The following is a 57,671-nucleotide window of genomic DNA, read 5'->3' on the forward strand; positions in this document are numbered from 1 at the left end:
CCAGAGATGTTTTTGCCGTTCCCGGGAGGGTTACAGACAAATACAGTCAGGGATGTAACGACTTAATTAAAACACAAAAAGCAAACGTATTAACTAGTGCGGCAGATTTAGTTTATGTATTGAACTGGGATATAGAAACTAATCCAAAACCTATTCAGAAACAGCTATTTGTTGATCTAAGTGACGATGAACAAATGGTTTATGATTTTTTAGTTAAGAACGGAAAAGAATTGCTGGATATAATCGCGCAGGAATGCGGTATTCCTGTATTTAGAATTTCGGGTATTCTTCTAAATATGGAACTTAAAGGTGTTATAAGGCCTTTGCCCGGGAAAATATTCGAATCAATTTAACGAGTAATTTCTGTGTTATTTATTTCGTTTCCTGAAATGTTTATAAATTTTGTAGAGCACAAAAATCAGAAGTAAAGCAAAAATGATATTTAAAATTTCAAATAAATAGGGTACATCGTAATCTTCAATATATTTATTCATGATGGCTGATTTTAATTAAAACATTAATTTATATGAAGTTACAAAAAAATCAGTGTGCTTGAGAAATTAAAACTTAAATAAAAAAGCTGACCATTTTAGCCAGCTTTGTATGTCTTAAAATAATAAGTTTAAGAGTTGTTTTTTTGATTGTAGTTCCAAAAAGCTTCTTCCGGACCACCATCTAACAGGCAAAAAGCGGCATATGATATATCAATTAACCAAAGATCTATTTTTGAGATTTGTTGTTTGGTAATCAAGTTATTACTTTGCAGCATTCCCTCAGGATGAATTGCCCACATTCTGCCCAGATGACAAATTCCCATAACAGAACTTATGATTCTTTTGTCTACAAAATCTTTTTCCATTTCAGGGGCAAGTACTTTTAAAGCTTTTATTATTAAATGATAATTGTCTTCACAAAGTTTCCCGTGAAACGGACGTAAATGCCCCAGAAAGCCATTTGTCCAACGCTCGCTTTCAATATTTTCGTGCGCGCCGCTTTGGTACATTAATTCTTCTATGGCATCTTCCTTAGTCATTGATCGGCAATAAATAGAGTCCTGGATTAATTATTCAAATCCTAATTTCTCACGCACTCTCTTTAAAACTCCGTCAGCAATTACAGATGCTTTTGCTGCGCCTTTTTTCAATAGAGCATCTACTTCGTCAAGATTGTTTATGTAGTAATTGTATTTCTCTCTTTCTGTTTTATATTTTTCTGTAATTAATTCAAATATAGCCTGTTTCGCGTGTCCATAACCATAATTACCACCAAGGTAATTTGCTCTCATTTCGGCAATCTGGTTTTCATCTGCCATTAAAGAATAAATAGCAAAGGCGTTGCAGGTATCAGGATTTTTAGGAGCTTCGAGCGGCGTACTGTCCGTTTCGATACTCATGATCTGCTTGCGGAGCGCTTTATCGTCCAGAAAAATATTTATATAATTATTGGCTGATTTACTCATTTTACCTCCATTTGTTCCCGGAATCAGTTTGCTGTCTTCCTGGATTTTAGCTTCTGGAAGTACAAAGGTTTCTCCCATTTGGTGGTTAAATCTCGAAGCCACATCGCGTGTAATTTCCAAATGCTGTAACTGGTCTTTTCCTACGGGTACAAATTCAGCATCATACAATAAAATGTCGGCAGCCATTAGCATCGGATATGTAAAAAGCCCGGCATTAACATCGTCTAAACGATCAGCTTTATCTTTGAAAGAATGTGCCAGTGTCAAACGCTGAAACGGAAAAAAACAGCTTAAATACCAGGTTAACTCAGTAGTTTGTACCACATCAGACTGTCTGTAAAATGTAACACGGTCAATATCTAATCCGAAAGCCAGCCACGCAGCTGCCACACTAAAGGTGTTTTCTCTTAAAGTTTTACCATCTTTAATTTGTGTAATCGAATGTAAATCAGCAATAAACAAAAAAGATTCGTTTGCCGGATTGTTAGATAATTCGATTGCCGGAATAATTGCTCCTAATAAGTTTCCTAAATGAGGCGTTCCTGTACTTTGAACACCGGTAAGTATTTTTGCCATTATTTGTGTTTCTTAAACCGCGAAGTTCGCAAGTTTATTTGTTTAAATTACAAAGTTCGTGATTTTTTTTGAAAAGTTAGAAGACTGATTTTTAGTGCAGATTTTGTTTTATGGAGATTTTGCAGATTGAATTTACCGTTGAGAAACCGGCGTTTTTTCATTACATCCTCTGGTAAAAAACAGTAAGTTCATCCAGATTAAAATTTCTTTAATGAAAATTCTGATTCCTTTTACTACATTTGAAATTATGAAAATACTTAAAATTGCTTTCTGGATTGTTTGGCGCATTTGGTTTTACGTTTTAATGGCGGTTCCAATACTTATTATGCTGCCGTTTTTGATTGTTTCCATCCTTTCTGAACGTGGATATCCCTATTTCTTTAAAATGGCCCGCATTTGGGCTAAAATTATACTTTTCGGGATGGGCTTCTACTATACGATCAAACGCGAACAGAAGCTTATCAAAAATAAAAGCTATATGATTGTGGCCAATCATACCTCGATGACGGATATTATGCTCACACTTGTGCTCATTAAAAATCCGTTTGTTTTTGTGGGGAAAAAGGAACTGGTAAAGATTCCGCTTTTCGGGTTTTTCTATAAAAGAACCTGTATTTTAGTCGACAGAAGTTCTTCGAAAAGCAAAAATGAGGTTTTTAAAAGGGCTCAGAGCCGTTTAAATCAGGGATTGAGTATTTGTATTTTTCCGGAGGGCGGTGTACCGGATGATGAATCTATCCTGCTGGATGAGTTTAAAGACGGTGCATTTAGACTGGCTATTGATCATCAAATTCCGATTGTGCCTATAGTTTATGCTGACAATAAAGAACGTTTTTCGTATACATTTTTAAGCGGAAGCCCGGGAAGAATGAGAGGTAAAATACTGCCTTTTATAGAAACAAGCGGCATGACATCTGATAACAGGAAAGAATTAAAAGATAAAGTAAGACAAGTGATTTATAATGAATTGATTGAATACGAAAAGAAAGATTCAAAAGCTTTAGTTTAGAAAAAACAAACCCGGCAAAAACTACAGTCTGCCGGGTTTTCTTTTGAACTAAAAACCCCTTTTTATATTCAAAAAGCTCTTTATCTGTGAATTATTTTTTCAGATATAAATCTTAGAATTTTTTTTAGTCTTAATTTGGTTCTTCTTCGGTTTTTATACAACAGCATTTCTATTCTTTCTTTCATGGTTTATAGTATTATATGGTTGATAAATAGGGAGTTTAGTTTTAAACTTCCTGATAGTTCGTGATATAATAGATAACAATATTTCAAAAAAGGTTGTCGAACGAATAAAAATTTAGGAATAAAAACCCGCCAGTGTATGAATACTGCCGACGGATTTTTACTGATAACCAACCAAATTTATTCTAAAAACGTCGAAAGGGTAATATGGCTTTTACCCAATTAAGTCGTATGTATTTTATAAGATGGATCTTTTATAAAAAGGTTGCGTTGTTTTTTGAATTTTTTTGAAAATAAAAAACCCGACAGCTGAAAAGTGTCGGGTTTTAATATATAAAATATTGATTTTTAGATGATTTTGAAGATTAAGCGTTTGCCAATTCTTTCATATGTGCTTTAATTTTTTCTTCAAGTTCTTCAGCTAATTCCGGATTATCTTTAATTAAAGCTTTAACGGCGTCACGTCCCTGGCCTAATTTTGTATCTCCGTAGCTAAACCATGATCCTGCTTTTTTTACAATATCAAATTCAACTGCAAGGTCAAGAATTTCACCTGTTTTCGAAACTCCTTCTCCATACATTATGTCAAATTCAGCAGTTTTAAAGGGTGGTGCCACTTTATTTTTAACGATCTTAACTTTGGTTCTGTTTCCTATAACGTTCTCACCGTCTTTAATTTGAGCTGAACGACGGATATCTAAACGAACAGAAGCATAGAATTTTAATGCGTTACCTCCGGTTGTTGTTTCAGGATTCCCGAACATTACTCCAATTTTTTCACGCAGCTGGTTGATAAAGAATACGGTACAATTTGTTTTGCTGATAGTTCCGGTAAGTTTTCTTAAAGCCTGAGACATTAAACGTGCGTGAAGACCCATTTTTGAATCTCCCATTTCGCCTTCAATTTCACTTTTTGGAGTCAGGGCCGCAACCGAGTCAATTACCACGATGTCTATAGCTCCGGAACGAATTAAGTTTTCTGCAATTTCCAAAGCCTGCTCTCCGTTATCTGGCTGTGAGATAATTAAGTTTTCAATATCTACATTTAATTTCTCAGCGTAATTTCTGTCGAAAGCATGCTCAGCATCAATAAAGGCAGCAATTCCGCCTGCTTTTTGAGCCTCTGCAATCGCGTGTAACGTTAAAGTGGTTTTACCAGAAGATTCAGGTCCGTATATTTCAATAATTCTTCCTTTTGGGTAACCATTTACTCCAAGAGCTAAATCAACCCCAAGAGAGCCAGAAGAAATCGTTTCTACCTCCACAATGGCTCTGTCGCCCATTTTCATTACGGTTCCTTTTCCGTAGGTTTTGTCAAGTTTATCAAGCGTTAGTTGTAACGCTTTTAATTTGGCTTCTTTGTCTGAACTCATCTTTTTTTAATATCTAAATTATTATTTTCTTTCCGTTTAAAATTAAAGAAACTGCTTTTTTAATCTTTAATTGGTCAGGCTTATATTTTGTAAAATTACTTCTTTTTTTGAAGTTTGATTGTTCCAAATTGTCACAAATTAACTATAAAAATAACGCCTTTAATTCTGTTGCATCAGAAGGTTTCATTTTTCCTGCAAGTAGTAAACTCAGCTGTTTACGGCGCAAAGCAGCATCAAAACGCTGAATTTCGAGTTCGGTTTCCGGTACAATAGGCGGTACTTCAACCGGTCTTCCGGTGTCGTCTACTGCCACAAATGTGTAAATAGCTTCGTTTGCTTTTGTTCTGTTTCCGGATTCGCGGTCTTCTACCCAAACGTCTATAAAAACTTCCATGGAACTTTTAAAAGATCTCGAAACTTTGGCTTCGACCGTAACAACGCTTCCAAGAGAAATTGCTCTGTTAAAAGCAACGTGATTTACAGAAGCCGTAACTACAATCCGGCGTGAATGTCTGCGTGCGGCAATACTAGCTGCACGGTCCATTCGGGCTAATAATTCGCCTCCGAAAAGATTGTTTAAAGGATTAGTTTCGCTCGGTAAAACTAAATCGGTTAAAATGGTTAGAGATTCTGATGGGTGTTTTGGATTCATTTTTTAATACTAATTTTTATTTTTTTGCACAGATTGTAATGATTAAGTTAATCTGCTTAATCAGTCCTGCTCTGTGGCTATTTTTAATAATTGAGACTGTTAATTCAGCCAGTACACTGCTACTACAGCAGGAATAAAATAGATGACAATGGTTCTTGCTCCATCATAATCTTTGGCTAATCGTTGTCCGAAAAGCATCATTAACAAACTGATACAGGAAAATACGGCTCCGTAAAAACCATATTCACGACCGCTGTTTGTAAGCAGCTGAATAATTCCCACGGCACTTAAAATTCCGGCGATTAATTCAACGATCAGGAGGTGAAACAAGGCAAGGGGTACCATATTTTTTAATCTTGTTTTGGCAAAATGTTCTTTGAGCCAGGCAACATTATCTTTCCAGTAAAAAATCTTCTCATATCCTGATTGTAAAAAAGTCAAGGCCAAAAAAGCTAACATTAAAATTGAGGCGGCATTATTCATTTTTGAATTATTTTTTATGAATTAAACGAGTCAGTTTTATAGATAAATCGGTTAAGATTATTTTCGCATTTCCGTTTCTTTCAATGTGATACATAGCATCTGAAAGTTCCTTGAAAATTTCGTGGATATTATTTCCGTTTACAAACGGCGCAAAATTTTCGAGTTTAAATTTGTCTACTTTAGGCTCAATATAAACCAAATCAGCAGCCTGATAATTTAGTAAAAGCGCCTGTCTGAACATTTCGATACAAAACTGAATGAATTTTTTCTGGCTTTCACGTCCAAGTGCAGCGATTTCTTCACTCCATGCAATCAGATCCTGGATGGCAGAGGCGTTTCCTTTTGCCCTGAATGCGGCACGAACCCAGTTGACAAACCATTGCTCAAATGGAAATTCTGAATCATCTTCCTTTATTAGCTGCAGTGCCCTGTTAAAATTTCCCTGAGCCTGATGCGCAATTTTCTTTGCCAGACCGGCATCGATATTTTCCTGAGAAATTAAAGCTTCGGCTATTACTTTTTCAGGAAGTCCGTTAAAGTGAATGACCTGACAGCGAGAACGTATGGTTTGAATGATATCTTCTTCATTTTCAGAAATCAGGATAAAAATGGTTTTATCTGAAGGTTCTTCAAGCAGCTTTAAAAGTTTGTTTGAAGCGGCAATATTCATTTTATCAGCCATCCAGATAATCATGATTTTATAACCTCCTTCGTATGATTTGAGCGAAAGAGATTTTAAAACTTCCTGAGCATCTTCGACTCTTATTTCTCCCTGTTTGTTTTGAACGCCAAGGATTTTATACCAGTCAAACAGACCACCGTAAGGCATTTCCTGAATAAAGGTCCGCCAGTCCTGAATGAAATCTAAACTTTTTGGTTTTGTTTTGACATCTTCGGTGGTAACGGTTGGGTATATAAAATGCAGATCCGGATGCGAGATGTTTTGGAATTTTAAATTACAGGAATCGTTTCCATTTTCGTTTTCGTTACCTGTATTATTACACAAAATATACTGCGCATATGCGATAGCTGTTAATAAAGTGCCGCATCCTTCTGGTCCTACAAAAAGCTGGGCATGCGGAATTCGTCCCGAAGAAGCACTTTTTATTAAGTGGCTTTTAATGTAATCCTGACCTAAAATTTGAGAAAATTGCATGAAGCAAAGATAGAAGAAAATGATGTAGTCAAAAATTTTTTAGGATCAAGATTAAGATGCGGAATTCAATTGTTGATTTTAGCATTTTTTGGTGTAAAAAATCCTCTAAGTATTTAACGGATTTTTGTTAATAAATTCCATGACCCGAACGAACATCAAGACTTTTTTGTTAATAGTTTTTTCGTGAAAACGGCTTACGTAAGTATTTTTTGACTATTTTTTATTTAAATATGGTTGTTTTTTATAGCGAATATCTTACCGTATGGCTTTTAACAATTTTAACATAATCGCCGTTAAAACGCACATTTTCTCGACATAACGCTGATTTTTAAGGTTTTTTTAAGCTTTATTTTTGAAAAAAAAAATCATTAAAGTTGCAATTTAAGTTAATTTATATATTTTTGTTTTCATACAACAACCAATTATATAATAAGAATTTATGAAAGGGAAAATTATTTTATTTAGTGCATTTTTTATCATGACAACTGCAGCTGTTTCGGCTCAGGCAAAAAACGCTCCAAGAAGTATTATCAGTACAACGGCTCTTATTCGTAAATACCATGATCAAAAAGAATTGAGTGGTATGCAAAAAGGAGAACTTTTGGAATTGTACATCGAACGAATTAAAGTATTAGTAAAGACTCTCCCTTACATTGCTTTGGTTACTAAACCAGGTGTTACTATGGCAGACTTAGGTATTCCGGACGATGGTGATCACAAGAAAATTTTAGATAACCAGGCAGTTGGTACATCTACTTTCCTTGATACAACTGTAGAGTTTCAAAGAAAAATGATGCCTTACTCTGATAAAGGAAACCTTATTGCGGCAATCTTATTTTACGAAAACACATTAAAATCTTTACACGAGTTCAACGAATTGAACGAAATGTAATTTTTTATATAAAATTTAAAACCTTTTTAAGATGATTTACGTAAATCGATTGGTTTACGTTTTGTCTTAAAGAGAAAAAAATAACTCGTTCTCGATTTGTTCTGATTTTTTTAGAAAATTTCGAGGGCAGTTTTTTTCATATTACGCATACGCATACCCAAATTTTTATTAACCTAATACACATTGATCATGAAAAAAATTACTCATTTGATCTGCGTCCTTTTGACAGTTGCGAGTATGAATGCTCAACAAGAGAAAGGAATTATGGGCTACACAAACTGGTTAAATAACTGGACTGAATTTAAGCCCAACAAAGTAGAGTATGGAGAAGCAAATCAGATTTTAGCAGGAAACATCTCTGTTAACACTAAATTGCTTAAAAGAAATATCTACGTACTGCAAGGCAATGTTTATGTAACAAACAATGCAGTTTTAACTATTGAGCCTGGAACTTTAATTATTGGTGATTTCGAAACAAAAGGAGCATTGGTAGTTACAAAAGGAGCTCAAATTATTGCTGACGGTTTAGAAACGGACCCAATCGTATTTACATCTAACCGCAGCCAGAAAAAAGCTGGAGACTGGGGTGGACTTGTTATCCTTGGAGATGCTCCAATTAACAAATTCGGAAATGTTGGTTCTTACAACATGGATCTTGACCCGTCTATGACAACTTACGGTGGAGACAATGTAGCTTCTAACTCTGGTATCTTAAGATATGTTAGAATCGAATTTGCTGGTAAAAAAGTAAAAGGTGTTGATACTTTCAACGGTTTAACTCTTGCAGCAGTTGGAAACAAAACTATCCTTGAAAACATTATGGTGAGCTACGCTGGTGGTGATTCATTTGGTATCATGGGTGGTGATGTAAATGCTACAAAATTTGTTTCTTACAAATCTATCAACGATGACTTCAAATTTACTCAGGGAGTTCAATGTCGTTTCTTTAACTCATTAGCAATTAGATCTTCTTATTTCTCTAGTACAAAAGACGGATCTCGTTGTATGGAAGTAAAATCATTTGAGAAGAAAAGCGAAACAGATTTCACTAAAAAACAAACTTTAGTTGTTGCAAGCAACATTACTATGGTTAATGACAGTGAAAACATTAAAGCAGATATTCAGGCTGGTTTAGTAAAAGAGGCTGTTTATGTAGCTGAAAATGCTTCTCTTGAAATGAAAAGAAGTGTAATCTCTGGATTCAACCCTGCAGTATTATTAGACAGCAAAACTGAAATCAACGATGCCAACCTTAAAAAAATCAAATTCGAAGAAATGTATTTCAACTTATGTAACGGAAACATCTTTACTGAGTACAATGCAAACAACGAAGATTTAGAAAGCTGGTATGGAAACAGTGTTTTCTTTAACGTTTACTCTCAAAGTGATAATAAAGAAACATTCATTGATATGTTCAATCCTAAAAAACCGGATTACAGATTACAATTAGGAAAAATCACAGCTTCAAGCGGCAATAGATAAATAAATTTCGATTTTTATTTCGCGTAAATTTTATTAATAAAGTCCCCAGACACAATTTATGTATCGTCTTACTCGGACCAAATAAAGATCAAAACATAATGGCTCTATCTACAAAAAAATATTATTTATATATATTATTTTTGGTTTCTCCTATATCGTTAAGTCTTTATGCACAAAGTAATGGAATAACAGAAAAACCTACTTTTTCTGTTATTTCAGAGTGCAAAATGACTAATGGTGATCAGGTAAATCAAAACACAATTTCGGCTGTTAATACTAACAGCAAATTAGATAATTCTAATCAGTTAATAGTAGGGCTGTCCAACCCCAAGGACAGCCTTATTATGGCAGCTGGTACAGAATATCAAGCTGACGGATGTGAAGAAAATGCTGTTAGTTCAACGTCTATTCTTGCAAAAGATATCATCGAGAACTACAAATATGATTTTTCTGAAACATTCATTGATATCTTGTTTTTTGAGCGTATAGACTTAGCAAGAACACGCAATATATGATTCAAAAAACTACTTTATCTTTTCTTAAAGTTTTAATTCTGTTTAGTATCTTCATTTTTACTAAATCGAATGGTTATGCCCAAACAATTGTTCCGCAGCAGCTAGGTTATCCTAGAATCTGTGCGGGACTTATTGTTGATGGGGTGCCATTTAATGAATATAATGCAACTTTTAGTTATGTAGACTTTCCTGCAGGTACATCTTTCGAAGTAGAACTTTCAGATGATGCAGGAAACTTTACATCTCCGGTTTCAACCACTACAATTTCAATAACAGACAATCCTACATTACAGCAGCAGACTATACGATTTGCTGTTCCTACAGATTTAAAAGGATCAGAGACTCACAGTCTGCGTATAAAAAGTTTAACGGCAGTACCCGTATACAGTACAAAATTTAGAAACTCACAAAATGTAAACACTTTTCCCGTCTACTACAGGACTTTTGTAGAGTCTTTCTATATCAATAATAAAAGTGCCACAGCCACTTATTGTGGAGGAGGAAGTTTTACGTTTTCTGTAGATAATCCTACTCCGGCAGATCAGCCTTCTTCTCCTGCAAACTATCCAAATTTAAAATACAAATGGTTTAAAGATGAAGTTGTAATTACAGGGGAAACCGGTCCAACGTTAACCGTAAATGCAGCAGGTGTTTACTATGCTCAGATTGATTACGGAGGATGTCTGGATGAAAACTTTAGTTCGAATCGTGTGACTCTTTCTTCTTCAAGTGCAGGTTCGGCTGTTACTATTTCATCAAGTTTAGGAAATCCATTTTGTTCAGACGGTGCAGGAACTGTTTTAACTGCAACAAATGGAAATTCGTATGTATGGAAAAAAGACGGAGAAGTAATAGCGGGTGCATCAACCAGAAGTATTTCGGCTGCCGAATCTGGAATTTATACCGTCGAAGTAGATTTTGGCGGATGTAAAGCTTCCGGATCTATCAACTTACAGACAAATAGTTTCAATGCAAGCATAGACGTTGCGGATCAGTATGAACTGAAAAAAGACGAAACTTTAAATGTTTCTATTACTAGTGACGCAACTACACCAAAATTTCAGTGGTATTTAAATAACATAGCTATACAAGGTGCAAACACAGCAAATTACACTGTAAGCGTGCGAGGTTTGTACAGAGTGGTGATTTCTCAGGAATCAGGTTGTGTATCTTCAAAAGAATTTACATTCAGAGTAACATCAGAAGAAGATGCAAAAACAACTGTAATTCAAAATATAGTAAAATTAAGCGGGGCTTATCCGTTTTGGAATATTCCGGATATATACAAAACCCCGACAACCAAGATAATGATTTTAAGTTCAAACGGAGATATGCTGTTTGATGATGTGGGAAGCAATTATGATCCTGAACTTAATTCTTTTATACAAGATTTTAAAAATGTCAATCCAGTTTATTACTATGTCATTAAGTCCGACACAGGTGAAAAAAAAGGATCAATAACCGTTATTAAATAATATGAAGAAACTTTTACTATTCATCACTTTATTTTGCGGTTTTACATATGTACTCTATTCTCAGGAACAAAATGAGAATGGAGTTGTTTCGTTTTCATTGCCTATTAGAAATTCGTTAAAGTTTAATCGATATATAATAAACCCAACATTCAGTTTTGTTCGTGAATCAGATCCTTATGCCAGCTTTTACAACAAGAGACAATGGGTTCAGTTTGAGAATGCACCGCAGAGTTATTTAGCGGGTTATTCAGGCCGATTTAGAGAGAATGAAGCTTTTGCAATTGGATTATTTCAGCAAAACTATGGTTTAATGACCGTATTTGGCGGTGTTTTCAACTTTGCACACAATATTGTTTTACAGCAGGACAGCAACTTAACCTTTGGTTTAAATGTTGGAGCTTACAAAAGCGGATTAGATAAAGGAAAAATAATATCAGATGACGCAACCATTTTGGCAGGAGACTATCCTTCTAATATGCTGCTTACAGTTAATCCGGGAATTAACTACGGAACCGCTTTTCTGGATTTCGGATTATCGATTAACAACCTGGTATTATACAATTTTGGTTCTGGTGTTGTAAAAGAAGATCCGGAAAGAGCAATTCAACTGCATGCCATGTATACAGGTTACATTGATACTTACGGTTTCTTTGACAGAAGTAAATTCTCTGGAATTGTAAAAACAGAACTTAAAAAAGACAAAACAGTAATCTCTGGTCTTGGAATGCTTTCTCTTAAACAGGGGGTTTGGGCACAAGCGGGTTACAATACATTATACGGAGTTTCAGCAGGTTTAGGGGTTAATATTTCACCAAGCATTGCTATAGAATACAACTATGAAAGAGGAATGGGGAATTTTACCAATATGGGAGGTTCTCACGAGTTTGCGATAGCATATAAATTTAAAAATAGAAATTACTATTACGGAGATGATGACGAAGGTTCATTAATCGATCCGTCAAGACCAAAACCAGTTCCTGCTAAACCAAAAAATACGCAGGCAACTCAGGTTAACAGAACTGATGCTGTAGAAAAAGCCAGACTTGCAGCCGAAGCAAAAGCAAAAGCCGATGCAGAAGCAAAAGAAGCAAGACTTGCCGCAGCAGAAAAAGTAAAAGCAGACGCTCAGGCAGCTGCAAAAGCAAAACTAGAAGCAGATAATAAAGCGAAGGCAGATGCCGAAGCAAGAAAAATAAAATTAGCAGCCGAGGCTAAAGCAAAAGCAGATGCTGCTGCTGAAGCAAGAGCGAAAACTGCAGCAACAGCACAATTAGCTGCTGATAAAGTTAAGGCAGATGCTGAAGCAAGAAAACTAAAATTAGCAGCCGAAGCAAAAGCAAAAGCAGATGCTGCAGCCGCTGCCAGAGCACAAACAGCAACAGCAAACAGAGCAGTTGCGGCAACACAAAAAACAGCAGCACAATTAGCTGCTGATAAAGTAAGAGCAGATGCTGAAGAAAGAAGATTAAAATTAGCAGCAGATAACAAAGCGAGAGTAGATGCTGCAGCTGCAGCAAGAGCACAAGCAGCAGCAAACAAGCCGGGAGCAGCGAAAACACCTGCACAATTAGCGGCAGATAAATCTAAAGCTGATGCAGAGGCATTGAAATTGAAACTGGCTGCCGAAGCAAAAGCCAAGGCAGATGCAGAAGCTAAAGCAAATGCAGCAAAAACACCTGCTCAATTAGCAGCAGATAAATCTAAAGCTGATGCTGAAGCATTGAAATTAAAATTAGCTGCAGATGCAAAAGCGAAAGCAGATGCAGAAGCCGCTGCAAGGGCAAATACTGCTAATCCTGCAGCAGTACAAAAGACACCTGCACAGTTAGCAGCAGATAAATCTAAAGCTGATGCTGAAGCATTAAAATTAAAATTAGCTGCAGATGCAAAGGCAAAAGCTGATGCAGAAGCCGCTGCAAAAGCAAAAGCAGCAGGTACAGCTCCTGCAAATGCACCGGCCGTAACTCCGGTTGCAGCTCAGAAAACACCAGCACAATTAGCCGCTGAAAAAGCAAGAGCTAATGCCGAAGCAGCTGCACAGGCAAGACTGGCTGCAGCAGAAAAAGCTAAGGCAGACGCTGAAGCTGCAAGACAGGCAAGAGTAGCTGCTGCAGAGAAACTAAGAGCAGATGCTGAAGAAAGAAGATTAAAATTAATAGCAGATAATAAAGCAAAAGCTGATGCTGCCGAAGCTAAACGTAAAGCAGATGCAAAAGCGAAAGCAGAAGCTGCTGATATGGAATCAATTCTGGCTGCAGATGCAAAAGCAAAAGCTGATTCAGATGCGCTTCAGGCAAAATTAGCAGCAGAAGCGAAAGCAAAAGCAGCTTCAGAAGCGAAAACAAAAGCATCAATCGATGCTGCAAACAAAGCAAAAGCTGCTGCAGCATTAAAAGCTAAACAAGCAGAAGATGCCGCATTAAAAGAAAAATTAGCAGCAGAAGCCAAAGCAAAAGCGGATGCAGAAGCAAGACAAGCCATTATAGAGGCAGAAGCAAAAGCGAAAGCGGATGCAGAAGCATTAAAAATAAAACAGGCTGAAGAAGCCAAAGCAAAAGCTGCAGCAGAAGCTCAGGCTAAATTAGATGCCGAAGCAAAAGCAAAAGCCGATGCGGAGGCGCAGCAGGCAAAACTTGCTGCAGAAGCCAAAGCTAAAGCAGATGCAGAAGCACAGGCCAAATTAGCAGCAGAAGCTAAAGCGAAAGCAGATGCAGAAGCGCAGCAGGCGAAACTTGCAGCAGAAGCCAAAGCAAAAGCGGATGCAGAAGCATTAAGAATAAAACAAGCTGAAGAAGCAAAAGTTAGGCAGGCAGAAGAAGCCCGTCAGGCTAAATTAGAAGCAGAAGCTAAAGCGAAAGCCGATGCAGAGGAACAAAAAGCCAGACTTGCAGCAGAAGCAAAAGCAAAAGCCGATGCAGAGGCGCTTAAGAAACAGCAGGCAGCAGAAGCCAAAGCAAAACAAGCAGAAGAAGTTCGTCAGGCAAAACTAGAAGCAGAAGCGAAAACAAAAGCGGATGCCGAAGCGAAACAAGCCAGACTTGCAGCAGAAGCCAAAGCAAAAGCAGATGCCGAAGCACTGAGAAAACAACAGGCAGCAGAAGCGAAAGCGAAAGAAGAAGAAGCTCGTCAGGCAAGATTAGCCGCAGAAACAAAAGCGAAAGCTGATGCGGCAGAAGCCAAAGCAAAACAAGCGCAAGAAGCTCGTCAGGCGAAATTAGATGCCGAAGCCAAAGCAAAAGCGGATGCCGAAGCACAAAAAGCCCAGCTTGCTGCAGAAGCTAAGGCAAAAGCAGATGCAGAAGCACTTAGAAAACAACAAGCTGCTGAAGCGAAAGCTAAAGTTGAAGAAGAAGCCCGCCAGGCTAAGTTAGAAGCTGAAGCGAAAGCGAAGGCCGATGCCGAAGCAGAAAAAGCAAGACTTGCCGCGGATGCTAAAGCTAAAGCAGATATGGAAGCTCTACAGGCAAAATTAATTGCTGATGCAAGAGTTAAAGCTGATGCCGAAGCAACTGAAAAATTAAGAGCCGAACAAGAAGCTAAAAAATTAAAAGAAGCCGAAGAAGCACAACAAGCTAAGTTGGCTGCTGAAGCGAAAGCGAAAGCCGACGCAGAAGCTTTAAAGATAAAACAAGCAGAAGAAGCCCGTCAGGCGAAATTAGCGGCTGATGCAAAAGCGAAAGCCGATGCAGAAGCGCTTCAAGCAAAACAAGCCGAAGAAGCTCGTCAGGCGAAATTAGCAGCAGATGCTAAAGCAAAAGCGGACATGGAAGCAGCTCAGGCTAAATTATTAGCAGATGCCAAGGCCAAAGCCGATGCAGAAGCTACTGAGAAATTAAAAGCTGAACAAGAAGCAGCTAAGTTAAAAGAAGCAGAAGAAGCCCGCCAGGCTAAATTAGCGGCAGATAAAGCAAAAGCCGATGCCGAAGCGCAGCAAGCCAGATTAGCAGCCGAAGCAAAAGCGAAAGCAGATGCCGAAGCACTTAAGGTAAAACAAGCCGAAGAAGCTCGTCAGGCGAAATTGGCGGCTGATGCAAAAGCCAAAGCAGACGCAGAAGCACAGCAAGCCAGATTAGCAGCCGAAGCAAAAGCGAAAGCAGATGCCGAAGCACTTAAGGTAAAACAAGCCGAAGAAGCTCGTCAGGCGAAATTGGCAGCCGATGCTAAAGCCAAAGCAGACGCAGAAGCACAGCAAGCCAGATTAGCAGCTGAAGCAAAAGCGAAAGCAGATGCCGAAGCACTTAAGGTAAAACAAGCCGAAGAAGCTCGTCAGGCTAAATTGGCGGCTGATGCAAAAGCCAAAGCAGACGCAGAAGCACAGCAAGCCAGATTAGCAGCGGAAGCAAAAGCTAAGGCAGATGCAGAAGCACTTAAGGTAAAACAAGCTGAAGAAGCCCGTCAGGCTAAATTAGCGGCAGATAAAGCCAAAGCTGATGCAGAAGCAGAACAAGCCAGATTGGCAGCGGAAGCAAAAGCTAAGGCCGATGCAGAAGCTCTTCAGGCAAAACAAGCCGAAGAAGCCCGTCAGGCTAAATTAGTGGCAGATAAAGCTAAAGCCGATGCAGAAGCAGAGCAAGCAAGATTGGCGGCCGAAGCAAAAGCAAAAGCCGATGCAGAAGCGGCGGCGAGAGCAGCTGCTGCAGCAAAAGACGAAACGGCCAAAGCAATTGAAAGCTTAACAGAATCTATAGAAAGTTCAGGTAAGATACAAAGTGATTTATTGGCACAATTCAATGCAACTGTAGCAAATAAACAAAAAGATCTTGACGACTTAAAAGAGGAGAATGATTTAAGTGAGAAAGGGATTTACAGAGAACCAAAACCTTTCAAAAGCGTAGCGGCTGAGAACAGCCAGATAGAAGCTTTAAAAACACAATTAGCAGATGCAAGTAAAGCTCAGAAAGATGAGATCGCGAAACTGACTAATTTGTATAATGAAAGACTTAAAAAGGTTCCAAATAAAAACGATGCTTTAAACAAAGCTTATCTTGAAAAGATAAATCAGTTAAAAGCGGCTCAGTTAAAAATGGAGGTTGAAGGTGCAGCATTACTAGCAGATTTAGAGCGTATTAAAGCTGAAACTGAAATTGAGAAGAGACGTAGAATTAAACGTGCGGCTTATGAAAATGATCAGGGAAGATATGCACAGGATCTTGCAGCTCTTAAACGTATTAAGGAAACAACAAAAGTGAGCAGCACGCCATTAACAGCAAGTGATTTTGATTTTGGAGAAGATCAGTCAAATATGCAGATCATCAAGAATATCAAAAATTCTGAAAGTGGTTATTATATGATTCTTGCAGTTCATAATAGTGCAGAGAAAAGAGATCAGTTCCTGACAAAAGCAGTTGCGGCAGGACTTACAGATATCAATTTCTTTTATAATATTACAACAAGTAAATATTATATCTATTACGAGAAATTCGATGGTTTACAAGAAGCTACTAAGGCATTAGAAGCGAAGGGTACTAAACCATTTAACGGCAAAATGGCAATCGTAAAAGTTGAGAATTAATAAAAGTTCGTTTAAATAATAAAAAAGCAGGCCTTCTTAAATTTTAAGGAGTTATATAAAAAGAGTTTAAAGCGCTCAAATCTGATTTCCTATGCTGCCCCTTAGGGAATCAGATAAAAAGCCCAATAAAGTAAATACCATGAAAAAACCTACTATTTTTAAAATTGTATTATTACTACTGTTCTTTTTACAAGGTCATATAGTGTTGTCCCAAAACTATGCGCCTTTCAACAGAGAGTATAATAAACAGCTTAAAGGTGATATTCTTACCATTGGTAATAATATACTTAACAAAGGTACTAAGAGAAGTAACGGTACTTATAGTGAAAGCCCAAATACGCCATACAACGGAACTGGCTTCAATGGTGATTTTGCTATGTATTACATCAACGTAGATAACGGAGCAACTCCGGGTATCTTTAGTTCAAGTAGTGCTACCCTTACAGTACCAAATAACAATGCTCCGGCAGATCCTTGTTACAGGGTTGCATATGCGGCATTGTATTGGTCCGGTATTTTAAAATCGCCGCAAGACAGGTCAAGGATCAGGAATGTAAAAATTAAGGTGCCAAATACTACTAATAATACCTATCAGGATGTTACGGGTACCTTAATTCATGACATTACCAACGTCAATGATGGTGTTCGTGATGCTACGGGTAACAGAACACAAGCGTATGCCTGTTTTGCCGATATTACATCACTGTTAAGTCCTACTAACCCAAATGGAGAATATACAGTAGCCAATGTAATAGCTACAGAAGGTGTGAGAAATACAAATGGTTCAACCGGATTAGCTGCCGGGTGGTCTCTTTTTATTGTGTATGAAGATGCTTCATTACCAAGTAAATCAATTTCTTCTTTTAACGGATTTTCAGGGATTGGTAGTGGTCAGCGTCCTGTTACAACAACTTTCAGTGGTTTTACCACGCCATCAGTTGGTCCTGTTTCGGGAAGGGTTGCTTTTGCCGCTCTTGAAGGAGATTATGGTTACTCAGGAGATTATCTTCAGATCAATAATAAATCGATTGTAACAACACCTGCAAGTTTAAGACCTGTAAATAACTTTTTTAATAGTTCTATTAATACTACAACAGGTCCATTTACAAACAGGGTGCCTAATAGTACCAATACTCTGGGTTTTGATGCCGGAGTTCTTGACATTACGGCTCAATCCGGGATTATTCCAAATAGAGCAACATCCGCCAATATAACGATAGGTACAAACGTCGACGTTTACATCTATTATTTTATGGCGTTTTCGGTTGATATTATTGCACCTAATATTGTATTAACAAAAGGAGTTACACGTAACGGTGTCGATGCAGCTAATTTACCCGTTAGCTTAGGTGATGAATTGGTTTATGAACTTAAATTTAGAAATACAGGAAATGACAATGCAAAGTCATTTACGATAACAGATCAGCTTCCAGACAATACTAATTTTAGTTTTCCGGCAGATATTCTTCCACTTCCTACAGGAATGACAATGTCTAATGTATCATATAATGCAGCGACAAGAACAATAACATTTACAGTTCCTAATAGCATGGTAGTTAAGGAACAGGTAGATTTTAACAGCATTCGTTTTAAAGTTAGAGTGGTTAATGATTGTAGTAAATTAACAAATGCATGTTCTGATGTTATTAGAAACTCTGCTTTTACTAGTTATATTGGAGATCTTGGAGCAGATCCAAGCAATCCTGCTCAATATGGAGAAACGAGTTATTCTTCGATAGCGGGTTGTAATGTTGTACCGCAGTCGACTAACTTTTTAGTAGGTTTAGAAGATTGTAGAAACAGAAGACAGGAAATTTGTAATACAACTGATGTAATTTCTGCATCGGGTGGTTACGCTTCTTATTCGTGGTCCAGGAATCCATCTGGAACACCGGTTATAGGAACAGAACAAACACTTACAATTTCAGAACCTGGAACCTATTATGTTAATAATAAGGCGAATTCTCCATGTAATGATTTACAGGAAATTATTACAGTTGTTGACGGCGGCGGTGTTAGAACCAATCCTATAATTAAATATGCTGACAATAAAGATGCTAGTGGTAAAATTGAACCATGTCTAATAGATGGAAAACCATTACCCAAAATCTTTCTTTGTGGTGCTAATGACTCCAGGCTGTTTAACCTTGAGCTAACAGGATCTACAATCGTATGGGAGAAAACCAATTGTGTTCGACCTTCTCCAGCTGAATTATCTGAGCTTTGTGCCGATGAAAGAGCTGAGTGTGTATGGACATCTGCTGGCCCTAATGGTTCTCTGTTTACAGCAAGTGAAGCCGGATACTATAGAGTAACAATAACATCAGTAGGCTGTAAGAATGTTTACTATTTTAACGTATATAAAAGTGATGTTTCTATACAGGAAACACATAAAGATATATTATGTTATAAAGCCGGTTATATTAGAGTGGATGCCCTTACAGGTTACGAATATAATTTAACAAATGTAGCAACAGATGTTTCAAGAGGCTGGCAGGATAGTAACAATTTTCCAATGTGGTCGGCAGCAGATGCAGGTACTTATATTGTAAGTTACAGACTTAAAAATGTAAATCCAACTTGTACATACAAAACAGGTAGAATCGAAATTCGTGCTTTAAATCTTGGGTTAATAATCAATAATCCTGCAGAGCAACCATTCTGTTACGGAGAAAAAGGAAGAATTACAGTAAGTGCTACTGATGGTTTCTCTTCATACTATTTTAAACTGTATGAAAACGGAACTTTAGTTCAGACTGTAGGACCTTTTACTTCTCGTACGTATGAATTCGAAAATCTAACTCCTGGCAGAAATTATAGAGTAGAAGTTTATAATGGTTTAGATACAAGCGGAAACCCGGAATGTTTGGCAAGTGCTGAAAAAAGAATAGAAAATCCGCCAGCTGAATTAACTATTACTTCAGAGACTATAAATGCCTATACAGGCTGTAGTGACGGATTATACCGAATCAGAGCTTCCGGAGGATCAAATTACTATGCACAATACACTTATTTTGTTAATGGTGTAGAACATCCGCTTTCTGATAATAATAATTATGATTTAAATACTATCCTTCTTGCAGTTACTGCTCCGGGAACGTATGCAATTCAGGTTTATGACAGAAACAGATGTACAGCAACATATAATTTGGTTATACCAGATTTTCCAAAACCTACCTATACTATTGTACCAACAAGCAGTAAATGTTATGACGGTACTTCTGAGATTAGAATTAATTTAACAGGTCCGGCTACTGGATATACATTAGAGTATAGTATCAATAACGGTTCAACGTATCAGGCAAGTAATGTTTTCTCTAACTTATTCCCTGGAGTTTACAATGTGAAAGTACGTTATTCTATTACGTATTCTAATGGAAATCAAACGATAACTGTACCTTGTGAAGATCCTTCACAGGCAGTAACTATTACAGGACCAACAGACGCTTTAACAGCATCTGCAGGTGTTGCTTCGTTAGCTGGTTGTACTTTACCAGATGGATCGGGTGTTAATCAGGGAGGTAAATTACGTATCAACAATGCTCAGGGTGGTAGAGCGCCTTATCAATTTACTTTTGACGGAGGTGTAAACTGGCAGAATTCAAACGAAAAAGATGTACTTCCTAACAGATTCCCTAAAGGAACTTTAGGAATTAGAGATGCAGATGGCTGTATCTATATGATTCCTTATGAAATTATTTTAGATGAAAAACCGACAGATCCGCAGGTTCATGTTGAAGATCCAGTATTTAATTGTGACGGAACTGCAACTAGTACGGTAACAATTACAAATGCAACATCTAATAATTATACTTACGAATATTATATAGACGGAAGACCAAATACACCAATTACAAATAATGTATTTACGAATGTAACTTCAGGAAGTCACAATATTTCGGTTAAATATAAATTGAATACTGTTCCTACTTACAGTAACTTATTAAGAGAAGATTTTGGAAGAGGAGCAGACTCAAAAGTAGAGGGTATTCACCCTAATTACTGTTGGGAAAGACAAGATGATGTGGTAGATTGTGCAGTAGACAATCCATGGCATCCAATTCTTTTAAATGATGGAGAATATGTAGTAACACAAGGATTACTACCTGCTCACGAAGGTGATTTTAGATGGTGTCTTCCTAAAGATAATACTTCGGTAATTAATAATACACCGGAAATTAAGGACGGTAAATTCTTAGCGGTAAATGTTGGAGGTGTTGTGCCTCCGGGTGGTATTTTATACAGAAAAACCATTAACGATGTTATTCCAAATCAAGATATACAGGTTTCTCTATATATGCTTAATTTGTTAAAAATATCAAATGATTTGCCTTCTCCTAAATTAACGATTCAGCTTCAAAAGAATGGAGTGGCATTACCAAATGCTTCTAAAGACACAGAATCTATTCCAAGAGATGAGAAATGGCATAATACAACAGATTTAGGAAACGGTCAGGTTTTAACATTAAACCCTGGAAATAATACCTCTTTAGATTTTGTTATTTTATCTCATAGTCAGGTAATTAACGGTAACGATTTAGCAGTAGATGATATCTGGGTTCGTCAGATTCCGGAATCTTGTATTGCAGAAAAAGTTACTCCAATCGAAATTCCTAGAGATCAGGCATTTTCAGTTACAGATCCACAAATACAAAGCGTTTCTTGTAGTGGTGGTAATACGGGTTCTATTCGTTTTACTGCATCTCACTATACAGGAAGCTATAAATATAGAGTTAACGGAGGACCAGAGCGTACTTCTACTACAGCCGAAACTATTATTACAGGTTTAGCAGCAGGTAATTACAGTATTGTTATTACTGATGCTTCTGGAAATTGTCCAATAACAAAAACTGCTACAGTTGGTTCACCAACTCCGGTAACGGTAACGGCACGTGTTTCTACACCGCCTACTTGTACTACAGGAGCTACTATTACTGCTGAAGCAAATGGAGGCCAGTCTCCTTATCAGTTTGAATTGAGAGCAGCAAATGGAACTACTGTATTAGTAGCTTTCCAAAACTCTGCTGTGTTCCCTAATTTAGGAACAGGAACGTATACTGTTGTAGCTCGTGATGCAAGTAATTGTCCTTCTGGAGTGTCTACTGCAGTAATTATAAACAGACCTACAGAACCAACAATTTCATTATCTGCATCATCTGATTTATGTTTTGATAGTGTAAATGGAGCAACTATTGTTGTTACAGCTACAGGAACAGGAACTTTATCTTATAGTTTAAATGGAGCTCCGGGAGTTTCTTCAAATACATTCAGCGTTGGAGCAGGAACACATAGTGTAGAAGTTACAGACGGTAACGGATGTAAAGCAGTTGTGGCAGGAATCGTAATTGCTCCGGCAATTACCGCAAGACCAACTGTTTCAAAACAATTGGACTGTAATACTACAGGAGCGACTATTCACGTAGAAATTACAGATGGAAAGGCTCCTTTTACATATAGAGTGAGACAAGGAGCAACAGGATCTTTTGGTTCTCCTGTAAACGTAACAGGAACTGCGTTTGATTATGCAGCTTCAGGAGCAGGAAATTATACTTTCGAAATATCAGATGCTAATTCTCCAACGTCTTGTAAAGTTACAGTTGATGCAACAGTTGATGCAATTACAAACCCTACAGCTAATGCAACACCAGTGCATGTAGCTTGTAACGGAGCATCTACAGGTGAAGTAACATTAAGTGGTTCAGGTGGTTCAGGCGGTTATCAGTATAGTTTTAACAATAGTGCTTTCACTTCTACTGTAAGATATACAGGATTAAGAGCCGGAATTGCATACAGCTACAGAGTAATGGACAACAAAGGTTGTTTATCTGCCGTAGGAACAATTACATTAACAGAACCTGCTGTGGTTGCAGGAACTATTTCTGCTACAGAACTTAAATGCAGCACTACAGGTACAGCTCCTGCAGTAGTTACAATTACAGGATCTGGTGGAGTAGGTAATTATACATATAGTTTTAATGGTACGACAAACTTTACAAGTACTAATACTTTTTCTGTAACGACAGCACAAACAGTTACAGCTTATGTTAGAGACGGTAACGGATGTCAGGCAGGACCATTTAGTGTTTCGGTTGCTGCTTTAGATCAGATTACGGCAATTAACTTAACTGACAGCGGTTACGATTGTTCAACAACTCCGGCTGGAGGACGTGTAACAATTGCGGCAGTAAAAGCAGGAAGTTTAGCGAATATTACATACAGAATTATTTCAGGACCAGCTGGATTCAATACAGCTAGTAATACGACTGGAATTTTTACATCATTGGCTCCTGGAAGTTATACTTTCGAGGCAAGAGATACTAATACTACTTGTTCAAGAACAATTTCTCACACAGTAGTTGGAACTGCAGATATTGTTACAGGAGGTTCTGTTGTTACACCAATCAATTGTTTTGGTGGTACAGGAACTATCCGATTTACAGTAACCGGAGCAAAAGCAAACGGTTATGATTACGTAGTTAGAAATGCAGGAGGAACTTCTATCCAGCAGTCAAATAATATTCCGGCATCTACTACAACAATAAATGTTACAACAGCAGTTGCGGCAGGTGATTATACTATTACAGCTACAGACAGATTAACAAGATGTCAGTCTACTTATACTGTTACTTTATCACAGCCTGCAGCTTCTTTAAATATTACTTCATTAACAGCAACAAGAATCAATTGTAATAAAGATACAGCTGAAATTACAGTTGCAGTTACAGGAGGAACAACCAGCTATAGCTATGCTGTAGCAAGAACAGGCGATCCTGCTCCGGCAGCAGCATCTTATGGTACAGGTTCATTATTAACTGTTGATACTAATAGTGGTGCAGATTTAAACTGGACAGTTTATGTAAGAGATGCCAATGGTTGTACGGATACAGAAACTATTACAATTCAATCTGATTTATTACCAAGTGTTACAGCGGTATTAAATAATCAATGTGGTGGTTCAGGAAGCAACTTTACTATTACTGCAACCGGTACAGGCGGTGTAGGAACTTTATTGTACGGAATCGATGGCCCAACAGGATCATTCTCAACAAACAATGTTTTCAATGTTGCTGCTTCTGCAACTCCTTACACTGTGTGGGTAAAAGACGGAAACAATTGTACGGCTTCTGCAACGCCAATTACAGTTTACAGCCAGTTAACAGCAGTAGCTGCAGTAAAAGAATTAGATTGTTCTACTACAAGTGCTACAAGCTCTAACGCAAGAATTACAATTACAGCAAACGGTGGAAGAACTGCGTATACTTATGCAGTTTCATCTAACGGAGGAACAACGTACACTCCAATGGCTTCTAACGTTTACAGTACTGCAACAGCAGGCACCTACTTAATTAGAGTAACAGATGCTAATGGTTGTACTTTTGTAGTGACAAGTACAATTCTTCCTATAACAAACCCTTCTCTTGCGGTTTCAGCACAGACAAATGTTACTTGTAACGGATTAGCTAATGGTTCTGTAACCCTTGCTGGTTCAGGAGGATCATTATTAGCAGGTGAAAACTATCAGTATAGCAGCAACGGAACAACTTATGGTTCTAATGCTACATTTACAGGTTTAGCAGTTGGTGATCATACTTTCTATGTAAGAGACAGCAAGCAGTGTGTGGGTACAATTATTGTTACCATAACACAGCCAAGTGCATTAACAACTACTGCAAGTGCTCCGGCATTTACTTGCAGCACAACAAATACAAAACAATCAACGATTGTTACAATTGCGGTTCCAACAACAGGAACATCTCCTTATCAATACAGTTTTGGCAGTGCGGCTTATGCTGCTGTAAGAACACTTACAGTAAATGATAATGGAGCAGATCAGACAATTAATTACTCAGTTAGAGACGCTAACGGATGTATCTTTAATGGTCAGGTTACTTTAAACAGATTAAACCCTCCAACAATTGCTTCTATTACAGGAAGTGCAGTTACTTGTATTGCAACTTCAAGTTCAGTTCAGGTTACCAGTACTGCAGGTACAGGAGTTGGAACTTTAGTATACAGCATTACAGCACCGGCCTCGGCTGTTGCAAGTAATGGTACAGGTACATTTACTGGATTAACTCCAAATGTTACCTATACTTTTAGAATTACAGATGCCAGCGGCTGTTATGCTGAGCAGTCTTACAGAGTTAATCCGGTTACTCCAATTGCAATTGCAGCTGTTCCGGGTAATGATGTAACGTGTAGAGGTACTTCAACAGGAAACGCTACATTTACTGTTTCAGGTTTAGCAACTGTTGGAAACTACACTTATACAATAACACCAGCATCAGCAGGAGCTTCACTTTCAAAATTAGATAATACTTTAACATTGGCTAATGTTCCTGCAGGAACTTATAGTGTTTCAGTTACAGATACAGCAACAGGCTGTCCTGCTACGGCGTCAATTACAATTAATCAGCCGGCACTGGATGTTGATGTTACAGCTACAGCTACAAATATCAATTGTAATAATGATAACGCTGTTATTACTGTAGTAGGTGCAGGTGGAACTCCTTCTTATACTTATGCTGTAGTTAAATCAGGTGATCCTGCTCCGGCAGCAACAGCTTATACAGCTAATGATAAATTAACAGTAGATACAAACAATGGTGCAGACATGAGCTGGGTAGTTTATGTTAAAGATGCTAACGGATGTATTGATTCAGTAACAAGATCAATTTCAAGCGATCCAATTCCTACTGTGACAGCAGTTTTAACTGGTCAGTGTACAGCTTCAGGAAGTAACTTCACTATTACTGCAACAGGTGCAGGAGGCGTTGGAACTTTAGAATACGGAATTGGCGGTATAAACGGATCATTCACAACAAATAATGTATTCAATGTGGCAGCTTCTGCCACACCATATACTGTTTGGGTTAGAGACGCTAATGGATGTACAAACCAGGCGACTCCAATTACAGTTTACCCACAATTAACTGCCACTGCAAAAGTGACTAAAGAATTAGATTGTACGCTTACTCCGGCAGCTGGTATTACAGTTGAAATTGGCGGAGGAAGAGCTTCTTACACGTATCGTGTAGATTCTGGAAGTGGTTACGGAGCAAGTACGGCGGTTACAGGAACTTCATTTGTTTATGCGGCAGCAACGACAGCAGGAACTTATAATTTTGAAATTACAGATTCTAATACTCCCGGATGTACAGTTATTGCTTCAGTAACGGTAGCTCCAATTACCAATCCGGTACCGGCTGTTGCTTCTCAGGTTAACATTACATGTTTCGGTGCTGACAACGGTATCGTGAGACTTAGAGCAACTGGCGGATCAGGAAACTATTCATACAGTGACAGCTTAACAGGTACATTTGGTGCATCAGCAACATTTACAGGTTTAACACCGGGTACTCATACATTCTATGTTAAAGACGGTAAAGGATGTACTGGAAGTGTAAATGTTACTATTACTGAGCCTACACAATTGACAGCAACTGCAAGTGCTCCGGCATTTACTTGCAGCGCCACAAATACAAAACAGTCAACAACTGTTACAATTGCGGTTCCAGTAACAGGAACAGCTCCTTATCAGTATAGTTTCAATGGCAGTGCTTATGTGGCGGGTGTGAGAACATATACAGTAAACGATAATGGATCAGACCAGACATTAAATTTCTCAGTTAAAGATGCTAACGGATGTATCTTTAATGGTCAGATTACTTTAAACAGATTAAATCCTCCAACAATTGCTTCTATTTTAGGAAGTGCTGTTACTTGTAATGATATAACTAGTGAAGTTGAAGTTACAGCAACTATAGGTACAGGAGTTGGAACATTAGTATACAGCATTACAGCACCGGCTTCTGCAGTTGCAAGTAATGGTACTGGTATATTTGCAGGATTAGCTCCAAATGTTACCTATACATTTAGAATTACAGATGGCAGCGGATGTTATGCTGAGCAGTCTTACAGAGTTAACCCGGTAACGCCAATTTTGGCTACTCCGGCGGTGGTAAGTCATGTAAAATGTTTTGGTGACAGTACAGGAAACGGTAGATTTACAGTTTCTGGTGTAGCTGCTGCAGGAGCTTATACATATACTTTAACAGCGGGATCTTTAGGAACGAATGGTACTCTTACTCAATCAGGTAACATTGTAACATTGGCTAACGTAACAGCGGGTACTTACACAGTTGAATTTACAGATACAGCAACAGGATGTACAGATACTAAATCGGTAACAATTTCACAACCGGCACTTGCATTATCAGCAAGTTACGTTACAGTAAATGCTAACTGTAATGTAGGTACATCAAGAGTAACGGTAACGGCTTCTAACGGAACACCTTCATACAAATATTCTTTTGTACAAGACGGAGCACCAATTGGAGCAACTTTAACAAGCTCAAATGTTGCCAATTTAGATCCTTCAGTTAATACAAACTGGGATGTTTATGTGGTAGATGCAAACGGATGTCAAATTAAATTAGATGTAGTTATTGCTCGTGATAATGCTCCAACGGTTACAGCTACGGCTGTAAACCAATGTCTTGGAGTTGGAAGCTATACTATTACAGCAACAGGTGTTGGAAAAGCACCATTGACTTATAGTCTTAACGGTACAACATCATTCGATGCTTCTAATACTTTTGTAGTAACTGCAGCTGGTAATTATACTGTCTGGGTTAAAGACGGAAACGGATGTATTGCTTCGACTACAACACCTCTAACGGTTAATAGTCCATTGACAATATCATCTCGATTAGATAAAGATATTACATGTTCAGGTTCAACTGATGCTGCAATTACACTTACTGCAGCTGGCGGAACAGGAGCAGGAACATATACTTATTCTTATACAAGTAACCCGGCAAGCGCAACAGGTACTTTTGTTGGAAATGTTTTCACAACAAGTGCTGCGGCTGACTTTACTTTCACAGTTACAGATACAAGAGGCTGTACAGCTACAACTACGGTTCCTGTAACAATTACAGTACCGGTAAATCCAGATGTATCAGTTACACTTGGAGCAACGATTGGCTGTAATGGAGATTCTTCTGCTTCTTTAAATGTAGTAGTAGATCCTACATTAGGATTAGCTCCATTTGAAATTGAAGTTCTCAATACAACTTTAAATATTAATTACGGTACGCAGACTTCAGGGTTACGTGCAGGATCATATAGAGTAACAGTAACCGATGCAAAAGGTTGTACAGACATAGAAAATATTACGATTACAGAACCAAGTCCTTTAGTTGTAACTTCAACTAAAACAGATATGCGTTGTGACGCTAGTACAGGAGGTGTATCGAAAGGAGAGATTATCATTCAGGCTGTTTCTGGTGGTACAGGTCCATACGATTACTATGTAACAGGTATTAACGGATATAGTGCAGAAGCACACGGTATTCCAGGTACAACTGTAGTATTTGAGGTTGTTGACTTTGGTTTCTACCAAATTAGAGTAGTGGATACTAATGGTTGTTCAGAATTTATTAAAGACGTTCTGATTGCAGCACCGGTAAGCCAGCTTGGAATTACAATCAGTACTACTTCTGTTTGTGGTCCGACTGGTGGTTCAGCGACTATTACAATTGATAGTGCTTATGCAGGAACAGGACCGTTCCATTTCAATATCTACAAAGGAGCTACTCCACCGCAGACATGGACTGCAGATGGTATTGACGGATGGCAGGGAGAAACTTCTCCGGGTCAGACAGTTTACACAGGTTTAACTCCTGGAGTATCGTATACATTCATTGTATATTCTGAAAGTACAGGATGTTATTACTTCCAGGCATCTCCTGGTCCAATACCTACTAGTTCAATGTTAGAAGTAGTAAATGATGTAGCTAGCAATATTACTTGTAAAAATGCTGGAGACGGAAGTGTAACTTTTGCGATCAGAAACAACTATCCTGCTGCTTCAGTAGATTTACGTTATTCTGTTCGTGAATCATTCACAAACAATGAAATTATAGCACCTACTACAATAACAGGTTTAGCTGCAGGTACAACATCTGCAAGTGTAACTTTAAACCCGCTTGCTGTAGGTACTTATTATATAATAGTAGAAGAAATTGCAGGTCCTTTCGCAGGATGTTCAGTAGTTTCGGATACGTTTACAATCGAGGAATCAGCTTTACCGTTAAGTCTTACGGCTTCAGCGACGTCAAAACAAGATTGTCATAACCTGGCTGTTATTTCGGCTCAGGCAAAAGACGGAACACCGGCTTATACATATCAGGTAGTAGCTTCAGGTGCAGCACCTGTGGCTGGTGACTGGGTATCTGGTAATACATTCACAAGAGCAGGAAGTATAGCAGGAACCGTATACGATGTTTATGTAAAAGACGCTTACAATTGTATTCAATTTGTACCTGTAACAGTTTACAAATATGAAGATCCTTCAATTGTTACGCCGATGCCAATTTGTTTTACAGGCGCACCATTTACAATAAATATTACAGGAACTGTCGATCCTACTATCGTAGGGGATGCTACTTATAGTGTAAACGGCAGTGTGTACCAAACTTCTCCAAGTTTTACATTTAGTGAAGCAGGTACCTATAATTTATCTATAAAAGATGGTAAAAACTGTATTGCAACTACTGTTTATACAGTTGAACCTAAATTAGAGCTTGATGTTGATTTAACTAGAGAATTAAGCTGTATTGCAGGAAGTGAAGATGCACAGTTTACTCTGACACCTTCAGGAGGTCATGGTACTTACACGTATTCTTATACAGTAAACGGAGGGGCTTCAACACCAACAACTAATGTACTTACAACAAGTGCTACAGGTACTTATGTGTTTACAGTAACAGATGCTGAAAACTGTACGGCAGATTTCACTATCACATTAGATCCAATTCCGGCAATTGTATTTACAGCAACACCAACAAACGTGAACTGTAATTTAGGAACCGATGGAACAATTAATGTTGAAGTTACAGGCGGAGTTGGTCCATTTGAATTCCAATTAGAAAGAGGAGGAGTTATTGTTACAGCTTTCCAGCCATCAAATGAATTTACAGGATTAACGGCGGGTACTAACTATGTAGTTACTGTTAAAGATGCTAAAGATTGTATCCTTACAACACCAGTAACTATTACAGAACCTGCGGCTTTAACGGCTTCATCAAATATTACTGCACCTCTTTTATGTACACCAGGAAATGTACCATCAGAAGCAGTTGTAACCGTAACAGCCGGAGGAGGAACAATTCCTTATGAATATAGTTATGACGGAGGAGCTAATTATACTTCTGAGAATACTTATAAAACAACTGTAGGTGTAACGTTTGATATTCGCGTTAGAGACAATAATGGTTGTGAGATTGTAATAACAGATGGAGTTGATGTTCCGGCATTAAACCCACCGACAGATTTAACTATTGCAACAACAATACCAGATACATGTACAGCAGATGCTACAGTAGAAATTACGGCACATGTTGGAGGAGTTGGAGCATTAGAATACGAAATTTTATCTCCAATTGTGAGAGGTAAACAACCAGGCACAACGTTTGCAGGTTTAGTTCCGGGTACTTATGTATTCCAGGTTACAGATGCAAATGGATGTACTTATACAGAATCACATACTGTTGATCCAGTAACAAACATTACAGTTGCCGGAGATTTAGTTCAAAATGTTTCTTGTAACACAGGAACAAATGGTTCTATTAAATTTACAGTTGCAGATTACGCAGGAACATATTCATACGCTTTAACTCCAAATGCTGGAACAGACCTTCAGGCAGGAAGCGTTATTACGTACACTGGTTTAGCAGCTGGAAGTTATGAAATTGAAGTTACAGACAATCTAACAGGATGTACAAGCACAGCAACAGTTGTAGTTACGCAACCGGATCCATTAGTATTAGTGGCTGGTCCAATAGTAAATGCAAACTGTCAGACAGGTGCAAAAGTGAGTGTAACAGCTTCTGGCGGAACTGCTCCTTATGAGTATTCATTTGTACCGGCATCAGCAGGTGCTCCTGGAACTTATTCAGATTCAGCTGAAGCAGAATTAGACCCAACAGTTGCAACAAACTGGGTAGTATATGTTAGAGATGCTAACTTATGTGTAATTGGTACGCCTCTTCCATTAACAATTGAAAGAGATGACGATCCAACAATTACTGCTCCGGCATTAATTTGTTATACAGGTGCGCCTGTTACCGTTACTGTTACAGGAACAGCAGATACAGATATTGTTGCAGCACCAATGTACAGTATGAACGGTGGAGCATTCCAGGCATCAGCAAACTTTACAATTAGTGCTCCTGGTATCTATGAGTTTACAATTAGAGACGGAAACGGTTGTACAGATTCAGTTTCATACGAAGTGAAACCACAAGTAACTTTACAAGCAAACCTGGATCAGGATTTAACTTGTGCTGTTGACGGTTCTATTACTTTAGTACCAGGTGGAGGAACAGGAACTTATATAAGATACGAAGTATCTACAGACGGAGTTACATTCAACAATATTGCAGGGCCTTCTTACCAGCCGACTGTTGATGGTACGTATACTTTCAGAGTTACAGACTCACAAAATTGTCAGGCTGTATCAGGAAGTGTAACAGTTACGCCAAAAACAGTTCCAACAGCGACTTATACACAAGTTAATGTAAGCTGTAACTTAGGAAACACAGGAAGTTTTGTAATAACGCCTTCAAACGGAATTGCGCCTTATACTTATAGTGTAAATGGCAGTACTTTCGGAACAGATAATACATTTAATTCAAGAACGGCCGGAGTTTACAATGTTATCGTAAGAGATGCGAAACAATGTGACTCAGCGCCAATAACAATAACAATAACAGAACCGGCTCCATTGACAGCAACATCATCAATTACAGCAGATTTATTGTGTACTGCAGGAAATGCACCTACACAGGCAGTTGTAACGGTTGTTCCGTCTGGAGGAACTGCTCCTTATCAATACAGTTATAACGGAGGAGCAAATTATTCTAATGATGATACTTTCGAGACATACGTAGGAGTAACTTTCGATGTTTACGTAAAAGACAGCAAAGGATGTACTTTCGTATTAACAAACGGTGTTGATGTTCCGGCATTGAACCCGCCAACAGACTTAACAATTGTAACTACAGTACCAGATACGTGTACTGCTGATGCTACAGTAGAAGTTACAGCTTATGTTGGAGGAGTAGGCGCAGTAGAATATGAGATTTTATCTCCTATTGTAAGAGCTAAACAACCTAGCCCAATATTTGCAAACTTAGCGCCGGCGACTTATGTATTCCAGATTACAGACGCAAACGGATGTACATACACAGAATCACATACAGTAACTCCGGTAACTAATATTACAGTTTCAGGTGAATTAGTTGCTAATGTTTCTTGTAACGGTGGTACTAACGGATCTGTTAGATTTACAGTAGCAGACAGAACAGGCGGTTATACATACTCATTAAGCCCGAATGCTGGAACAATTACATCTCTTGGTGATGTTGTTACAGTAACTGGTTTAGCGGCAGGAACCTACACATTAACAGTTATAGATGCTGCTACAGGATGTACAGCAGATGCAGTTATCGATGTTGAAGAACCAGATGTATTAACTTTAGCGGTTGATTCTCAAACACCTGCTAATTGTTACTTCGGTTCTGTAGTGACAGTTAGTGCGACAGGAGGTCAGCCGGCATACAAATATGCTTTCGTTCCTGACGGACAAATACCAACAGCAGCAGATTATTCTACAAGTAATTTTGCAGTATTGAACCCTGCTGTTCCGGAATGGGATGTATATGTTCAGGATGCAAACTTAATTTGTCCGGCAAAAATTGACGTGACACTTACTAGTGATGATGCACCAACAATCGACGTAACGACAAATGTATACTGTTATACAGGTGGTCCGGTACCAATTACGATTACAGGTTATACAGATCCGGATATTACAAACCCAACAACGTACAGTATTGGTAACGGATATTATGCAAGTCCTAACTTCGTGTTGAACGCACCGGGTACATACGATTTCTATATTAAAGATGGTAACGGATGTATTGCGCACGCTCAATATACATTGAATCAGGAATTATTGCTTCAGGCGACTCTTGTACAAGATTTAAATTGTACAACTAATGATGCAACGATTACATTACTTGCTACACAGGGAACAGGAACATACCCATTATTTGAGGTATCTACTGATGGAGGTTTAAATTATAACCCGGTTACTTCTCCATATCACCCAACAGCAGCAGGAACATATACTTTCAGAGTTTCTGATAGTCAGTGTCAGGCTGTTTCAGTACCGGTTGTGATTACTCCAAACATTACTCCAACATTTACAACAGCTCAGGTTGATGTATATTGTGAAGGAGGTAATACAGGAAGAATTACAGTTACAGGTCAAAACGGAACGGCTCCATTTGAATTCAGTATAGATGGAGGATCTACTTTTGTAGCTTCTAATATCTTCGGCGGATTAACAGCAGGAACTTATTCAATTGCTGTTAGAGATGCTAAAGGATGTCCATCTTTACCGGTTGATGTTGTAATAACTGAACCAATTGCTTTAGCAGTTATAAATGCAGTAACACCATTTACTTGCAGCAGTACAAATGCTATTCAGGATGCCGTTATTACACTTACAGCAAGCAATGGTACATTACCATACAGCTATAGCTTCAATAACGGAGCAAGTTTTGGAACTTCACCTTCATTTAAAGTGAACACGGCAAGTACAATTAACTATATTGTAGTAGATGGAAACGGATGTAGAGTTTCAGGATCAGCAACAGTTGTTCCTTATACACCGCCAACAGATTTCGATATTACGGCTACACCAATTTATTGTAATACTGCAGGTGGTACAGCAACAGTTTCAGTAGATCCGGCAACTATTGTTGGAGGAGTTGCACCATTTACATATTCTATTATCAGCCCGGCTTCGGCAGTGGCTTCAAATACAACAGGAAGTTTCGCTAACTTATTACCGGATACTTATATTTTACAAGTAACAGATAATAACGGTTGTAGTACAGTAAATACAATTATTGTAGAAAAAGCGAGCGAAATTAATGTTGAAGGTCAATTGTTAAGCGACGTTTCATGTAACGGAGGATCAAATGGTACAGCAGCATTCACAGTGAGTAATTACATCACTCCAGCGAATTACACGTACACATTGACTCCAAATAACGGAACAAGCACACAAACAGGGGATATCATTACCTACACAGGATTAACAGCTGCAAGCTATACGTTTACAGTTACTGATAATACATCAGGATGTGTTGATCAGGTAGTGAATTTCCTAATCGATCAGCCGGTAGCTGCGCTAGATTTTACAATGACAGCGACAAATATCAGTTGTGATAATAACAATGCAACAATTACAGTTACTGCGACAGGTGGTACACCGGCTTACGGTTATGCTGCTGTTGCTGCAGGATCTCCTGCTCCAACAACGTTCGGAACTGATAATAAAATTGTTGTAGATACACAAAACAAAACTATTTTAACATGGGATGTTTATGTGAAAGATCTTAACGGATGTTCACCAGCATTCAAACAACAAATAATTGCCATTGACCCGCTTCCAAGTGCTGTTACAGCAAGTGTTGCAAGTCAGTGTACGAATGCAGCAGGAACGTATGAATTTACAGTTTCAGCTTCAGGAGTAGCGCCATTATCATACAGTATCGGAACAGGCTTCCAGACAGATCCTAGATTTGTGGTAACAGCTTCAGGTTCTTATGATATTACAGTAAGAGACGGTAATGGTTGTACAACAACAGTTACTGCTGCTGTAACAATAGAAGGAGCTTTAGATTTACAAGCGACAATTGCGGCATTGCCAAGTTGTGACTTTGTAGACGGTCGTATCATAGCAACAGCAACAGGCGGATCTGGAAACTACAGATTCTCATCTGGAGCTTACCTGCCGGTTGTTGCAGGAAATACAGCGACATTCAGTAATATGGCCGTAGGTTCTCATACTATTTTGGTGACAGACCTTACTTACGGTTGTACAGATACTGTAATAGTAGAATTATCAAGAGCAACTGATATTACTGGTTTAGCTCTGGAAAAAACAGACGTTACATGTAATGGTGATTCTGACGGACGTATCATCGTTAACTTAGAGCCAAATGCTCCGGGAGTAAACGATAATCCGGTGTACACGTACAGATTAACAGGTACTACTATTGCAGGAACACCAGTTAATGTTGGACCTCAGGAAAGTAATGTATTCGATAATCTTCTTCCGGGAGATTATACAGTAAGAGTTACTTCAGGAAGAGGTTGTAATGCTCAGATTGATACAAGAATTATACAGCCTGCACCGGTTGTAGTAGATGCACCTACTGTTTCAAGATTTGCTTGTTCTGCAGGATCAAACACTACAAACTTTGCAACGATTACAGTGCCGGCAGCTGCTGTAAGAGGAGGTTCAGGAACTTATATCATTTATGAGTTCAGTAAAAACGGAACTGTAGTTCAGGTTGGTGACTCAAATGTGTATACTGAAACGAATATCGCTGGAGGTACTTACACTGTTAAAGTAACAGACGATAAAGGATGTTCAGGTATTTCAACTGCACCAATTGTTATTCCATCGTTCATTACAATGGATGATATTGATACTGCAATTGTAACACCAATAACATGTCTTGTAAACGAAACTATTCAGGTTTCTGTTACAACAACAGGAGGAACACCAGCATTATTAAATTATACAATGACAGGTTATCCGGGAACAGTTTACAACCAATCGAATACAACAGGTCTGTTTACAGATTTATCAATTGGAAATTACTTGATTACCGTATTTAACCCGGCTACAGGATGTACGATTACAGAACCTTACGTTGTAAATAACCCTAACACATTCTCAATTGAGGTTAACCCGATTAAAGAATATGTATGTTACGGAGACAACGATGGAGCGGTAGAATTAACTTTTGTTGATAATGTACCAAACCCTGATAATGCGGGAGCATTTACATACACGATCACAGGTCCGGTTCCAAGTTCAGGAACTTCGCCAAATGCAGGTCCGCTTAGAATTTCTAATCTTCTTGCAGGTGATTATACAATTACAGCGACATTAACAGATGTAACTGGTCCATCTTGTACAATTACTAAAGAATTTAGAATCAGTCAGGCTGATGCTCAATTAGATTTGCAAACCTCAAAATCAGATATTACTTGTGCTGCAGGTAATCGTGATGGTGCAATTTACGCAACTGCTGTTGGAGGTTCAGGATTCTATGAGTACCAGTTATTAAATGGATTGATAGTTGTTTCAGACTACTCAGATAAAGCTACTTTCACTGATTTAGGACCTGGAACATATACAATCAATGTTAGAGATGCTAACGGTTGTATCGATACAGATACACAAACATTAGCGTTACCACAGGCAATTGCAATTGTGGCAACACCAAATGTTACAACATTAGCTTGTTTCAATGATAAAACTGCTGCTATTACAGTAGTAACAACAGGAGGTCAGGGAAGTAATTACTTATATACGTTAAGTAACCTTTCTAAAGATCCTGCAGCTACAAGTACTCCTCAGGCAGATCCGGTATTCAGCGGATTAGGAGCAGGAAGATACTTAGTAACAGTAACAGACGGATTTACATGTTCTGCAACATCTGCAGAAGTTGTAATCACTGAGCCAACAATTGTAGAAGGAACATTAGTAGAGTCAAGAACTCAGACATGTGGTACTCAGTCAGAACTTACATTAAGTGCTACAGGTGGAACAGGTTCTTATACATATAGTACAGACCCTGACGGATCATTGATCCTTGGATCATTCACATCTACATCTCCAGCGAGATTTAGTGTTCCTGTAGGAGTTTACCAATACTATGTGAGAGATACTAACGGATGCGTTGGATATGCTTCTAACGAAGTTGAAATCCCAGCTCTGGAACCATTAGAGATCGACTTAAAAGTTGAAAGTGCAGTAGTAAAATGTAAAGGTGATTTCACAGCAGTATTAATTGCTGAAGCTAAAGGTGGAGTAGGCAGATATACATATACATTACTTGACACGGCAGGAACTATAATTCGTCCGGCTCAAAATGACGGTATATTCGCTGACTTAGGATTTGGAACTTATGTGGTAAGTGTAACAAGCGGAACTGATTGTGGTCCGGTGACTCGTCAGTATGAAATTACTGAGCCAGATGAACCATTCTTAGCAACACCTATCCAGAAGAATGTTAGCTGTTTTGGTGGAAGCGATGGACGTTTTGAAATCACTGCTAGCGGTGGAACAGGAGCATACAAATATTCTATCTCTCCTGATACCGATCAGTTTGATACGAAAAATGTATTCGAGAATTTAGCTCCTGGTGATTATACTGCTATTGCAATGGATGAAAATGGCTGTAACGAAGTATTTGAGTTCACGATCACTCAGCCAACAATTTTAAAAGCGATAGAATTAGTTGACTCAATGATTCCGGAATACTGTGAAGGAGACAAAAACGGAGTAATCTTTATTGAAGTTGAAGAAAACTCAGGTACAGCTCCTTATACAGCAAGTATTGATAACGAAGACGGACCATTTGTAAGTCCTGATATCGATGAATTTACATTCAGTTTCCCTGGTCTTTCAGGAGGTCAGCATACTATTTACATTAAAGATGCTAACGATTGTATTATTTCATTTACAAGTAACTCAATGCCGGATCCAATTGTATTGAATCCTAAAGCAGAAGTAAGTTATGATTGCGAGAATGACCTTCCGGTTAATTCAATTACAGTTACTGTAGATGATTCAATCGATGAGACTAGAAAAGCAACTATAGTGTACACATTATTAGAAGATGGTGTATCAACAGGAATTACTCAAACAGGTAATCCGGTATTTAGAAACCTTCTTACTGGTAATTATAGTGTAAGTGCAAACTTAGAAGGATGTGAAAAAGTATCTAACGAAGTTCGTGTTGATGCGGTAGCTCCATTAACAGCAGTAGCTGTAACAACTGTAAAAGAGTTGAACATTATCGAAGTAAAAGCTTCTGGAGGTGTTCCTGCTTACGAATACAGTTTCAATGGTCAGCCATTCTCATCATCTGCAACATATAGAATTTATGAATCAGGTATTTATAAAGTAATTGTTAGAGATCAAAACGGTTGTACATTCCCGCTGGATGTTCAGGGAACATTCTACGACTTCTGTCTTCCAAATTACTTTACACCAAACGGTGACGGTGATCAGGATACAATAGGTCCGGACTGTGGAGCATTAGCTTACAAAGACTTAACTTTCGACATCTATGACAGATATGGAAGGGTAGTAGCTAAAAACCGCGTAGGTCAGAAATGGGATGGTAGATACCACGGAACAGAATTACCAACAGGAGATTACTGGTATGTTCTTAAACTAAATGACGAGAAAGATGCAAGAGAGTTTGTTGGACATTTCACATTATACAGATAACAAAATAGAGGCCCCAATGATGTTATCTAAAAAAATTAATACAATGAAAAAGTTTATTTTATCCTTAGTACTCATGGCTGTAACAACAAGTTACAGCCAAGAGTTAAACCTACCGGTGTTTACTCAGTATTTGGCTGATAACCCTTTTATTCTTTCTCCGGCGTATGCAGGTATTGGTGATAATCTTCGTATTAGAGCCAATGGTCTTACACAGTGGGTTGGAATTAAAGATGCGCCTGATAACCAGTCCTTGTATGCGGATTTCCGTGTACTGGACCGTTCAGGAGTTGGTCTTTCATTGTATAATGACAGCAATGGTAACACAAGACAAACAGGTGCTAAAGTTTCCTTTGCGCACCACCTTATTTTAGATTATTATTCAAAACAGTATCTGTCTTTTGGTATCTCGTACAACTTTAATAGTTTCAGAATTTTAACTGAAAACTTTACAGATGGAAACGGAGCCCCGGTTACTTTAAACCCTTCTATTCTGGGTGACAGAAACAACTCAAACAGTAACTTCGACATTAGTGCACTGTATCGTAACAAAGGTTTCTACTTTAGTTTTAATGCAAACAACGTATTAAAGAAAAACGTAGACAAGTTTAGAGGAGTAGAGCCGGATTTATTATCCAACTTTCAGGCATACACAGGTTTTGTATTTAAGGATGCAGAAAACAGCCGTATCGAATACGAACCATCTGTATTCTATCAGTACTTTGCAAGTGACGGACGTTCTACAACCGACTTCAACTTCAAGTACAGAAAATACAACCGTTACGAAGATTACTACTGGATTGGAGTTTCATACCGTTTCTTAAACGACCAGTTTCCTAAGCCTTTAGCGTTAGGACCAATGGCTGGTTTTATGAAATCAAAATTCTATTTTGCATACTCGTACCAGATGATGTTTAACGGACTTGGAACGTATAACAGCGGAACGCATTCGATTACAATCGGATTCGACTTCCTGCAGTCTATCAGTAACTGTCCGTGTACACAAAGTCCTGTTCACGATTAAACAAATCATTTTTGTCATTTTTGAGAATAAATTTGTGTGATTTCATAAATTACAACGTTTTCGTTTTTATTCCGATAATATTTTTGCTTTTTTGAAATTTATGGTACTTAAAAGTTGCTATATTTGTTATTCTTTCAAAAAATTATAAAAATTTAGCAAATGAAAACTTTAAACGATTTCGATTTCAAAAATAAAAAAGCCATTATTCGTGTTGACTTTAATGTGCCTTTAGATGAAAATTTTAATGTTACAGATACAACGCGTATCGAAGCAGCAAAACCAACAATTGATGCTATTTTAGCACAAGGAGGAAGTGTTATTCTGATGTCGCACTTAGGGAGACCAAAAGGAGCAGAAGAAAAATATTCATTAAAACATATATTAAAAACGGCTTCTGAAATTTTAGGAGTTCAGGTTAAATTTGCTGAAAACTGTGTTGGAGAACCAGCTCAAACAGCAGCAAAAGATCTAAAACCGGGAGAAGTTTTATTACTTGAAAATTTACGTTTTCATGCCGAAGAAGAGGCTGGAGATGTAGCTTTCGCAAAAGAATTGGCTTCACTTGGAGATATCTATGTAAATGATGCTTTTGGAACAGCGCACAGAGCACATGCTTCCACAACCATTATTGCACAATTTTTTCCAAACGATAAATGTTTCGGAACATTATTGGCAAAAGAAATAGACAGCTTAAATAAAGTACTTAAAAATAGTGAAAAACCAGTAACAGCAGTTCTTGGAGGATCTAAAGTTTCTTCAAAAATTACTGTTATCGAAAACATTCTCGACAAAGTAGATCACATGATCATCGGCGGCGGAATGACATTTACGTTCGTTAAAGCACAAGGAGGCAAAATTGGTGAATCAATCTGCGAAGATGATAAACAAGATCTTGCCCTTGAAATTTTAAGATTGGCAAAAGAAAAAGGAGTACAGGTACATATTCCTGTAGATGTAGTAGCTGCAGACGATTTCTCAAACACAGCAAACACTCAGGTTGTAGACGTTACTGCAATTCCTGATGGATGGCAGGGTCTTGATGCAGGTCCAAAATCTTTAGAAAATTTCAAAAAAGTAATTTTAGAGTCAAAAACTATTTTATGGAACGGACCATTAGGTGTTTTTGAAATGGAAACATTCTCTAAAGGAACTATTGCTTTAGGCGACTATATTGCCGAAGCTACAGAAAAAGGTGCATTCTCATTAGTAGGAGGAGGTGACTCAGTAGCGGCAGTAAAACAGTTTGGCTTTGAAGACAAAATGAGTTACGTTTCTACAGGAGGCGGGGCAATGCTTGAAATGTTAGAAGGAAAAATTTTACCAGGAATCGCTGCGATTTTAGAGTAAAAAATCACAATTAACATTTTTTTGCATGTTTTTAATGCATAAACTTTATAAGTTTGCAAAAATACAACTTCTATAATCATCTGATTTATAGAATTTTAATAAAATGTTATATGATTGTAAAGAAAATCTCCTTAGTGGTTACAGCTTTATTTTCGGTCACAATGTTCGCTCAGGAAACTGTCGAAACTGTGAAAGAGATAAAGCCAGAAGTCAGGTTATCGTATTTAGATTCAATTAAAAGCACATTCAAAAAAGATGAACTGGCATCACGTGTAGACAGCCTTTGGATGAATGAGTTAGTAAGCTTAGATATTTACGACGACCTTACAAAAGACATCCAGACTATCAACAAAGATGTTACTGTTGATGAAGAACTGCCAACCGAACTGCTAAAACAGCGTCTGGCAGCAATGAATCAGAAATCACCATTTGAGATTGAATACAATCAAGGTTTAGAAAATATAATAAAGTCATTTCTTAAAAATCGTAAAAAATCGTTTTCACGATTAATGTCTTTATCAGAATACTACTTTCCAATATTCGAGGAAGCTTTCGCCAAAGAAAAAATTCCATTGGAAATTAAATATTTAGCCGTTGTAGAATCTGCTTTAAATCCTAAAGCAGTTTCTAAAATGGGCGCCACCGGGCTCTGGCAGTTTATGTACGGAACCGGAAAACAATATGCTCTTAAAATCGATTCCTATATCGATGAAAGAAGCGACCCTCTTAGAGCTACAGCCGCATGTTCAGATTACATGACCAGAATGTTTAATGTTTTTAACGACTGGGAACTGGTTTTGGCATCATATAATTCAGGTCCTGGAAACGTTACAAAAGCGATTCGTCGCTCAGGCGGAAAAACAGGATATTGGGATATTCGTAACAACCTTCCAAGAGAAACACAAGGATACGTTCCTGCATTTTATGCAACAATGTATCTTTTTGAATACCACAAAGAACACGGAATAAATCCGGAAAGAGCGGTTATTAAAAACTTTGAAACAGACACAGTTCGTGTAAAAAACCAGATGTCTTTTAAACAAATCGCTGATTTATTAGACATGCCTCAATCACAGCTGCAGCTTTTAAATCCGTCGTACAAATTAAATATTGTTCCCTATTATGAAGGAGAACAGCATTTTATACGATTACCAAAAGATAAAATTGCCACTTTTGTTTCAAACGAAGACAAAATCTACGCTTATGTAGAGTACGATTCGAAAATTAAAACTATTCCGGCCCGACTGGCGCAGAAAATTGCTCCAAAAGGAAAACCGGTTAGAGAAGCATCACAATCACCAAAAGATATTCAGTTCTATAAAGTCAGGAAAGGCGATAATTTAGGTGCAATTGCAGATAAGTACAACGTTAACATTTCGGATATAAAGAAATGGAATAACCTGAAAACAAATGCAATCGCATTTGGAAGAACATTAAAAATCAGAATAGAAGCTGAGCCGGCTCCAAAAGTTATAAAAGAGCCTAAAGCAATCCCTGTAATTGAGAAAAATACAGAAGAAGCAATCGCTTCTGCAGACGATAAAGATAAAGTTTCTGTACAAACTGTAGAGTACGTTGTAGCATCCGGAGACAATTTAGGAAGCATTGCAAAAAAATTCGGTACGACTATTGCGGAGTTAAAAGAATTAAATAATCTTGCTTCGAATAATATCGGTTTAGGAAAAACATTAGTAGTTTCTAAAATTGTTACAGAAATCGAAGAGCCTGTTAATACAGCTGTAGCTTCAAACTCTGTTGATACTTTCAAGAAAAAAACTCCTTCGAAAAGTGTAAGTGAAGATTATTACGTTAAAAAAGGAGATTCTTTATACAGCATTTCTAAAAAATATCCTGGAGTAACTATTTCAGATATTAAAAAATGGAATGACATTAAAGATGAAGATATTAAACCGGGAATGAAACTTAAAATAAACGGATAATAACAAAAATCTTATTTAAATTTGGGTTTTATTTCATTAAACAAAAAAAATGAATAAAACCCATTTTTTATTTCTTATACTTCCGTTTCTGCTGCTTTCCTGTTTAAAAACAGACAGACAGTCACAACCTGTTTCTGGTAAAACCAATACCATTTCGATTATCATCGACGACCAGTTATGGTATGGAGAAGTAGGAGACAGTATTCGTAATAAATTTGCTTCGCCTGTTTTGGGCCTTACACAGGAAGAACCTCTGTTTACCATTAACCAATATCCGGCACGATTACTCGAAGGTTTCGTAACCGACAGTCGCAGCATTATTGTTGTTAAAAAATCTGCAGTCGAAAAATTCGAAATCACCCACAATAAATCCTTACCTCATAATACCTTTCGTATTTACGGAAAATCGGTAGACGATATCATCTGCAGTATCGAACTCAATGCACCGCAGATCATTAAAATGATTCACGATGCAGAAATCGAAAAAGTACAGGAAGACAACAGCAAATCACTTCTAAATCCGGCTGTAATAAAAAATAAATTTCACATCGATATTCAAATTCCAACCGGATATGAATACATGATGCATAAAAAGAATTTCATCTGGCTTAAAAATGACATTATCAGCGGCAATACCAGTCTGCTTATTTACCAGATTCCGCTTCATAACTTTAAAACAAAAGGCGATGTGGTTAGTACCATTGTAAAAATGCGCGATTCTATTGGCCGTTACATAAAAGGCCGCGAACCCAACACCAGCATGATTACGGGTGAAGCCTATGCTCCCTATTTTTCAAATGCCATTCTGGACGGAAAAGAAGCCTTTGAAACAAAAGGAACGTGGGAACTTAAGAACGACTACATGTCAGGCCCCTTCATTAATTACGCCATTATCGATCCGGTATACAATAGAATTCTCGTAATAGAAGGCTTTTGTTATTCCCCTTCAAATCAGGAACGGGACCTAATGCTAGACCTCGAAGCTATTATTAAATCAGTTAAGATTGATAAAAGGTAGTTTTAGGTTTCAGGTTTTTTCGTTTTAAGTTTTAAGTTTCAAGTTTCAAGTTTCAAGTTTCAAGTTTCAAGTTTCAAGTTTCAAGTTTCAAGTTCCAGGTTTCAAGTTCCAGGTTTCAAGTTCCAGGTTTCAAGTTTCAGGTTTCAAGTTTCAGGTTTCAAGTTTCAAGTTTCATGTTTCAAGTTCCAAGTTTCAGGTTTCAGGTTTCAAGTTTCAAGTTTCAAGTTTATGTTTTAAACTTCTGCGTTCTTAGCGTGACCCATTGCGAACCTTGCGGTTAAGCACCTCCAACAAACCTGAAACCTGAAACAAAAGAAAACCTGAAACAAAAGTTTAAACTTTTTTCGTATTTTTATTTGTAACAAACATTAAAACAAATACTTATGAAAAATTTAATTGCAACATTGGCACTGTCATTACTTTGTTTTACCTCTTGTAAAAAAGATATCAAAGCAGATGTAAATTCACCTATGATCCCTGATACGGTAACTGCAGAAGAAACCGCAACCGAAGCACCGCTCGATTCTGCTGCACAAATGCAGGCCTGGCAGGCCTATGCAACACCGGGAAATCCGCATAAATTAATGGCCGACGAAGTGGGAACATGGAACTGCGATATGACTTTTTGGGCCGATGCCGATGCAAAACCCGAAAAAGCCACATCTGCAGCTGATATCAAAATGATTCTTGGAGGACGTTATCAGGAAGCTAATTATAAAGGCACTATGATGGGGCAGCCTTTTGAAGGAAAAAGCACCCTGGCCTATAATAATGCCAGTAATGAATACACCACAACATTTATCGATAATATGGGAACCGGAATGATGGTTGCCATTGGGAAATATGATGAAAAGACAAAAAGTATGGAACTAAAAGGGGATATGGTAAATCCGCTTAACGGTAAAAAAACACCATACAGAGAAGTTTATACCATAGTAGATGCCAGAACCCGAAAAATGGAAATGTTCGATGTAAAGAACGGAAAAGAATATAAAAGCATGGAAATTGTTATGACTAAGAAGTAAACAATACATTGAAATCCTGCAGCCTCTTTTGTTTTAAAGACAAAGGAGGTTTTTTATTTTAATTTTATAGGTTCTTTTAAAATATATACTTAAATTTTATGTTTTAATTCTTACATGCATTTCTTTGCAGATGCGGTAGCAGCTTAATTTTTTATTTCTAAATTATATTTCAATGCAGACACAAAACCAGATTGAAAACTTTCTTTTTCAGGGAAAATTTGACGAGGCCAGAGAATGCCTAAATAACGGAGAAAAGTTTAATGAGCAGTATCTAAAAAACAACTTTTCGCAGATAATGGCTAAAATTATCGAAGCAAAAGAAGTTGATTTTATAGAAAAACTGATAAAAGCAGGTTTTATAGAAACGGATATTTACGAACTGGACAGTTTTGACCAATCGATCTTTAAACCTTTGGCTTTGCATTTAAAAGATGATGACGAATCGATTGCTTTTTTTAAAGAATTGATGTCGAAAATGGATAATCTAAACGATGAAATCAGCGATAAAACTTTATTAGGTTATTTTCTTGAAAAAGGTATTTCACCAAAAATAATTAAAGTTTTAGTTGATGATTTTGGGGCTAATACACAGTATAAGAACAATGCAGGAGAAAATTTTATCTATACTATTCTGAATACCTATGGCCTGGATGCCGAAAAAGTAAAAGAGTACATAACCATTCTGATAAATAATGGTGTTGACATCAACGAAAAAAATATTGTTGGAACTACTCCGCTGATGTGTGCCGTTAAAAGAAACCGAAAAGAACTTCTGTCCTTTTTATTAGAAAACGGTGCAGATCCTAATGAAACGGACAATCAGGAAAACAGTTCTTTTTATTATGCGGCGGCTGAACAGTTTTCTATTCCGATGTACGAACTTTTAGCAGAATCGTCATCAGCCAATTTTAATAATATCAATAAAAACGGCAAAACGTTGCTTACAGAGTTTATCCGAATGATGTCTGATTCTGAATACGATTTGAATTCATTACAAAGATTATTGTCAGACGGAGCCGATTTAAATCACTGCGCTGAATATTATGGAAATCCGAAATCGGGCGTAGATTATGTTGTTGAGAAAAAATCAGGCATTTTAAAATCAGTTCTTGACAGCGGATCAGTTGACGTTAACGAACAAGACAACCAGGGAAATACTATTTTGCATAAAGTCTGCGCTTACAATGTCAATTATGATGCAGAAATGGCAAAGGAAACGTACCGAAAAGCAAAACTGCTATTAGATCAGGGTGCCGATATTTCGATTACCAATGATAAAGACGAAACCGCTTTGATGCTTGCTTCTGGCGATAACCTGAAAATTAAAACGGTTGAGCTTTTAATGAAACAATAAAAACAGTTATTTACTTAAAATACCACATACATGTCAATGTCATTTATAGTTGCCTGTGAAAACGGGAACAGAAAAATAGCCGAATTGCTTCTTCAAAATAAAGAAGTAGATGTAAAATATACTGACGAACTAGGAAGAACGGCTCTTCATTATGCTGCTCACCGTGGCTATCTCGATATTGTAAAAATCCTAATCGAAGACGGTGCCGACATCAATTATGAAGATCATCAGGGAGAAACGCCTTTGTATTTTGCGTGTCTTCAAAAACAGAAACAAACGGCGCTGCATCTTTTAGACAACGGTGCAGAAATTACCAAGAACGACAAATACGGAAACAGTCTTTTACATTTGGTTGTTCAAACGGCTCAAATCGAAATCGCAACAAAGTTGCTTGAAGCAGGAGTCGATGTTAATTTACTGAATAACAATGGAGAAACACCGCTATTGTTGGCTTCTGCAAAACTAAATAGAGAAATTATTCAATTGCTTTTAGACAAAGGTGCCGATATTAATGCTAGAGATAAGCAGGGAAATACGCCTTTATTGTACTCTTGTTATACCAAATCGATCCCGATGGTGACCTTACTTTTAGATAATGGTGCCGATGTAAATCACGTAAATCATTCTGGTGAAAATGCCCTTTTGATCGCGTGTTATGAAACCAACCGAATGCTTGCGAAATTATTAGTAGAAAGAGGAGCCGATGTTTTTACATCGAATAATAACGGATATTCTCCTATTTGGTATGCCTGCGCAAATAATCAAAAAGAAATTGTTGCCTTATTCTTAGAAAACGGAGTTGATGTAAACTACAGCAAACCTGTTGCAGGCGATACTTCATCAATGAATGATTATCTGGATTGGATTGTTAGTGCGGCAAATATCTCAAACGAATCTGGTTTTACGCTAAACAGCTCTTATAACTACGGTGGAGAAAGTCTTTTACATGTCGCAACCAAAAAAGGAAATCTGAGTATGGTAAAACTGCTGATCGAAGCAGGAGCTAATATCAATATCCAGGACGAATCCGGAAATACACCTTTGCATTACAGTGCTGCCAACGGAAAAAAAGATGTTGTAAAATATCTTTTGGAAAACAAAGCTGATGCTTCAATCGTAAACGTAAAAGAACAAAAAGCGATTGATTATTCGAATGTAAAAGGCTTTAATGAAATCACAGAATTGATTCTGAAATTTGCTCCTTCGGGAACGGTTGTAAATCCAATAAATACTGTACAGCAGGCTGAAACTCCAAAAGCAGATGCTTCAAATTCAATGGAAGCAAAGAAAAAAGCATTATTAGATTTAAAAGAACTTTTAGATGCCGGAATTTTAACTTCGGAAGAATTTGAAAGTGAAAAAAGTAAAATTTTAAAAGGCTAAATAACAACTAAACTTAAGAATGAAAAAAATAGTAAATACTACAATCTTGTTTTTAACGGTAATCGCCGGAAGTCTAATTTCTACTTCCTGCAGTAATCTTTCACCAGAAAAAACCTTTGAAGTAGCCGCTTTAAACTCGAATTTATTATCTCGTTTTGGAAGTAAAGAAATCAACGAAAAACTGCAATCAGAAGCACAAGTATATGATGAAACACAAAAAAAGATGGTTCCCTCTTCTTACTACGATGCTTTTAAATATGATATCACCAATTTAGAAACACGTTTTCAGACTATTAAAGATATACCTGAAGATGATGACAATAAAGAACTTCTTCAGGCTTCAAAAGACTTGTTTTCTTATGCTATTGCCAAACAAAAAGAAGGTTATTTACCAATTGCTAAACTAAAAGACGAAAAAGCTTCGCCAGAACAAATAGAAAAAGCAATTGCTGATTTTGACGCATCAACTCAAACCGAAATTGATGCAAAATTCACTAAATTGATGAATGTGGCACAGACCTATGTCGATAAACATAATATTAATGCTAAAATTGGGATTTAGAAAATAGAAACAACATTTCTGATTTGGAAGTTAAAATCCAAAAGTAAATCAAAATAAGAAGAAAAGTTTTTAGACAAAAGTTCCCTAAATAACCAATTGCCAAACCATTATGAATAAATACCTGATTCTAATTACAGCACTTCTGATAATCAGCTGCAATGATTCTAAAACCAAAAAGAAAAAACCGCCGGAAGTCGAAATCACAGATTTAAAAGAAATTCCCGAAGTTGAAGAATCTTCCGTAGAAATTAAAAAAGAACTTTCTGATTTTCTGCCAAAAAACTATGTCATGTTTGACACCATTTATGGCGATTTGAACAAAGATAACCGTGAAGACTGTATACTGATGATTAAAGGGACAGATAAAAGCAAAGTGATCACACATGAATGGCGCGGCAAATTAGATCGTAACCGCAGGGGAATTATTGTTCTGCTTAATAAAAACGAAGGCTATGAAGCGGCAGTTAAAAATTACGATTGCTTTTCATCTGAAAATGAAGAAGGAGGCGTTTATTATGCACCGGAATTATTCTTAGAAATAAAAAACGGAAAACTGTTTATCAATTACGCACACGGAAGATATGGTTATTGGCAGTATACATTTAGATACCAAAATGATGATTTAGAATTAATTGGTTATGATGCAAGCAGGAATCACGGTCCTGTTACTATCACAGAAACGAGTATAAATTTTTTAACCCGAAAAAAAATTGTGAACCAAAACGTCAACGAAAATACTTATGATGGTGAAGAGGTTTTTGAGAAAACTGAATCAAAAATCAATCAGACAAAGTTAATTAAGCTGTCTGGAATTAAGGATTTTGATGAACTGGAAGTTCCGGAAGAGTAGTTCTATAAAAGAAAAGAGCCGCTATTTGCGGCTCTTTTTATATTTTCTAAGTTTTCTTAACCGTAATAATCTTTACCGGACAAGCTTTTGCTGCCAGTTCACAGCTTTCTACAATCGCATGATTTGGCGATTTTAAAGTAAAAAAGCCTTTGGCATTCTGCGAATGAAGCAATACCGATTTTCCGTCTTTTTTTGACATCTGAAAATGGACAGGATCCATTTCGACACAGTAATTACAGCCAATGCATTTATCTCTTTGTAAAGTGATGATAACCATTATGCTTCAACAATTTTATACAATTTGTCAGACATTCTGATTCTAAACGGAAGTTTAAAAGTACAATCGTCGCCTTTTGTTGCTTTTTCTGCCGTAAGATCGTTCACAAACATTTCGTCGATAATCATTTCCTGAGCTCCTGTACTTGGCCCTGTTACTAGAATTTTATCGCCAACTTTAATATCGTAAGCTTCTATTTTAAATTGCCCGACTTCTGCTTTTGGGAAATAATGTGTTCCTTTTCCAACATACACTTTCTTCTGAGTTGCTGCAGATCCAGGAATATCGCTCCACTCTCCTAATTCTTGTCCCAAATAATAGCCTGACCAAAAACCACGATTGTAAACCGTATTTAAAGCTTCCATCCAAACTGCTGTTCTCTCTTTTGAGAAAGTTCCGTCGTAATAGGCATCGATTGCTTCACGATAGGTTTTAATTACGGTTGCCACATATTCTGGTGCGCGTCCTCGTCCTTCGATTTTTAGAACCTGAATTCCAGAATCAATTACCTGATCCAAAAAGTCGATTGTACATAAATCTTTAGGCGACATCATATATTCGTTATCCAATTCGATTTCGAAACCGGTTTCCTGGTCGATAACGGTATATTTTTTTCGGCAGTTTTGTTTGCACGCACCACGATTAGCAGATGAATTATGCGAATGAAGGCTCAAATAACACTTTCCTGAAACGGCCATACACAAAGCGCCGTGGCCAAAAATTTCGATTTCGACTAAATTTCCATTTGGACCTTTGATTTGTTCTTTTTCAATTTGTTCCGTAATTTTCTTTACCTGACGTAAACTCAATTCGCGGCTTAAAACCATTGTATCCGCAAATAAACTATAGAATTTAATGGTTTCAATATTGGTAACATTCAATTGGGTCGAAATATGAACTTCCATTCCTATTGATCTTGCCATGGCAATTACAGCCTGATCTGATGCAATTACAGCGGTAATATTGGCTTCTTTAGCCTTGTTTAATAATGTTTTTACAACTGATAAATCGTGATCGTAAATAATGGTGTTTAAAGTAAGATAACTTCTAACTTGTTTAGCCTCGCATCGATCTGCAATTTCTTTTAAATCCTCAATAGTGAAATTAACCGTTGATCTTGCACGCATGTTAAGCTGTTCAACACCAAAATAAACAGAATCACATCCATTATCTAAGGCAGCCTGAAGTGACTCAAAGTTCCCTGCGGGAGCCATGAGTTCGATTTTATTCGTAAGTGTCATGATAAATTATTCTAAAATCTTATATATTTTATCTGACAGCCTAATTCTGAAAGGAACTTCAAAAGTAACTTTATCACCCGTTTTAGCAGATTGAGATTCTGCTCCGTTCACAATCAGTTTTTCTAAAACCAATTCCTGATCACCGGTAGTTGGGCCCGAAATAAGGATTTTATCACCAATGTTTAATTCGTGATTTTCAATAGTAAACTGTCCAACTTGGGCTTTTACGTAATAATGTTCTGCTTTTCCAAGAAGTACTTTCTTTACTTTTATTTTCTGACGGATATCAGCCGTTTTTTGTGCAGTTGCCAAAGCAGTTTCCGGTAATTCTCCTGAATGTTTGAATTTTAGGTTTTCAGATTTTCCTTTTCTAAATACTTTATTACCAACTTGTTTCCCAGTTCTCAAACGAACCTGATCGACTAATGGCATGTGGATAATCTCAAGACATTCTGTAGAACAGCAGTTTTCCATTGCGGTTTTACATTCATCACACTGAATAAACAATAAATGGCATCCGTCGTTTTCGCAGTTGGTGTGGTTATCGCAAGGTTTTCCGCATTGGTGGCATTGCGAAATAATATCATCCGTAATTCTTTCGCCCAGACGATTATCAAATACGAAGTTTTTTCCAATGAATTTGCTTTCTAAACCTTCTTCTTTAAGCTGTTTCGCATAGTTGATGATTCCACCTTCTAACTGATACACGTTTTTAAATCCCTGGTGTTTAAAATAAGCACTTGCTTTTTCACAACGAATACCTCCGGTACAATACATTACCAGATTTTTATCTTCTTTATGATTTTGAAGCTGTTCGTTGATAATTGGCAGACTCTCTCTAAAAGTCTCAACATCTGGAGTAATGGCACCTTTAAAATGTCCGACTTCACTTTCGTAGTGGTTTCTAAAATCAACCACAATTGTGTTTGGATCATCCAGGATTTCGTTGAATTCTTTGGCTTTCAGGTGAACGCCTATATTTGTAACATCAAAAGTGTCGTCGTTTAATCCGTCGGCAACGATTTTGTGACGCACTTTGATAGTCAATTTTAAAAATGAATGGTCATCATGTTCTACAGCAACATTCAATCGTATGCCTTTCATGAAATCGTAAGCTTCGAGCGTTTCTCTAAAAGCTTCAAAATTTTCAGCGGGAACACTCATTTGAGCATTGATTCCTTCGCTGGCAACATAAATTCGGCCTAATGCATCGAGGGCATTCCAGGCTACGAATAAATCATTACGAAATTTTTGTGGATCTTGAATTTTGGCATACGCATAGAAAGACAACGTAAGTCGTTGTTTACCTGCATCATCGATCATGATGGCTCTTTCTTCTGCGCTCAAAGTGTTGTACAGTTGCATGCTATAAACAGTTTTAAGTGAGAAATTATTTTTTTGAAAGGCGCAAAGGTAGGGAAAAAGGTGCAAAATTGCAAAGGGTTCTTTTAGAGGTGCAAAAGGTACAGAGGTACTAAGGTTCAAAGTTTTTTTAATATATACATAAAAAGGGCACTATGAAATAGTGCCCTTTTTATAAACCTTAGTACCTCAGTACCTTTGTCTCTTTGTACCTTAAAAAAAATCAACAAAACTCGTTAAACGCATCTTGTAAATTCTCTGCAATCATTTCAGCTGGGCGACCTTCAATATGGTGACGCTCTAACATGTGAACCAATTCTCCGTTTTTGAACAAAGCCATAGATGGCGATGATGGAGGAAAAGGGAACATATGTTGTCTTGCAGCATCAACCGCTTCTTTATCTACACCAGCAAAAACTGTAATAAGGTGATCTGGTTTTTTAGCTCCTTCTAAACTCATTTTTGCTCCCGGGCGTGCATTTCTTGCTGCACAACCGCAAACAGAATTTACAACTACTAATGTTGTACCTTCAGCTTTGATAGCATTATCAACAGCTTCAGCACTATGTAAGTCTTGAAAACCAGCAGCTGTTAATTCAGCCTCCATTGGTTTTACCATTTCTTGTGGATACATATTTTTGTTTTTTAAAATTAACTTCGAGTTGCAAAGTTACAAAGTTTACTCGCAACTAGTTACTTTGAAGTATAAACTTTTGTTATAGTTTAATTGTTATTTATTTTTAATGAGTTTCTCTAGTATATAATTTATTTCAGGATCTTTCTCTTGTCTTAAATAACCAATTATTTGTTCCGGAGACAAATTTATTTCAGGAAATATACCTCTCTTTACGCTTGGAGGATTATCTCCAAAATAAAGGTCTGTAAATGAAAATCTCAAAATCACTTTTGTCTTAGGAAGTTTATAATTTAAAAAATAACCTGCAAAAGTATTATTAGCGTTGCCTCCTGTTTCTTGCCCAATGAGAACACCTCGTTTATTATCCTGTACGAGTTTGGCAAAATAAACAGCAGCCGAAAAAGTCTTTCCGCCTATTGCAACATAGACATTTCCGGAGAATGTATCTTTATCTGCCGGAAAATTTTCGAGTATTCCTTCTTTAATCCTTTCGTTTCCAAAAAACATATTTCCATTCGCGGTGAATCTTTGGTATAAGAAATTCTCATAATCGGTAACATCTGCTTCATTTACTCGCGCCCCATTGGTGTCGACTAAATTCTCCGTATGAGTCAGAGTAATAGATTTTGCTTTAAAGTTAAATTTATTCTCAAAGTTTTTCTGCGAAATAAAAGAATATAATATTGCCGCCATTTTAGGATCTCCTCCGCTATTACTTCTAACATCGATAATCACATTTTTATATCCTTCTTTATTGATTCTCTTAAAAAAATCACTAAACTTTTGATATACTTCATTTTCTGGTAAATCAAAGGTATTAATTGTGAGTTTACCTGTAAGCTGTTCTTTGTAAAACTGATAATCAATCGATACAGCATTTTCAGCTTTATTTATTGGTTTTACTTTTTGTGAGCTTCTGTAATAAATCTCATAATAATTACATGCCTTTAAAGTTGTTTTTGTAAGCTCTTTATTCGATTGGTCATTATAATATTCTATGTCAAATTTATTTGCATAGGGCTCAATGAAAAGAGCATAATTGGAAGGAAAATCCTCTGAAATTTGTTCTTCAATTCCGGTTTTTATTTCTCCTTCTCCCTGAATATGCTCAGAAATTTGTTTGATAATATCCGGAGTTTCCGTACCATTAATGCTCTTAATTTCACTTAAATAGGGAACTTCCGAACATTTAATATTAACAAATAAACGATTATCAACCATAATTAATGGAATAGGAAAATACGATAATTTTTCCCTGAAGTAAGTTGTATAAAACTCTTCGGGCGCAGAAACCGACAAATGACCGTCTTTAATTTTAGGAAGGTTATTTAAAAATTCTAAATAAGTCTGTTTTTTTTGAATATTTTGAATATTTACTTTAAAATTTCTTTCCCATTGCTCTTTACTTATGTATCGAAAAGGATCAGGATGTTGTTTCTCTATAATTTCCTTCATAAGTTTAAGATCAGCAATGTAATCTTCTTTTTTAATACTCTCTATTTCCAATTTCTGGGCATTGGCAAAATTTGCAAATAGACAGCATAATCCAAGAGTTAATAAGCTTAGTTTCGTTCTCATTTTTATAATAAATTATTTAATTAAAGATTGCACAAAGAAATCTGCCAATTTCTTTTGTTTAAAATTTTCTGATGTAGAAAAGCCTCTGGCAGCGTTTCCATTCGTTGACGGCTATAAATAAAAATCATCAAATTCTGTTTGTTAGATTGAGTTGTAACAAAATTTCCAAAACTGAAGAAAGGTTTATTGGAAATTCAACTTCTTAGAAAAATTTAAACTACTGACTGTAATTTTATTTTGTGTGGAAATTGATAGTTGTATTGTTTTAAATAACTGCTCCTCCTGCTTTGATGTCTTGTCGTTAGCACAGTTAATTTTTTTTGCTCGGAGATTTCAAGCGTAGAAAGATAGCTTGTTAAATATTTTCTAAGTATTTGTATATTAGAAAGTTGAAGAGAATAGAATGTTTTTTTTCCTTCATATGCCACATCCACTAGATTTGCTTTTTTTAATTCTAATAAATGTTTGGATATTGTGGATTGTGCCAACGGAATCAAATCAACGATTTCTCCACACGTTCTGTTGTCTCTTTTCCACAAAAGGGTCATAATTTGAATTCGCGCAGGATGTCCGAGCGCTTTGCAAATTTTGCTGATTTCGTCTATTTCTGAATCAAATTTTAAGTGTTTTGAAATCCCCATATATTACAGTACCTAAGTTTATTATCGCAAAAAATCGATTATACTTTGCGATCAGCAAAATTAAGTGTACTTGCATTTTTTGGAGACCCTTAAAAAGCCATAAAAACAAGAAAATAAGTCAATTTGTTTTTAAGGAAAAACTCGAAATAAAGCTTTAATAAATGGTATTTTCGGACACTTTAAAATAACATTTAGATCTTCAATCAGATTCGTTTCTTCATCCAGAAACTTAAAGACCAGGGCAGGATTTCCTTTTTTAAATAAGGAGGAAAAAATTGAACTTCCTATCTCGTTATGACGATAAAGAATATCCAAAAGCAATAAATCATAAAACCAAAAGGTTGATTTTTTATGAAAGTTTTTCAATGGGAAATTTTCATTTTGAAGAAATTTGACTAATTCTGAAGATTTTTTATCTGAATTTTTAAAAGTATAGCCTGTACTTGCTTTTGTCCAACCGCCTGCAGTACCAATATTCAGGACTCGTTTGGTATTTTTTTTCCAGAAAGGATAACAGGTCATTGGAATACTTCCCTGTTCTTTTTCAAGAATTTCAAACTGGCCTATTCCGAGTTTCTCCAAATAAATTTCAATTTCTTTTTCGTATTCTGCTGTTGGAAGAAGTTTTTCTGAAAACAAGGTATATTCTACCAAAGCTTCTGTTTTTGAAGTTGGCAGCAAATACATAAATCTTGTATTTCCTCTTTGTTCCACCGAAAAATCCATGAAAGTGACTTCATCTGGGTTGAATATGGCAGCTTCCGATTTTACAAACCAGCCCACAAAATGCTGCTGTAAAACCGGATATTTATTTTGTCCTTCGGCGAAAGCCTTTGTATAAATGCTGTTGAAAAGATAATTACAGGTGTATCGATTTTTTTCAGTTCCAACGAAAACGTGCGTTTCCAATTCATTAATATCGGTTACTTTTTCGTTTAAAAAGATCACATTCGAATATTTGGAAAGTGCTGTAAAAACAAAATTGTAAAAATCATTTGCCTTAATTTGATTGTATTGATAAGGCTTTAACGCCAAATGGCGATTAAAATCTTCATTCGCAAACAGTGCCGTATCCCACTTTTTGGAAATAATCGGATTCCAAATAGTATCTTCTTTTTCCCAAAAGCACCAAGTTCTGTCGTTGGTTTTCTTTAAATCCTGATCCAGAAGCAAAATCGATTTGTCTGTAAATTTTCCAGATAAAACCATTTTATAAACTGTCATTAAAGATGCCAGTCCGCTTCCGGTAAAAATGTAATCGAAATGTTGGATTTGCGAAGAATTCATTCTCAAAAATAAGAAAATTTATTTTTCCATATTTTCTAAAAGCAGTTTAAAATCCTTTGGAGATAAATAGTTGGAATACTGAAAGATAATCTCATTCTTTTCGTTCAGGACACACAAAATGGGATAAACAATCTGATTGTTTATAGTTCCAAGCTGTAAAGCCAGTTCATGAACCCCGACATTGTTTCCTGAAGGTTTGTATTTAAACATCTGATTATTAAATGTAATGTCTCTTTTTTCTTCGGCATTAAAATCAATGAAATAGAAATCTGAGTTTAGTTTTTCTATAATTTCCGGGTTTTTAAAAGTCGACGTTTTCATTCTCTGGCAAAACTGGCACCAATCGGTATGAATGAAAACGACGATTTTTCGTTTCTGAATTTGCTGTAAGCTGTCTATTTCTTCAAAAGTTCTGCTTTTTAGTTGACAGAATCCTGCTGAAGTTATTCCAAAAAAGAAAAATAGTATAAAAAGCTTTTTCATTGTTCTATTTTTTTAGTCCACAGATTAAACGGATTATAAGCTATTGTGTCATTTGTTGGCCATGAAATTTATCTCAAAGTATATCGTAATCCTAGAAACCCGCGAATCGTTTGATTCTGTCCGTAAACATAAGTGGTATCAAAGGTCAATCCGTATGGATTGTCTGGCGTAACCAATACTTTTCCAGCCGAATCGTATTGCACATTTTTATCAAAAGGGTCATTTGTTCTCGAAATCAAAAATGGATTATTCTGTTTTGGTCTGAAATTCAACAGATTTTTTACACCGCCATAAACTTCAAAATCCTTCCATCCGGAATAGGTAAACTGAATATTCTGAATACTGTACCAAGGCGATTTTGGACTTCTTGGATCATATTCGCTGAGCAAAGGCAATTTCATTGGACTGTATACATTTCCGGTATAATCCAGCGATAAATCCCAAGGCTGGATTTTATATGAAATGCTCCAGGTTCCAGTAAAATTCTCCGTTAGATAAGGTCGTTCCGAAATCCCGTTTTCGACATTTTTGTTATCTAAAACCGTAGCGCCAACAATAAATTTTAATCCTGATGGAAAATTAAGATCAACATTTGTGCTGATTCCTTGACTTACCGCATAACCGTCAATATTGTTGTAAATGATTTTATTGGGATCTGTTTCGTAATCTGAAATGATTTTATTACTGAATCTGGTATAAAAAGCTGTCGTTTCGATTCCCATAAAAGTTCCGTTTCCGAAATTGATTTTCTGAATGTAATTCAAATTCACGTTTACAGATCGTTCCGGTTTCAAATCGTTTTCAATTATAACATCTCTTGAACCCGTCAAAGCGGCGTGATCTTCGGTAAACAAATTCACAACCCGGAATCCCGTACCGGCATTTAACCTGAAAATGGTGTTTTCACTGGCTTTGAAACGATATGCAAATCTCGGCGTAAGAATCGATCCGTGAATCGAGTTGTAATCATAACGCATACCCAGCAAAACCTGACTTTTTGGAGAAAATGTTATTTCGTCCTGAACAAAAATTCCGGGAAGCCAGGTGTTTTCGGCTTCTTTGGTTGCCGGCGTATTATCGTCATAATACGTATATCGACTGGCAATTCCGGCTAGTAAATCGTTTCGCCCGACTTTTTTATCCCAGGTTAATTGTAAAAATCCAATTTTCTGATTGGCGATATAAGAAGTCGTTCCATAACGGCTGTCCTGATAATGAACGTTTCCAGAAAACGAAAGCATCAGTTTTTCTTCAAACGGCAATTGATAACTTCCTATTAATTCGGCCCGTTTGGTATAAATACTTTCGCCGTAGATTTCGTCTCCTCCGCGATATTTTTTCTCCCAGCGAATGTCGCCTCCCCAGCGGTCTTCGTACATTCCGCGTGCGGCAATAGTAAACAATCTATTATTGTTTCGCTGAAAACTCCATTTATTAAAAACCGAAATTCGTTCAGAAAGCGTAACGTCTGTAAAATTGTCTTTGTCTTTATCGATAACCTG

The 57,671-nt window shown here is 37.1% G+C and carries 32 protein-coding genes (2 of these 32 only partly in view); 17 read left to right on the plus strand and 15 right to left on the minus strand.

Going from position 1 to position 57,671, the window contains the following annotated elements; genetic code table 11:
• Positions 1-353 carry the 3' portion of a DNA-processing protein DprA gene (dprA, locus tag OZP11_RS14735; protein ID WP_281231310.1) on the plus strand. The gene continues 748 nt to the left of window position 1, outside the view, so the window shows 353 of its 1,101 coding nt (coding positions 749-1,101); the start codon falls outside the window, past its left edge; its stop codon occupies positions 351-353.
• 269 nt (positions 354-622) lie between these two features.
• On the opposite strand, the gene OZP11_RS14740 is transcribed toward dprA, so the two are convergent.
• Both OZP11_RS14740 and trpS read right to left on the minus strand, forming a co-directional pair.
• Positions 623-1,033: a hypothetical protein gene (locus OZP11_RS14740; protein ID WP_281231311.1), complete on the minus strand. Its 411-nt coding sequence runs from the start codon at positions 1,031-1,033 to the stop codon at positions 623-625.
• Positions 1,034-1,063: 30 nt separating this feature from the next.
• Positions 1,064-2,035 (minus strand): tryptophan--tRNA ligase, encoded by a 972-nt coding sequence (trpS, locus tag OZP11_RS14745; RefSeq protein ID WP_281231312.1) that lies wholly within the window; start codon positions 2,033-2,035, stop codon positions 1,064-1,066.
• Between the two features lie 247 nt (positions 2,036-2,282).
• Here trpS and OZP11_RS14750 point away from each other — a divergent pair, with 247 nt between their 5' ends.
• Positions 2,283-3,044 carry a lysophospholipid acyltransferase family protein gene (locus OZP11_RS14750; RefSeq protein ID WP_281235532.1) on the plus strand — a complete coding sequence of 254 codons (762 nt, stop codon included), beginning with the start codon at positions 2,283-2,285 and terminating at the stop codon, positions 3,042-3,044.
• A 547-nt stretch (positions 3,045-3,591) separates the two neighbouring features.
• Here OZP11_RS14750 and recA read toward each other — a convergent pair.
• From recA to OZP11_RS14770, 4 genes are all read right to left on the minus strand, one after another.
• Complete coding sequence (gene recA, locus OZP11_RS14755; RefSeq protein WP_281231313.1) at positions 3,592-4,599, minus strand: recombinase RecA; 1,008 nt, start codon at positions 4,597-4,599, stop codon at positions 3,592-3,594.
• A 142-nt stretch (positions 4,600-4,741) separates the two neighbouring features.
• Positions 4,742-5,251: an acyl-CoA thioesterase gene (locus OZP11_RS14760; protein WP_281231314.1), complete on the minus strand. Its 510-nt coding sequence runs from the start codon at positions 5,249-5,251 to the stop codon at positions 4,742-4,744.
• Positions 5,252-5,350: 99 nt separating this feature from the next.
• Positions 5,351-5,734, minus strand: coding sequence for a DoxX family protein (locus OZP11_RS14765; protein WP_281231315.1), 384 nt, complete (start codon positions 5,732-5,734; stop codon positions 5,351-5,353).
• Positions 5,735-5,741: 7 nt separating this feature from the next.
• Positions 5,742-6,890, minus strand: coding sequence for a DNA polymerase III subunit (locus OZP11_RS14770; protein WP_281231316.1), 1,149 nt, complete (start codon positions 6,888-6,890; stop codon positions 5,742-5,744).
• 439 nt (positions 6,891-7,329) lie between these two features.
• Here OZP11_RS14770 and OZP11_RS14775 point away from each other — a divergent pair, with 439 nt between their 5' ends.
• The 15 genes from OZP11_RS14775 (at position 7,330) to OZP11_RS14845 (ending at position 48,663) form a co-directional block, all read left to right on the plus strand.
• Positions 7,330-7,782 (plus strand): hypothetical protein, encoded by a 453-nt coding sequence (locus OZP11_RS14775; RefSeq protein ID WP_207298483.1) that lies wholly within the window; start codon positions 7,330-7,332, stop codon positions 7,780-7,782.
• A 189-nt stretch (positions 7,783-7,971) separates the two neighbouring features.
• Positions 7,972-9,264: a hypothetical protein gene (locus OZP11_RS14780; protein ID WP_281231317.1), complete on the plus strand. Its 1,293-nt coding sequence runs from the start codon at positions 7,972-7,974 to the stop codon at positions 9,262-9,264.
• Between the two features lie 98 nt (positions 9,265-9,362).
• On the plus strand, positions 9,363-9,779 hold the full coding sequence (locus tag OZP11_RS14785) for a hypothetical protein (RefSeq protein ID WP_281231318.1): 417 nt from the start codon (positions 9,363-9,365) through the stop codon (positions 9,777-9,779).
• Positions 9,776-11,254: a gliding motility protein SprC gene (gene sprC / locus OZP11_RS14790; RefSeq protein WP_281231319.1), complete on the plus strand. Its 1,479-nt coding sequence runs from the start codon at positions 9,776-9,778 to the stop codon at positions 11,252-11,254. Before OZP11_RS14785 ends, sprC begins: the two co-directional genes overlap by 4 nt.
• Before the next feature lies 1 nt (position 11,255).
• The gene (locus OZP11_RS14795) at positions 11,256-16,766 is read left to right on the plus strand and encodes a PorP/SprF family type IX secretion system membrane protein (RefSeq protein ID WP_281231320.1); all 5,511 of its coding nucleotides are present in this window, start codon (positions 11,256-11,258) and stop codon (positions 16,764-16,766) included.
• A gap of 139 nt (positions 16,767-16,905) precedes the next feature.
• Positions 16,906-38,163, plus strand: a complete 21,258-nt coding sequence (locus OZP11_RS14800) for a T9SS type B sorting domain-containing protein (protein WP_281231321.1) — start codon at positions 16,906-16,908, stop codon at positions 38,161-38,163.
• Positions 38,164-38,206: 43 nt separating this feature from the next.
• Positions 38,207-39,184, plus strand: coding sequence for a PorP/SprF family type IX secretion system membrane protein (locus OZP11_RS14805; protein ID WP_281231322.1), 978 nt, complete (start codon positions 38,207-38,209; stop codon positions 39,182-39,184).
• 159 nt (positions 39,185-39,343) lie between these two features.
• Positions 39,344-40,531, plus strand: coding sequence for a phosphoglycerate kinase (locus OZP11_RS14810; RefSeq protein WP_281231323.1), 1,188 nt, complete (start codon positions 39,344-39,346; stop codon positions 40,529-40,531).
• Positions 40,532-40,641: 110 nt separating this feature from the next.
• On the plus strand, positions 40,642-42,471 hold the full coding sequence (locus OZP11_RS14815) for a lytic transglycosylase (RefSeq protein WP_281231324.1): 1,830 nt from the start codon (positions 40,642-40,644) through the stop codon (positions 42,469-42,471).
• Between the two features lie 49 nt (positions 42,472-42,520).
• Positions 42,521-43,489 carry a DUF4837 family protein gene (locus tag OZP11_RS14820; protein WP_281231325.1) on the plus strand — a complete coding sequence of 323 codons (969 nt, stop codon included), beginning with the start codon at positions 42,521-42,523 and terminating at the stop codon, positions 43,487-43,489.
• A 383-nt stretch (positions 43,490-43,872) separates the two neighbouring features.
• Positions 43,873-44,514 (plus strand): DUF1579 domain-containing protein, encoded by a 642-nt coding sequence (locus tag OZP11_RS14825; protein WP_281231326.1) that lies wholly within the window; start codon positions 43,873-43,875, stop codon positions 44,512-44,514.
• 172 nt (positions 44,515-44,686) lie between these two features.
• A complete protein-coding gene (locus OZP11_RS14830) occupies positions 44,687-45,868 on the plus strand; it encodes an ankyrin repeat domain-containing protein (RefSeq protein ID WP_281231327.1) in 1,182 nt (393 codons plus the stop codon).
• Positions 45,869-45,898: 30 nt separating this feature from the next.
• The gene (locus OZP11_RS14835; RefSeq protein WP_281231328.1) at positions 45,899-47,251 is read left to right on the plus strand and encodes an ankyrin repeat domain-containing protein; all 1,353 of its coding nucleotides are present in this window, start codon (positions 45,899-45,901) and stop codon (positions 47,249-47,251) included.
• A 19-nt stretch (positions 47,252-47,270) separates the two neighbouring features.
• Positions 47,271-47,813 carry a hypothetical protein gene (locus OZP11_RS14840; protein ID WP_281231329.1) on the plus strand — a complete coding sequence of 181 codons (543 nt, stop codon included), beginning with the start codon at positions 47,271-47,273 and terminating at the stop codon, positions 47,811-47,813.
• Between the two features lie 109 nt (positions 47,814-47,922).
• On the plus strand, positions 47,923-48,663 hold the full coding sequence (locus OZP11_RS14845; RefSeq protein ID WP_281231330.1) for a hypothetical protein: 741 nt from the start codon (positions 47,923-47,925) through the stop codon (positions 48,661-48,663).
• 46 nt (positions 48,664-48,709) lie between these two features.
• On the opposite strand, the gene OZP11_RS14850 is transcribed toward OZP11_RS14845, so the two are convergent.
• The 9 genes from OZP11_RS14850 to OZP11_RS14890 all read right to left on the minus strand — a co-directional run.
• Complete coding sequence (locus OZP11_RS14850; protein WP_281231331.1) at positions 48,710-48,940, minus strand: ferredoxin; 231 nt, start codon at positions 48,938-48,940, stop codon at positions 48,710-48,712.
• Positions 48,940-50,181: a peptidase U32 family protein gene (locus OZP11_RS14855; protein ID WP_281231332.1), complete on the minus strand. Its 1,242-nt coding sequence runs from the start codon at positions 50,179-50,181 to the stop codon at positions 48,940-48,942. Before OZP11_RS14855 ends, OZP11_RS14850 begins: the two co-directional genes overlap by 1 nt.
• A 6-nt stretch (positions 50,182-50,187) precedes the next feature.
• A complete protein-coding gene (gene trhO / locus OZP11_RS14860; protein ID WP_281231333.1) occupies positions 50,188-51,546 on the minus strand; it encodes an oxygen-dependent tRNA uridine(34) hydroxylase TrhO in 1,359 nt (452 codons plus the stop codon).
• 220 nt (positions 51,547-51,766) lie between these two features.
• Positions 51,767-52,177, minus strand: a complete 411-nt coding sequence (locus tag OZP11_RS14865; RefSeq protein WP_281231334.1) for a BrxA/BrxB family bacilliredoxin — start codon at positions 52,175-52,177, stop codon at positions 51,767-51,769.
• A 96-nt stretch (positions 52,178-52,273) separates the two neighbouring features.
• Complete coding sequence (locus OZP11_RS14870) at positions 52,274-53,758, minus strand: S41 family peptidase (protein WP_281231335.1); 1,485 nt, start codon at positions 53,756-53,758, stop codon at positions 52,274-52,276.
• Positions 53,759-53,970: 212 nt separating this feature from the next.
• Positions 53,971-54,399, minus strand: coding sequence for an ArsR/SmtB family transcription factor (locus OZP11_RS14875; RefSeq protein WP_281231336.1), 429 nt, complete (start codon positions 54,397-54,399; stop codon positions 53,971-53,973).
• Between the two features lie 129 nt (positions 54,400-54,528).
• Positions 54,529-55,686, minus strand: coding sequence for a lycopene cyclase family protein (locus tag OZP11_RS14880; RefSeq protein WP_281231337.1), 1,158 nt, complete (start codon positions 55,684-55,686; stop codon positions 54,529-54,531).
• Between the two features lie 18 nt (positions 55,687-55,704).
• Positions 55,705-56,169 (minus strand): thioredoxin family protein, encoded by a 465-nt coding sequence (locus OZP11_RS14885; protein ID WP_281231338.1) that lies wholly within the window; start codon positions 56,167-56,169, stop codon positions 55,705-55,707.
• Positions 56,170-56,237: 68 nt separating this feature from the next.
• Positions 56,238-57,671, minus strand: partial view of a TonB-dependent receptor gene (locus OZP11_RS14890; protein WP_281231339.1) — the 3' portion only. 819 nt of this gene lie beyond the right edge of the window; only the last 1,434 of its 2,253 coding nucleotides appear in the window; its start codon lies beyond the right edge, outside the window; its stop codon occupies positions 56,238-56,240.

Origin of the sequence: Flavobacterium gelatinilyticum (genome assembly GCF_027111295.1) — a bacterium.
Taxonomy (GTDB): Bacteria; Bacteroidota; Bacteroidia; order Flavobacteriales; family Flavobacteriaceae; genus Flavobacterium; species Flavobacterium gelatinilyticum.

Excerpts from the sequence above, each read along its gene's own strand:
- OZP11_RS14740 (WP_281231311.1), bottom strand. The coding sequence starts at position 1,033 with ATGACTAAGGAAGATGCCATAGAAGAATTAATGTACCAAAGCGGCGCG.
- trpS (WP_281231312.1), bottom strand. The coding sequence starts at position 2,035 with ATGGCAAAAATACTTACCGGTGTTCAAAGTACAGGAACGCCTCATTTA.
- OZP11_RS14750 (WP_281235532.1), top strand. The coding sequence starts at position 2,283 with ATGAAAATACTTAAAATTGCTTTCTGGATTGTTTGGCGCATTTGGTTT.
- recA (WP_281231313.1), bottom strand. The coding sequence starts at position 4,599 with ATGAGTTCAGACAAAGAAGCCAAATTAAAAGCGTTACAACTAACGCTT.
- OZP11_RS14760 (WP_281231314.1), bottom strand. The coding sequence starts at position 5,251 with ATGAATCCAAAACACCCATCAGAATCTCTAACCATTTTAACCGATTTA.
- OZP11_RS14765 (WP_281231315.1), bottom strand. The coding sequence starts at position 5,734 with ATGAATAATGCCGCCTCAATTTTAATGTTAGCTTTTTTGGCCTTGACT.
- OZP11_RS14770 (WP_281231316.1), bottom strand. The coding sequence starts at position 6,890 with ATGCAATTTTCTCAAATTTTAGGTCAGGATTACATTAAAAGCCACTTA.
- OZP11_RS14775 (WP_207298483.1), top strand. The coding sequence starts at position 7,330 with ATGAAAGGGAAAATTATTTTATTTAGTGCATTTTTTATCATGACAACT.
- OZP11_RS14780 (WP_281231317.1), top strand. The coding sequence starts at position 7,972 with ATGAAAAAAATTACTCATTTGATCTGCGTCCTTTTGACAGTTGCGAGT.
- OZP11_RS14785 (WP_281231318.1), top strand. The coding sequence starts at position 9,363 with ATGGCTCTATCTACAAAAAAATATTATTTATATATATTATTTTTGGTT.
- sprC (WP_281231319.1), top strand. The coding sequence starts at position 9,776 with ATGATTCAAAAAACTACTTTATCTTTTCTTAAAGTTTTAATTCTGTTT.
- OZP11_RS14795 (WP_281231320.1), top strand. The coding sequence starts at position 11,256 with ATGAAGAAACTTTTACTATTCATCACTTTATTTTGCGGTTTTACATAT.
- OZP11_RS14800 (WP_281231321.1), top strand. The coding sequence starts at position 16,906 with ATGAAAAAACCTACTATTTTTAAAATTGTATTATTACTACTGTTCTTT.
- OZP11_RS14805 (WP_281231322.1), top strand. The coding sequence starts at position 38,207 with ATGAAAAAGTTTATTTTATCCTTAGTACTCATGGCTGTAACAACAAGT.
- OZP11_RS14810 (WP_281231323.1), top strand. The coding sequence starts at position 39,344 with ATGAAAACTTTAAACGATTTCGATTTCAAAAATAAAAAAGCCATTATT.
- OZP11_RS14815 (WP_281231324.1), top strand. The coding sequence starts at position 40,642 with ATGATTGTAAAGAAAATCTCCTTAGTGGTTACAGCTTTATTTTCGGTC.
- OZP11_RS14820 (WP_281231325.1), top strand. The coding sequence starts at position 42,521 with ATGAATAAAACCCATTTTTTATTTCTTATACTTCCGTTTCTGCTGCTT.
- OZP11_RS14825 (WP_281231326.1), top strand. The coding sequence starts at position 43,873 with ATGAAAAATTTAATTGCAACATTGGCACTGTCATTACTTTGTTTTACC.
- OZP11_RS14830 (WP_281231327.1), top strand. The coding sequence starts at position 44,687 with ATGCAGACACAAAACCAGATTGAAAACTTTCTTTTTCAGGGAAAATTT.
- OZP11_RS14835 (WP_281231328.1), top strand. The coding sequence starts at position 45,899 with ATGTCAATGTCATTTATAGTTGCCTGTGAAAACGGGAACAGAAAAATA.
- OZP11_RS14840 (WP_281231329.1), top strand. The coding sequence starts at position 47,271 with ATGAAAAAAATAGTAAATACTACAATCTTGTTTTTAACGGTAATCGCC.
- OZP11_RS14845 (WP_281231330.1), top strand. The coding sequence starts at position 47,923 with ATGAATAAATACCTGATTCTAATTACAGCACTTCTGATAATCAGCTGC.
- OZP11_RS14850 (WP_281231331.1), bottom strand. The coding sequence starts at position 48,940 with ATGGTTATCATCACTTTACAAAGAGATAAATGCATTGGCTGTAATTAC.
- OZP11_RS14855 (WP_281231332.1), bottom strand. The coding sequence starts at position 50,181 with ATGACACTTACGAATAAAATCGAACTCATGGCTCCCGCAGGGAACTTT.
- trhO (WP_281231333.1), bottom strand. The coding sequence starts at position 51,546 with ATGCAACTGTACAACACTTTGAGCGCAGAAGAAAGAGCCATCATGATC.
- OZP11_RS14865 (WP_281231334.1), bottom strand. The coding sequence starts at position 52,177 with ATGTATCCACAAGAAATGGTAAAACCAATGGAGGCTGAATTAACAGCT.
- OZP11_RS14870 (WP_281231335.1), bottom strand. The coding sequence starts at position 53,758 with ATGAGAACGAAACTAAGCTTATTAACTCTTGGATTATGCTGTCTATTT.
- OZP11_RS14875 (WP_281231336.1), bottom strand. The coding sequence starts at position 54,399 with ATGGGGATTTCAAAACACTTAAAATTTGATTCAGAAATAGACGAAATC.
- OZP11_RS14880 (WP_281231337.1), bottom strand. The coding sequence starts at position 55,686 with ATGAATTCTTCGCAAATCCAACATTTCGATTACATTTTTACCGGAAGC.
- OZP11_RS14885 (WP_281231338.1), bottom strand. The coding sequence starts at position 56,169 with ATGAAAAAGCTTTTTATACTATTTTTCTTTTTTGGAATAACTTCAGCA.